At 69.4% G+C, this 56240-nt stretch carries 53 protein-coding genes (2 of these 53 cut by a window edge); 27 read left to right on the plus strand and 26 right to left on the minus strand.

Translation table 11 applies throughout. The features are described from left to right. On the minus strand, positions 1–2087 hold the 5' portion of the coding sequence (locus ACL03I_RS19475) for a phosphoketolase family protein (RefSeq protein WP_412806624.1). It extends 382 nt beyond the left edge of the window; 2087 of the gene's 2469 nt are visible here — the first part of the coding sequence; the start codon lies at positions 2085–2087; its stop codon lies beyond the left edge, outside the window. Between the two features lie 208 nt (positions 2088–2295). On the opposite strand from ACL03I_RS19475, the gene ACL03I_RS19480 reads away from it, so the two are divergent. From ACL03I_RS19480 to ACL03I_RS19510, 7 genes are all read left to right on the plus strand, one after another. After that, the gene (locus ACL03I_RS19480; protein WP_412806625.1) at positions 2296–2871 is read left to right on the plus strand and encodes an FKBP-type peptidyl-prolyl cis-trans isomerase; all 576 of its coding nucleotides are present in this window, start codon (positions 2296–2298) and stop codon (positions 2869–2871) included. 263 nt (positions 2872–3134) lie between these two features. Then, positions 3135–4511, plus strand: a complete 1377-nt coding sequence (tig, locus tag ACL03I_RS19485) for a trigger factor (RefSeq protein WP_355072239.1) — start codon at positions 3135–3137, stop codon at positions 4509–4511. A gap of 235 nt (positions 4512–4746) precedes the next feature. After that, positions 4747–5334: an ATP-dependent Clp protease proteolytic subunit gene (locus ACL03I_RS19490; protein ID WP_355072241.1), complete on the plus strand. Its 588-nt coding sequence runs from the start codon at positions 4747–4749 to the stop codon at positions 5332–5334. A gap of 70 nt (positions 5335–5404) precedes the next feature. Next, positions 5405–6073 (plus strand): ATP-dependent Clp protease proteolytic subunit, encoded by a 669-nt coding sequence (locus tag ACL03I_RS19495; protein WP_355072243.1) that lies wholly within the window; start codon positions 5405–5407, stop codon positions 6071–6073. 430 nt (positions 6074–6503) lie between these two features. Next, positions 6504–7784: an ATP-dependent Clp protease ATP-binding subunit ClpX gene (gene clpX / locus ACL03I_RS19500; RefSeq protein ID WP_195131826.1), complete on the plus strand. Its 1281-nt coding sequence runs from the start codon at positions 6504–6506 to the stop codon at positions 7782–7784. 149 nt (positions 7785–7933) lie between these two features. Continuing rightward, positions 7934–8344, plus strand: a complete 411-nt coding sequence (locus ACL03I_RS19505) for an STAS domain-containing protein (protein ID WP_364431915.1) — start codon at positions 7934–7936, stop codon at positions 8342–8344. 27 nt (positions 8345–8371) lie between these two features. Continuing rightward, the gene (locus ACL03I_RS19510; RefSeq protein WP_355072247.1) at positions 8372–8638 is read left to right on the plus strand and encodes a ribosomal protein L7/L12; all 267 of its coding nucleotides are present in this window, start codon (positions 8372–8374) and stop codon (positions 8636–8638) included. Between the two features lie 98 nt (positions 8639–8736). Here ACL03I_RS19510 and ACL03I_RS19515 read toward each other — a convergent pair whose 3' ends face one another. From ACL03I_RS19515 to ACL03I_RS19530, 4 genes are all read right to left on the minus strand, one after another. Next, positions 8737–9618: a hypothetical protein gene (locus ACL03I_RS19515; RefSeq protein WP_355072249.1), complete on the minus strand. Its 882-nt coding sequence runs from the start codon at positions 9616–9618 to the stop codon at positions 8737–8739. Between the two features lie 218 nt (positions 9619–9836). After that, positions 9837–10406, minus strand: coding sequence for a carboxymuconolactone decarboxylase family protein (locus ACL03I_RS19520; RefSeq protein ID WP_355072251.1), 570 nt, complete (start codon positions 10404–10406; stop codon positions 9837–9839). Positions 10407–10514: 108 nt separating this feature from the next. Continuing rightward, complete coding sequence (locus tag ACL03I_RS19525) at positions 10515–10892, minus strand: nuclear transport factor 2 family protein (RefSeq protein ID WP_355072253.1); 378 nt, start codon at positions 10890–10892, stop codon at positions 10515–10517. 39 nt (positions 10893–10931) lie between these two features. Next, the gene (locus tag ACL03I_RS19530; RefSeq protein WP_355072255.1) at positions 10932–11726 is read right to left on the minus strand and encodes an AraC family transcriptional regulator; all 795 of its coding nucleotides are present in this window, start codon (positions 11724–11726) and stop codon (positions 10932–10934) included. A 485-nt stretch (positions 11727–12211) separates the two neighbouring features. Here ACL03I_RS19530 and mihF point away from each other — a divergent pair, with 485 nt between their 5' ends. Then, the gene (gene mihF / locus ACL03I_RS19535; protein ID WP_039796616.1) at positions 12212–12526 is read left to right on the plus strand and encodes an integration host factor, actinobacterial type; all 315 of its coding nucleotides are present in this window, start codon (positions 12212–12214) and stop codon (positions 12524–12526) included. 104 nt (positions 12527–12630) lie between these two features. Here the strand turns inward: mihF and ACL03I_RS19540 are convergent, their stop codons facing one another. The 4 genes from ACL03I_RS19540 to ACL03I_RS19555 all read right to left on the minus strand — a co-directional run bounded on the left by ACL03I_RS19540 (position 12631) and on the right by ACL03I_RS19555 (position 18091). After that, positions 12631–13170: a hypothetical protein gene (locus ACL03I_RS19540; protein ID WP_412806626.1), complete on the minus strand. Its 540-nt coding sequence runs from the start codon at positions 13168–13170 to the stop codon at positions 12631–12633. An 80-nt stretch (positions 13171–13250) separates the two neighbouring features. Beyond that, the gene (gene fdhD, locus ACL03I_RS19545) at positions 13251–14090 is read right to left on the minus strand and encodes a formate dehydrogenase accessory sulfurtransferase FdhD (protein ID WP_412806627.1); all 840 of its coding nucleotides are present in this window, start codon (positions 14088–14090) and stop codon (positions 13251–13253) included. A 49-nt stretch (positions 14091–14139) separates the two neighbouring features. Further along, positions 14140–16437, minus strand: coding sequence for an FdhF/YdeP family oxidoreductase (locus ACL03I_RS19550; protein WP_412806628.1), 2298 nt, complete (start codon positions 16435–16437; stop codon positions 14140–14142). Positions 16438–16834: 397 nt separating this feature from the next. Further along, positions 16835–18091: an FHA domain-containing protein gene (locus tag ACL03I_RS19555; RefSeq protein WP_412806629.1), complete on the minus strand. Its 1257-nt coding sequence runs from the start codon at positions 18089–18091 to the stop codon at positions 16835–16837. A 337-nt stretch (positions 18092–18428) separates the two neighbouring features. On the opposite strand from ACL03I_RS19555, the gene ACL03I_RS19560 reads away from it, so the two are divergent. Both ACL03I_RS19560 and ACL03I_RS19565 read left to right on the plus strand, forming a co-directional pair. Beyond that, on the plus strand, positions 18429–19100 hold the full coding sequence (locus ACL03I_RS19560) for a TetR/AcrR family transcriptional regulator (protein WP_355072266.1): 672 nt from the start codon (positions 18429–18431) through the stop codon (positions 19098–19100). 43 nt (positions 19101–19143) lie between these two features. Then, complete coding sequence (locus ACL03I_RS19565) at positions 19144–19662, plus strand: GNAT family N-acetyltransferase (protein ID WP_412806630.1); 519 nt, start codon at positions 19144–19146, stop codon at positions 19660–19662. Positions 19663–19684: 22 nt separating this feature from the next. Here ACL03I_RS19565 and ACL03I_RS19570 read toward each other — a convergent pair whose 3' ends face one another. Both ACL03I_RS19570 and ACL03I_RS19575 read right to left on the minus strand, forming a co-directional pair. Further along, positions 19685–21226 (minus strand): glycerol-3-phosphate dehydrogenase/oxidase, encoded by a 1542-nt coding sequence (locus tag ACL03I_RS19570; RefSeq protein ID WP_412806631.1) that lies wholly within the window; start codon positions 21224–21226, stop codon positions 19685–19687. A gap of 42 nt (positions 21227–21268) precedes the next feature. Then, on the minus strand, positions 21269–21904 hold the full coding sequence (locus ACL03I_RS19575; RefSeq protein ID WP_355072272.1) for a TetR/AcrR family transcriptional regulator: 636 nt from the start codon (positions 21902–21904) through the stop codon (positions 21269–21271). Positions 21905–22082: 178 nt separating this feature from the next. Between ACL03I_RS19575 and ACL03I_RS19580 the strand changes: the two genes are divergently transcribed. Both ACL03I_RS19580 and ACL03I_RS19585 read left to right on the plus strand, forming a co-directional pair. Further along, on the plus strand, positions 22083–23660 hold the full coding sequence (locus tag ACL03I_RS19580; protein ID WP_412806675.1) for an FAD-binding oxidoreductase: 1578 nt from the start codon (positions 22083–22085) through the stop codon (positions 23658–23660). Continuing rightward, entirely contained in the window at positions 23657–24601 is a 945-nt protein-coding gene (locus ACL03I_RS19585; RefSeq protein WP_412806632.1) for a diacylglycerol kinase, read from the plus strand. Before ACL03I_RS19580 ends, ACL03I_RS19585 begins: the two co-directional genes overlap by 4 nt. Before the next feature lie 27 nt (positions 24602–24628). On the opposite strand, the gene ACL03I_RS19590 is transcribed toward ACL03I_RS19585, so the two are convergent. Both ACL03I_RS19590 and ACL03I_RS19595 read right to left on the minus strand, forming a co-directional pair. Then, entirely contained in the window at positions 24629–25327 is a 699-nt protein-coding gene (locus ACL03I_RS19590) for a hypothetical protein (RefSeq protein ID WP_355072276.1), read from the minus strand. 122 nt (positions 25328–25449) lie between these two features. Further along, a complete protein-coding gene (locus tag ACL03I_RS19595) occupies positions 25450–26043 on the minus strand; it encodes a helix-turn-helix domain-containing protein (protein ID WP_355072278.1) in 594 nt (197 codons plus the stop codon). 91 nt (positions 26044–26134) lie between these two features. On the opposite strand from ACL03I_RS19595, the gene ACL03I_RS19600 reads away from it, so the two are divergent. From ACL03I_RS19600 to proB, 10 genes are all read left to right on the plus strand, one after another. Then, a complete protein-coding gene (locus ACL03I_RS19600; RefSeq protein ID WP_412806633.1) occupies positions 26135–27061 on the plus strand; it encodes an NAD(P)/FAD-dependent oxidoreductase in 927 nt (308 codons plus the stop codon). 301 nt (positions 27062–27362) lie between these two features. Beyond that, positions 27363–30041: a valine--tRNA ligase gene (locus ACL03I_RS19605; protein ID WP_412806634.1), complete on the plus strand. Its 2679-nt coding sequence runs from the start codon at positions 27363–27365 to the stop codon at positions 30039–30041. Between the two features lie 77 nt (positions 30042–30118). Beyond that, a complete protein-coding gene (gene folC, locus ACL03I_RS19610) occupies positions 30119–31504 on the plus strand; it encodes a bifunctional tetrahydrofolate synthase/dihydrofolate synthase (protein WP_412806676.1) in 1386 nt (461 codons plus the stop codon). 106 nt (positions 31505–31610) lie between these two features. Continuing rightward, entirely contained in the window at positions 31611–32027 is a 417-nt protein-coding gene (locus tag ACL03I_RS19615; protein WP_355072284.1) for a DUF4233 domain-containing protein, read from the plus strand. Positions 32028–32155: 128 nt separating this feature from the next. Next, positions 32156–32572, plus strand: coding sequence for a nucleoside-diphosphate kinase (ndk, locus tag ACL03I_RS19620; protein WP_355072286.1), 417 nt, complete (start codon positions 32156–32158; stop codon positions 32570–32572). Between the two features lie 470 nt (positions 32573–33042). Continuing rightward, entirely contained in the window at positions 33043–36279 is a 3237-nt protein-coding gene (locus tag ACL03I_RS19625) for a translation initiation factor IF-2 N-terminal domain-containing protein (RefSeq protein ID WP_412806635.1), read from the plus strand. 332 nt (positions 36280–36611) lie between these two features. Further along, positions 36612–36923: a 50S ribosomal protein L21 gene (gene rplU / locus ACL03I_RS19630; protein ID WP_039796660.1), complete on the plus strand. Its 312-nt coding sequence runs from the start codon at positions 36612–36614 to the stop codon at positions 36921–36923. A gap of 22 nt (positions 36924–36945) precedes the next feature. Beyond that, complete coding sequence (gene rpmA / locus ACL03I_RS19635; RefSeq protein WP_355072289.1) at positions 36946–37212, plus strand: 50S ribosomal protein L27; 267 nt, start codon at positions 36946–36948, stop codon at positions 37210–37212. A 121-nt stretch (positions 37213–37333) separates the two neighbouring features. Beyond that, positions 37334–38788, plus strand: a complete 1455-nt coding sequence (obgE, locus tag ACL03I_RS19640) for a GTPase ObgE (RefSeq protein ID WP_355072291.1) — start codon at positions 37334–37336, stop codon at positions 38786–38788. A 163-nt stretch (positions 38789–38951) separates the two neighbouring features. Further along, positions 38952–40052 carry a glutamate 5-kinase gene (gene proB, locus ACL03I_RS19645; RefSeq protein ID WP_355072952.1) on the plus strand — a complete coding sequence of 367 codons (1101 nt, stop codon included), beginning with the start codon at positions 38952–38954 and terminating at the stop codon, positions 40050–40052. 69 nt (positions 40053–40121) lie between these two features. Here the strand turns inward: proB and ACL03I_RS19650 are convergent, their stop codons facing one another. The 4 genes from ACL03I_RS19650 to ACL03I_RS19665 all read right to left on the minus strand — a co-directional run bounded on the left by ACL03I_RS19650 (position 40122) and on the right by ACL03I_RS19665 (position 43068). Beyond that, on the minus strand, positions 40122–40523 hold the full coding sequence (locus ACL03I_RS19650) for a hypothetical protein (RefSeq protein ID WP_412806636.1): 402 nt from the start codon (positions 40521–40523) through the stop codon (positions 40122–40124). A 71-nt stretch (positions 40524–40594) separates the two neighbouring features. Beyond that, positions 40595–41899, minus strand: coding sequence for a hypothetical protein (locus ACL03I_RS19655; protein WP_412806637.1), 1305 nt, complete (start codon positions 41897–41899; stop codon positions 40595–40597). Then, complete coding sequence (locus ACL03I_RS19660) at positions 41896–42270, minus strand: hypothetical protein (RefSeq protein ID WP_355072299.1); 375 nt, start codon at positions 42268–42270, stop codon at positions 41896–41898. The genes ACL03I_RS19655 and ACL03I_RS19660 overlap by 4 nt, the downstream gene beginning before the upstream one ends. 93 nt (positions 42271–42363) lie before the next feature. Then, on the minus strand, positions 42364–43068 hold the full coding sequence (locus tag ACL03I_RS19665; protein WP_355072300.1) for an ESX secretion-associated protein EspG: 705 nt from the start codon (positions 43066–43068) through the stop codon (positions 42364–42366). A gap of 241 nt (positions 43069–43309) precedes the next feature. Here ACL03I_RS19665 and ACL03I_RS19670 point away from each other — a divergent pair, with 241 nt between their 5' ends. Continuing rightward, the gene (locus ACL03I_RS19670; RefSeq protein ID WP_355072302.1) at positions 43310–43660 is read left to right on the plus strand and encodes a hypothetical protein; all 351 of its coding nucleotides are present in this window, start codon (positions 43310–43312) and stop codon (positions 43658–43660) included. 34 nt (positions 43661–43694) lie between these two features. Here the strand turns inward: ACL03I_RS19670 and ACL03I_RS19675 are convergent, their stop codons facing one another. From ACL03I_RS19675 to ACL03I_RS19700, 6 genes are all read right to left on the minus strand, one after another. Continuing rightward, positions 43695–44789 carry a methyltransferase gene (locus tag ACL03I_RS19675; RefSeq protein ID WP_356966481.1) on the minus strand — a complete coding sequence of 365 codons (1095 nt, stop codon included), beginning with the start codon at positions 44787–44789 and terminating at the stop codon, positions 43695–43697. A gap of 39 nt (positions 44790–44828) precedes the next feature. Further along, positions 44829–45611, minus strand: coding sequence for a MerR family transcriptional regulator (locus ACL03I_RS19680; protein ID WP_355072306.1), 783 nt, complete (start codon positions 45609–45611; stop codon positions 44829–44831). A 95-nt stretch (positions 45612–45706) separates the two neighbouring features. Next, positions 45707–47212, minus strand: coding sequence for a flavin-containing monooxygenase (locus tag ACL03I_RS19685; protein ID WP_412806638.1), 1506 nt, complete (start codon positions 47210–47212; stop codon positions 45707–45709). Between the two features lie 11 nt (positions 47213–47223). Beyond that, positions 47224–48144 carry a ferritin-like domain-containing protein gene (locus ACL03I_RS19690; RefSeq protein WP_412806677.1) on the minus strand — a complete coding sequence of 307 codons (921 nt, stop codon included), beginning with the start codon at positions 48142–48144 and terminating at the stop codon, positions 47224–47226. Between the two features lie 10 nt (positions 48145–48154). Beyond that, positions 48155–49057 (minus strand): SDR family NAD(P)-dependent oxidoreductase, encoded by a 903-nt coding sequence (locus tag ACL03I_RS19695; protein ID WP_412806639.1) that lies wholly within the window; start codon positions 49055–49057, stop codon positions 48155–48157. 1 nt (position 49058) lies between these two features. After that, on the minus strand, positions 49059–50045 hold the full coding sequence (locus ACL03I_RS19700) for an alpha/beta hydrolase (protein ID WP_412806640.1): 987 nt from the start codon (positions 50043–50045) through the stop codon (positions 49059–49061). A gap of 82 nt (positions 50046–50127) precedes the next feature. Between ACL03I_RS19700 and ACL03I_RS19705 the strand changes: the two genes are divergently transcribed. Beyond that, positions 50128–50709, plus strand: coding sequence for a GrpB family protein (locus ACL03I_RS19705; protein WP_412806641.1), 582 nt, complete (start codon positions 50128–50130; stop codon positions 50707–50709). 35 nt (positions 50710–50744) lie between these two features. Here ACL03I_RS19705 and ACL03I_RS19710 read toward each other — a convergent pair whose 3' ends face one another. Next, a complete protein-coding gene (locus tag ACL03I_RS19710; RefSeq protein ID WP_412806642.1) occupies positions 50745–51695 on the minus strand; it encodes a D-isomer specific 2-hydroxyacid dehydrogenase family protein in 951 nt (316 codons plus the stop codon). A 78-nt stretch (positions 51696–51773) separates the two neighbouring features. Beyond that, positions 51774–52742 (minus strand): non-homologous end-joining DNA ligase, encoded by a 969-nt coding sequence (ligD, locus tag ACL03I_RS19715; protein WP_355072318.1) that lies wholly within the window; start codon positions 52740–52742, stop codon positions 51774–51776. A 111-nt stretch (positions 52743–52853) separates the two neighbouring features. Between ligD and ACL03I_RS19720 the strand changes: the two genes are divergently transcribed. Genes ACL03I_RS19720 through ACL03I_RS19730 form a run of 3 tightly spaced genes read left to right on the plus strand, consistent with a single transcriptional unit; the run spans position 52854 to position 54186 of the window. Then, entirely contained in the window at positions 52854–53096 is a 243-nt protein-coding gene (locus ACL03I_RS19720; protein ID WP_355072320.1) for a hypothetical protein, read from the plus strand. Next, positions 53093–53401: a hypothetical protein gene (locus ACL03I_RS19725; protein ID WP_355072321.1), complete on the plus strand. Its 309-nt coding sequence runs from the start codon at positions 53093–53095 to the stop codon at positions 53399–53401. Before ACL03I_RS19720 ends, ACL03I_RS19725 begins: the two co-directional genes overlap by 4 nt. Beyond that, positions 53398–54186 (plus strand): contact-dependent growth inhibition system immunity protein, encoded by a 789-nt coding sequence (locus tag ACL03I_RS19730; RefSeq protein ID WP_412806643.1) that lies wholly within the window; start codon positions 53398–53400, stop codon positions 54184–54186. The genes ACL03I_RS19725 and ACL03I_RS19730 overlap by 4 nt, the downstream gene beginning before the upstream one ends. Before the next feature lie 145 nt (positions 54187–54331). On the opposite strand, the gene ACL03I_RS19735 is transcribed toward ACL03I_RS19730, so the two are convergent. Next, positions 54332–56240 carry the 3' portion of a RecQ family ATP-dependent DNA helicase gene (locus ACL03I_RS19735; protein ID WP_412806644.1) on the minus strand. 206 nt of this gene lie beyond the right edge of the window, so only the last 1909 of its 2115 coding nucleotides appear in the window; its start codon lies off the right edge, out of view; the stop codon is at positions 54332–54334.

The raw sequence follows: 56240 nt of genomic DNA on the forward strand, positions 1-56240 counted from the left end.
TCCTGCGTTTGCAGCCGCATCAGGTCGACTACGTTCACCACCCGGACGCGCAGGTCGGGCAGACGTTCGCGCAGGATCGCGGCCGCGGCGAGGGTCTCCAGCGTCGGTATGTCTCCCGCGCAGGCGAGCACCACGTCCGGCATGGTGCCCACCTCGTCGCCGTGGCCCGCCCACGGCCAGATCCCGATCCCGCGTGCGCAGTGCTCGGCGGCCTCGGTCACCGACAACCAGTCGGCCTGCGGCTGCTTGCCCGCGACCACCACGTTCACGTAGTGGCGGGAGCGCAGGCAGTGGTCGTAGGTGGACAGCAGCGTGTTCGCGTCCGGCGGCAGGTACACCCGCACGATCGAGGCCTTCTTGTTCAGCACCACGTCCAGGAATCCGGGGTCCTGGTGGGTGAAGCCGTTGTGGTCCTGGCGCCACACGTGCGAGGACAACAGGTAGTTCAGGCTGGGGATCGGACGCCGCCACGGCACCGCCGAACTGGCGTCGAGCCATTTGGCGTGCTGGTTGAACATGGCGTCCACGATGTGGATGAACGCCTCGTAGCAGGTGAACACGCCGTGCCTGCCGGTCAGTAGATAGCCCTCCAGCAGTCCCTGGCACATGTGTTCGGACAGCACCTCGATCACCCGGCCGCCGCGGTCGAGTTTCTGGTCGCGGCGGTCGATCTCCGCCTGCCAGTTGCGGCCGGTGACCTCGAGGATGTCCTGCAAGCGGTTGCTGGCCAGTTCGTCCGGCGCGAAGGTGAGGAAGTTGTCCGGATTGTGCCTGGTGACCTCACGCAGCCAGCCACCGAGCACCCTGGTGGCCTCGTGCCGGGTCGCGCCCGGCGCGGTGACCTCGACGCCGAAGTCGCGCCAGTCCGGCAGGTACAGGTCGCGCAACAGCGTACCGCCGTTGGCGACCGGGTTGGCGCTCATCCGCCGTTCGCCGACGGGTACCTGAGCGGTCAGCTCCGGCACCGGCTTGCCGTCGTCGTCGAACAGTTCCTCCGGACGGTAGGAACGCAGCCACTGTTCCAGCACCGCGCGGTGGTCCGCGTCGGTGCGCGCGCCCGGCAACGGCACCTGGTGCGCGCGGAAGGTGCCCTCGACCTGGTCGCCGTCCACCACCGGCGGACAGGTCCAGCCCTTGGGTGTGCGCAGCACGATCATCGGCCAGCTGGGCCGTGCCCCATCGGCGCCGTCGCGTGCGGCGCCCTGGATCCGCCCGATGCGTTCCATGCTCGTGTCCACCGCCGTGGCCATCGCCTGGTGGACGGCCGCGGGATCGTCGCCGGCGACGACGATCGGCTCGTAACCGTAGCCACGCAGCAGCGACAGCAACTCCGGCTCCGGGATGCGCGCCAGGATGGTCGGATTGGCGATCTTGTACTCGTTCAGCGCCAGGATCGGCAGCACTGCGCCGTCGCGCGCCGGATTGAGGAACTTGTTCGCATGCCAGCTCGTGGCCAGCGGACCCGTTTCCGCCTCGCCGTCGCCGACCACGCAGAACACGGTGAGATCGGGGTTGTCCAGGGCGGCGCCGAACGCGTGCAGCAGCGAATAGCCGAGTTCGCCGCCCTCGTGGAAGGAGCCCGGCGTCTCCGGTGCGCAGTGACTCGGCACCCCGCCGGGAAAGGAGAACTGGCGGAACAGCGCGCCCATCCCCGCGGCGTCCTGCGGAATGTGGCTGTAGACCTCGGAGTACGTCCCCTCCAGCCAGCCGCACGCGTTCGGGCCCGGACCGCCGTGCCCGGGGCCCGCGACGAAGACGGCGTTCAGGCCGAGTTGCCGGATCGCGCGATTGGCATGCACCCACACGAGATTCAGGCCGGGCACCGTGCCGAAGTGCCCGAGCAGCCTGGGTTTGACGTGCTCGGCGCGCAGCGGTTCGCGCAGCAGCGGATTAGCCGTCAGGTAGATCTGGCCGACCGCGAGATAGTTCGCGGCGCGCCACCACGCGTCGATCGCCGCCAGCTCGTCGCGTGCCAGTGGCCCCGGCACGTCCGCCAGCCGGTAGGGACGCGGTGCGACGGTCCGGCCGCCGGTGCTGCCGACGTTGTCCGCCGAAGTATCGCCACCCGCACTCGCCATGTGGGTCATGTGCCGACTCTCCTCACGCTCATGGCATCGGGGACGGCGGCGCCACGACCGGCCGCCGTCGCGGTCCTGCGAAGGTTGCCGATCGGAATCGACAACGCCGGATGGAGAATTCACCGCCAGCCTAGCCGCAGCGGGCCGCGCGGCGGTCCGAGCGTGTCGCGGGAAGCTCGTCCCACCCGGGGCCCGTTCGTGGTCTAGGGTCCGCGGCATGCACATTCTCGGCAGGATCATCGGTATCGGCGCCGTCGCCGCGACCACCATCGTGCTGGCGGCCTGCGGCTCGGACGACGAGTCCGCTCCCGCCGTCTCCACGACGCGGACCACCGCGGCGGCTGGGCCTTCCGCGCAGCGCCCGGCTACCCAGAGCAAGGGCCGCGAGTGCACCGCCGACGACATCCGCGTCACCGGAGATTTCGGCGCCGCGCCGAAGATCACCATCCCCGACAACTGCGACCCGCCCAAGCAGCTGATCGTCAAGGATCTGAAGGAGGGCAGCGGGCCCGGCGCCGTGCCCGGCCAGCAGCTGACCATGAATTACGCGCTGGTCACCTGGTCGGACAAGAAGACGCTGGACAGCTCGTTCCAGCGCGGCAAGCCGTTCCAGCTCACCCTCGGCGGGGGACAGGTCATCCCCGGCTGGGATCAGGGACTCGTCGGCGTCAAGGAGGGCGCGCGCCGCTTGCTGATCGTGCCGCCGGAGCTGGGCTACGGCGCGGGCGGGCGTGGCATCGCCCCGTACGAGACGCTGGTCTTCGTCACCGACGCGGTCTCGGTGGGGAAGTAGCCCGGCCGCTCGCGTCGCCCGCCGGGCACCGCCGGATGCAGGTCCGCTCGGCCGGTCAACTAACCTGGTCGGGATGCGTGGCGTACGCCGCACCCCTCGTCGTCTCGGCCGAGGCCGGGACTCCGGTTCGGATCGGCGCCGGTGGGGGAATGCGGCAGCCGGCGTAGGGCCGCCTGGCCCGCCGTTCCGATCCCGGAATGCCGGGGGCGGGGCGCCGCAAGACGAACGTCAACCAGTACGAACAACGAACAAGGAGCATGTCCGTGAAGAGCACCGTCGAGCAGCTGAGCCCGACCCGGGTCCGGATCAACGTCGAGGTGCCCTTCGAGGAGCTGAAGCCGGATTTCGACCGCGCGTACAAGGCACTGGCCAAGCAGGTCCGCATCCCCGGCTTCCGTCCCGGTAAGGCGCCAGCGAAGCTGCTCGAGGCCCGTCTCGGCCGTGGCGCGATCCTGGAGCAGGTCGTCAACGACGCGCTGCCCGGTCGCTACAGCGAGGCCGTCACCACCTCCGAGGTGAAGGTCATCGGTCAGCCCGAGATCGAGATCACCAAGATCGAGGACGGCCAGGAGCTGGCCTTCACCGCCGAGGTCGACGTGCGGCCGGAGATCACGCTGCCGGACTACGCGAGCATCGCGGTCACCGTCGACGCGTTCACCGTCGGCGACGAGGACATCGAGGAGCAGTTGCAGTCGCTGCGCCAGCGCTTCGGCACCCTGACCGGGGTGGAGCGTCCGGTGCAGGACGGCGACTTCGTCTCGATCGACCTGTCGGCGACCGTGGACGGCCAGGAGGTGGCCGAGGCCGCCACGACCGGCCTGTCCCACGAGGTCGGTTCCGGTCAGCTCATCGAGGGCCTGGACGAGGCGCTGGTCGGATTGTCGGCGGGCGAGTCGAAGGAGTTCACCTCGAAGCTGGTCGCGGGCGAGCACGCGGGCAAGGACGCGGTCATCACCGTGACCGTGCAGACCGTCAAGGAACGTGAGCTGCCCGAGGCCGACGACGAGTTCGCGCAGCTGGCCAGCGAATTCGACACGCTGGAGGAGCTGAAGGACGATCTGCGCGGCCGCGTCGAGCGGGTCAAGAAGGTGCAGCAGGCGGGCGAGATCCGCGACAAGGTGCTGGACACCCTGCTCGAGCAGGTCGAGGTGCCGCTGCCCGAGGCCGTGGTGAAGGCCGAGATCGACGCGGTGACCCACGACGCGGTGCACGGCTTCGACCACGACGAGGCCAAGTTCGCCGAGGCGCTCGAGGCGCAGGGCAGCACCCGCGAGGAGTTCGACGCCGACACCAAGCAGGCCGCCGAGAAGTCGGTCAAGACCCAGCTGCTGCTGGACGCGATCGCCGAGGCGGAGGGCACCCAGGTCGGCCAGGAGGAGCTCACCGAGCGGATCCTGTTCCAGTCGCAGCGCTACGGCCTGTCGCCGGAGCAGTTCATCCAGCAGGTGCAGCAGGCGGGCCAGCTGGGCGCGATCTTCGCCGACGTGCGGCGCGGCAAGGCGCTGGCGGGCGTGGTCGGCCAGGTGACCGTCACCGACTCCGCGGGCAACTCGGTGGACACCACCGAAATGTTCGGCGCCCCCGCCGATTCCGCCGACGAGGACGCGGCCGTCGAGACGGCCCCGGCGGACGCCGAATAATTCCATGGAATGTCGGCGTGATCGACGCCCGCGAGGTGCGCTGATTGCGCTGTGAGCGAAGAAAGGGCGGTACCGGGAGTTCGGTGCCGCCCTGCTTCGTTAATGTTTGTGACGACAAGTTGGATGGCCATGTCCGACCGGGTGCGGCATATCCAACCAGTGATGGCTATGTGGCAATCCGCAACGAGCCGGCGAGAGAAGGCAGGTATCCGTGACAATCAACCAGGCAGGGGTCATGACAACCGCGACTGCTGGTCTCAACCTCAGTGATTCGGTGTACGAGCGCCTGCTGCGTGAGCGCATCATCTTCCTCGGCACACAGGTCGACGACGACATCGCGAACAAGCTGTGCGCGCAGATCCTGCTGCTCTCGGCGGAGGATCCCACCAAGGACATCTCGCTCTACATCAACTCGCCGGGCGGCTCGGTGACCGCGGGCATGGCCATCTACGACACGATGCAGTTCGCCGAGTGCGACATCGCCACCTACGGCATGGGCCTGGCCGCGTCCATGGGGCAGTTCCTGCTCACCGCGGGCACCAAGGGCAAGCGCTACGCGCTGCCGCACGCGCGGATCATGATGCACCAGCCCTCGGCGGGGATCGGCGGCTCGGCGGCCGACATCGCGATCATGGCCGAGCAGTTCGCGCACACGAAGCGTGAGCTGAACGAACTGCAGGCGCAGCACACCGGCAAGTCGGTCGAGCAGGTCACCGCCGATGCCGACCGCGACCGCTGGTTCACCGCGGCCGAAGCCCTGGAATACGGCTTCATCGACCACGTGATCAGCCACGCGAATCAGGCCAACGGCGCCAAGAAGTAACGCACCGGATCACCCACAGGCCCCCGGACACCTCGAACGTCCGGCCGCCGCACCGACTTTGGAGACGAAGATGGCCAATTCGATCGACCCGCGCGCCGGCCTGTCCGGCATGGCACCGCAGAGCCCGCAGGCGCGCTACATCCTGCCGTCGTTCATCGAGCACTCGAGCTTCGGCGTCAAGGAGTCCAACCCGTACAACAAGCTGTTCGAAGAGCGCATCATCTTCCTCGGCGTGCAGGTGGACGACGCCTCGGCGAACGACATCATGGCGCAGCTGCTGGTGCTGGAGTCGCTGGACCCCGACCGCGACATCACCATGTACATCAACTCGCCGGGTGGCTCGTTCACCTCGCTGATGGCCATCTACGACACCATGCAGTACGTGCGCGCCGACGTCGCCACCGTCTGCCTGGGCCAGGCCGCCTCGGCCGCCGCCGTGCTGCTGGCCGCGGGCACGCCGGGCAAGCGCGCCTGCCTGCCCAACGCGCGCGTGCTGATCCACCAGCCCTCGCTGGAGGGCGGCATCCAGGGCCAGGTGTCGGATCTGGAGATCCAGGCCGCCGAGATCGAGCGCATGCGTCGCCTGATGGAGAGCACGCTCGCGCGGCACACCGGCAAGGACGCCGACACCATCCGCAAGGACACCGACCGCGACAAGATCCTGACGGCCGAGGAGGCCAAGGAGTACGGGATCATCGACACGGTGTTCGACTACCGGAAGCTGAGCGCGCAGAAATAAGGCGCGAATCGTCGTTTCCGGCCGGGGCCGGGACGGCGGGGGCGAATTGCCGATCCCGGGGCTGTTCGCTCTAAATTGCTTTGTGACAGGGAATTCCGGCCGGGAAGTACGCAATGGGGCATACCGCCCGGCCGGGCCGCCCTCGCGCCGCCGCGGTTCGAGAATTTGTTCGAACCGACGGCGCCGCGCGGCGGGCGGTGCGGAGGTATGGCTCGTGACGACTCGCACAACCCGCGCGAGAAACATGCGCGAGTTGTCGACCTCCATCCCGAACACCGGGTACGGTCAACCTAGGGACCTTTGCTCCCGGTTGACGGCACTGCCCCACCGGCCACGAAATCAGCCGATGCGTTTGCGGCTGCGAAAGTGGTGGACAGCTGGCAACCTGGACGGACGGTTGCACGCGGACAAGGAAGTAGGGACCCACGAGATGGCGCGCATCGGAGATGGCGGCGATCTGCTGAAGTGCTCGTTCTGCGGAAAGAGCCAGAAGCAGGTCAAGAAGCTCATTGCGGGACCAGGGGTGTACATCTGCGACGAGTGCATCGATCTCTGCAACGAGATCATCGAGGAGGAACTCGCCGAGTCCAGCGAGGTCAAGCTCGATGAGCTGCCCAAGCCCGCCGAGATCCGGGATTTCCTGGAGAACTACGTGATCGGCCAGGACACCGCCAAGCGCACTCTCGCGGTGGCCGTCTACAACCACTACAAGCGCATCCAGGCCGGTGACAAGGGGCGGGACAGCCGCGGCGAGACCGTCGAGCTGGCCAAGTCCAACATCCTGATGCTCGGTCCCACCGGTTGCGGCAAGACCTACCTCGCCCAGACCCTGGCGAAGATGCTGAACGTCCCGTTCGCCATCGCCGACGCCACCGCGCTGACCGAGGCCGGGTACGTCGGCGAGGACGTCGAGAACATCCTGCTGAAGCTGATCCAGGCGGCCGACTACGACGTCAAGCGCGCCGAGACCGGCATCATCTACATCGACGAGGTCGACAAGATCGCCCGCAAGAGCGAGAACCCGTCGATCACCCGTGACGTGTCCGGCGAGGGCGTGCAGCAGGCCCTGCTGAAGATCCTGGAGGGCACTCAGGCGAGCGTGCCGCCGCAGGGCGGGCGCAAGCACCCGCACCAGGAGTTCATCCAGATCGACACCACCAACGTGCTGTTCATCGTGGCGGGCGCCTTCGCCGGTCTGGAGAAGATCATCTCCGACCGCACCGGCCACCGCGGCATCGGTTTCGGCGCCGAGGTGCGGTCGAAGGCCGAGATCGACACCACCGATCACTTCGCGGAGGTCATGCCAGAGGACTTGATCAAGTTCGGCCTGATCCCGGAGTTCATCGGCCGCCTGCCCGTGGTTGCGTCGGTGACGAACCTGGACAAGGAATCGCTGGTCAAGATCCTCTCCGAACCGAAGAACGCGCTGGTCAAGCAGTACGTCCGGCTGTTCGAGATGGACGGGGTCGACCTCGAGTTCACCGACGACGCGCTGGAGGCGGTCGCCGACCAGGCGATTCTGCGCGGCACCGGCGCGCGTGGCCTGCGGGCGATCATGGAGGAAGTCCTGCAGCCCGCGATGTACGACATCCCCAGCCGCGACGACGTCGCCAAGGTCGTCGTCAACGCGGATACGGTCAACGACAACGTCCTGCCCACCATCGTGCCGCGCAAGGCGCAGCGGCCGGAGCGCCGGGAGAAGTCGGCGTAATTCGGGTGTGGCGACCCGTCGCAGGGGGTACTCCCCTGTGAGGGTTGAGCAGACAGCCTAGTTCCGGCGTTTTTCTCCGGGGCGCATCATTGAACCCGCGAGCAAGCCCGTTTCCGAGATTGCTCGCGGGCGACTGGACCGAGGTCCTCATGTCGACAGGCTTGGCCAACCCCACGTACGTTCTCACCGCCGCTCGCAATGCCGATCACCCCGCCGAGCGGCTCAAGATTTCGGTCACAGTGCCGAGCGACTCGGTCACGCTGTGCGCGCTCGCGGGCGAAGTCGATCATTACACCGTCGAAGTGTTTCGACGCAGGCTGATCGGCTCGCTGGGCACGGCGGCGCCTTTGGTGGTCGTAGATCTGTCGAAGATCACGTTTTTCGGCGTCGCCGGGTTGCACGTCCTGGTCGACGCGCGGTCCATGCTGGCCCAGACCGGCCGTAGGATGCGCCTGGTGACCGGACCCCGGTGTGTGGACCGGCTGCTGGAGCTGGCGGGAGATCTGGCGCGCTTCGAGACGATGTCGAGTCTCGCCGACGCCGTGCTCGACGCGGCCTGACGCGGCCGGGGTCGATACCATCGGGGCATGTTCGCCAACCGGCGCTTGGAGCGCAAGGTCGACGCCCTGCACGCCAAGCTCGACCTGATCATGACCCATCTGGGCATCGAGGCGCAGGCAGCGGCCGTGCCGCCGCGTGCCGTGCCGGCGGTCCCGCGCGGCGACGGCATGGCCGAGATCGATGCGCTTCTGGCGCAGGGCAAGAAGATTCACGCGATCAAGCGGTATCGCGAACTCACCGGGTGCGGCCTGAAAGAGGCCAAGGAAGCGGTCGAACGCCGGTATCCGTACTGATCACCGGAGCGCGAGCACAGGGCTCGACGGCTCGCGCGCCGGCGCGGAAGTAGAGCGGGCATTCTTCGACGACTTGCCCGCACCGCAGGCTGATAGGTCTAGCTGTGTGCGCCCTGCACCACGGGGGTGTGCAGATCCACTGGGAAGTCAGCGTCCGCGCTGGACAGGCTGTCCGCCGCGGAGCGTTCCGGCAAGGGGTCGTGCCCCGTCGGGTCGGGCAAGCTCCGCACCTGCTCGGTGGCATAGCCGATCGCGCGTCCGTATCGCGCGCTCGCGGCATCGTGGATGAGCAGGGCGACGCCGATCATCACCGGGGCGACACCGTGCACGGCGGCGTCGAACCATCGCCCGGCGCTCACGTACGGGTAGGTGTTCAGTCCGACGGTGAGCGCGAGCAGGGCCATTTCCGCCGCCGCCACTTGGCTCCGGTTGTCCAGCACGCCCCATTCGGTGACCTTGTTCGTGCCGATCATGATGATGATCAGCGACACGCTGATCATCGCCTCGAGCAGGTAGCTGAACCAGTACAGTGGGTCGTCCGGGCCACCCGGGGCGATGTTGTGCTGAACGTTGACCGCCGACCACAGCATTCCGGCGGCGACCACGCCGGCCAGCGCGCCGAGCGACCAGGAGCGGTGCCGGTACAGCGACGCCAACCTGGCGTGCGGGCTGGACGCGCGCCGCTGCGCGGCAATCGCCTTGCGCGCCAACAGCAGGTCCCTGATCTCGGCCTTCTCGATGGCCTCCGCAGTGTGCCGCGCCCGGTCGGAGGCCGCGGCGCCCGCCTCGGCGTGCTTCCAGCGCTGTTCGCGGTCCTGGGTCCGGATCCGTTCGGCCAGTTCGCGTTCAGCGAGCAGTTCCTCCTCCGACAGCGCGCCGGTCAGAGCCGGGTCGAACTGGTAGGCGAGACGGCCGCGGGCCTTCTCGACTCGTCTCGCCAGCCGTGCGACGTCGTCGTCCGGGGTCTGTTCGTCGAGCATGCGGCTCCAAACGGTCGGGCGGAGGGGAACTCGAGAAACCGAAGACGCCGTTACCCCGCACCGAAACTCGCGAAGGTAGCCCGCCGGCCGCGGCACGGCCAGGCGACGTCAACACCTCTTATTCTTAGTGCATTCCGGGCCGTAACGACAGCCCCGGGTGAACGCGGCGCCGAAGTACCAGGTCGGATCGCACCATTCCCGCAGCGCCGCGGCCCTTTTCACGACCAGGGCACCCGGCACGAATCGGTGCTGAAACCCTGCGCCGTGATCCCGAGCGCCGAATTGAACCGGGCGCGTGAGTTTTCCAGCGCGATCTGATAGCTGAGCTCCACCACACCCGCTCGGCCGAAGCGCCGCTCCAGGTCGGCGACCTGTTCGTCGGTGACCGTGGTCGGCGTTGCGGTCATCGCGTCGGCGTAGGCGATGGCGGCGCGCTCGTCGTCGGAGTACAGCGGCGAGGTCGCGTAGTCGGCGATGTGTTCCAGCCGCGCGACGTCCAGCTCGCCCAGGCGCATGAGCATGGCTCCGAAGTCGACGCACCACGAACAGCCGATCGTCCACGCCGTGCGATACACCGCGATCTCGCGGATGACGGCGGGCAGGGCGGTGCTGGCCTTGCCGACCATGGTCTCGTGGACCGCGCTGGCCCTCAGCAATTTCGGATGGTTGGCGGTGACGGCGAAGGGCTCCGGCACTTCGCGGAAGCGGCGCTTGGCCAGCCGGTAGAGCAACTTGGTCGTCGGTCCCGCGTGTTGCGGGGTGACGGCGGCGATACGGGTGGCGCTCATGTCGATCTCCTTCGATCAGCGGATGTGGTTCCTACTTCTCGGACGAGAGACCGTGCCGGAATGTGATGGGGCCGCGATGTGACCTGGCGCACCCGGCCGCCGCGCGCGCTACTCGGGCTCGACCCGCATGTCCTCCTGGCTCCAGTAGGCGCGCATCCCGGTGATCCGGCCTTCTTCGTCGAACTCCATCACATCGATCGGTGACAGGACGAAGCGCTGTCCGCCGACCTTGGTGACGATGGTGAATGGGAACGCGGCCTGATTGCCCGCGATTCTCACGTCCTCCGGCCGCAGCTCGGTCTCCCGATCCAGTGCGGCGATCACCTCGTAGAACTCGCGGATGGCCTCGTGGCCGCGCTTGGGTGGAGTGCCGACGGGGTCCTCCACGATCGCGTCGGGCGCGTACAGGGCGACGATGTCCTCGGTCGGCCCCGAGCCGACCAGCTTGACGTATTGCTCCACCACGTCGCGAATCTGTGTGGCCATCGAGTCTCCTCCGAAATGAAACGTGTTCTAATTTGTAGCCTAGCGCGTTCGGACGCCCGATTCGATCCCTTCCGCTTCGTCCAGCACGACGATCCGTACTCCGGTGGCGAGCAGTGTGGTGGCCGACAAGCCGAACAGGGTGCGGAAAGCGTCGCTGAAGTGTGAGGGGCTGGCGAAGCCCGCGTCGGCCGACGCGGCGGTGAGGTTCGCGCCCTCGGCGAGCGCGCGGCCGACGCCGAGCATCCTGGCCCACAGCCGGTACCGCCGGAACGAGGTGCCCGCCTGGGCGGCGAACAGATGCAGGAAGCGCGACTCCGACAGGTGCGCGGCCGCGGCGAACCGGGCGGCGGTGAACTCCCGCGCGGGATGGGCGAGGAGGGTCGCCATCGCCTCGGCTACCCGGTCGTCCGGCGTGGGGACCGGCCCGGCGCCGATGAGTTCGGCCAGCGAGCGCGGATCGGGGCACGTGCCGCTCGCAGCCGTGGCGAGCGCGGCCTCCGCCCGATGGCCGAGTCCGAATTCAGCGTGCCACCGGATCATCCGATCCCGGCAGGCTCGGGCGCCCCGCGACCCCGGATCCAGATAGCAGAACATCATCTGGTCGCCGCCCGCGACGACGCGGTGCACCCGGCGCGGCGGGATCAGCGCGCTGCGCACGGTGTGCGTGACGGCATCGGTCGCGAGTGTGAACGGCGCGTCCAACCCAACGGCCAGACAGTTCACGGCGGTGGAATGCGCGTCCGGACGCAGGGACGGTCCGCGATAGATCGCCTGCCCAGGCCATAGCCACAGAATCGCGGACGCAGTCGTCCCCGGCGGAGTGCTCGGCTCCATGCCGTCATGCTGTCACGGGCCGTGCGAACCGCGATATTTTCTGTTGTCCGGGGGTGAAGGCTCCGCTCGGTGTGACCCGAGCGGGCCCGGGGGATCGCCGTTGATCCCCCTTGGTTCGCCGTTGAACCAGACCCGCGTTCGGTATTTGCTGACTCTGTCGGTAACGGCTCATCCCGCGTTACCGCGCGGCGACGGCCGCTTCGGAGTAGTCGCCGTCCCGGCGCACCGCTTCTGCTCGGGGTTCTCGGTACGTGTCGTCCCACGCGACGATCCGGGCGAGGGACAGCTCCGTGACGTGGTGTTCCTTTCGTCCTATTCGTCTGTAGCCCGTCGGCCGTCCACTGATTCCGACGGCGCGAACCGGGGAAATTCATCGTCATTTCCGCAGTTCGTGCCCGGTGTGTCGAGCTTGCGCTCCCGGTGCCGTGCTGTTTACTCGGTCCGGTCAACCAGATGTTCGAGTGACGAGTGGAAGCGGAGGAGACATGGCACTGCCTACCATGACCGCAGAGCAGCGCACCGAGGCCTTGGCCAAGGCGGCTGCGGTCCGCAAGGCACGCTCCGAACTGATCGGCAAGGTGAAGGCGGGCAAGGTTTCGGTCGCGGATCTGCTGAAGAAGGCAGACTCCGACGAGCTGGTGAAGAAGACCAAGGTGGCCGCGGTGATCAAGGCCCTGCCCGGTGTCGGGCCGGTGAAGGCCGCGAAGTTGATGGACCAGGCGGAGATCCCGGAGGATCGCCGGATCGGCGGGCTCGGTGCGCGTCAGCGCGCGGCACTGCTCGAAGCGCTGAAGGACTGACGGTCGGGGAATTCGCCAAGTCGCGGCGTCATCCGCGGATCCACCGGATCACGCCCGTGGTGATCTCCCACGGGCGTCCCGGACTCTGCTGCCGGGTTCGCCGATCAGCGGACGGCGCGCGGACGGCGGCGCGGGAAACGCAGCGTCACCGGTTGCGGGTCCGAGAGGGGCAACTCGCCTCGCGGCGGCAGGAAGAGGCAGGCCGCTCCGCCGATCACGAGCAGCAACGCCGCGATCAGGCTGGCCGTGAAGCTCGCCGCGCCCATGTCCGCGGGCTTGTGGAAGAGGTGGTAAAGGGAATGGGGGACACCGAAGGTGAGCCAGCCGACGCCCGCGATCCGGGCCGCCGTGGTTCGGTTGACCACGAGCGCGGCGATCGTCACCGCTGTCAGCGCCAGGAAGAAGGCACCCACGTCGGCCGCCAGATGGTGGTTGTAAGGGCCGTCCGCCGCCACCCACTTGGCGCCGAACCCCGGAAAACTGGTGTACCAGGAATGCGGCGCGAACGTGGCCCAAAGGCCGACGATCGCTCCTTGTACCGCCAAGACGGCCAGCACGATCCGCGTCAGCAGCAGGCGGCGGTACTGCTCGAACCGCATCCGTACCCGCAGGCCCTCGGAGTTCCCCTCCACCGATATCCGCATCGGCCGCTCCGTTCTCGCCGAATCCGTTCCGGCTCCGTGCAGTCACGGTAGAACGGGCGTCCGGCGCGGGCAATAGTGAGTCAGGCCAACAACGAGTCGGCGCCCGGATCGGTGCGCAGCCGCTCGGGGACGGTGTAGACGTTCATCGTGTCGCCGCGGAGGAAGCCGATCAGACTCAGTCCGGCGTCGGCGGCGAGATCGACGGCCAGCGAACTCGGCGCCGAGACCGCGCCGAGCATCGGGATTCCGGCCATGACGGCCTTCTGCACCAGTTCGAACGACGCGCGCCCGCTCACGATCAGCACCAGATCATGGGCGGGCACCCTGGATTCGCGCAGTGCCCAGCCGATCACCTTGTCCACCGCGTTGTGCCTGCCGATGTCCTCGCGCACCGCCAGCGCTTGCCCGTCGGTGGTGAACAGGCCCGCCGCATGCAAGCCGCCGGTGGCTTCGAACACCGATTGGCGGTCACGCAGCATGCCGGGCATCGCGGCCAGTACCCGGGTGTCCACCACCGGGCCTGCGGCGGGCAGTGGGAATCGGGTGCGCTTGCGGACCTCGTCCAGGGCGGTCTTTCCGCACAGTCCGCAGGCTCCGGTGGTGAGGAACGAGCGGGTCGACACCGGCACGGGGGTGCGCAGGGTGACGTCGAGGACGTTATAGGTGTTGCGGCCCTGGTCGTCGGTGCCCGCGCAGTAGCGGGCCGCCACGATGTCCTCGGCGGAACCGATGACGTCTTCGCTCAGCAGGAATCCGTGCACCAGGTCGATGTCGTTGCCGGGGGTGCGCATGGTGACCGTCAGCGACTGCCCGTCGATGCGGATCTCGAGCGGTTCTTCGACGGCCAAGGTGTCCGGGCGCTGGATCTGCCCGCTGGGCGAGATCCGGCGCATCCGGCGGCGAGCGGTGACGCGGCTCATGCCGTGTTCCCTTCGGCGCGAGCACTGTCCTGCGGCCGGACCCGGCTGGTCATGCCTTGCTCGCCTCGAACCGAATGGTGACCGCTTTGGAGACTGGCGTGTTCGATCGTTTCGCGACGTGGTCCAGTGGCACCAGGGGATTGGTCTCGGGGTAGTAGGCGGCGGCGTTGCCGCGCGGTGTGGGGTAGGAGACCAGGCGGAAGCCTTCGACGCGGCGTTCGGTGCCGTCGGTCCACTCGGAGACGATGTCGACCAGATCGCCGTCGCGGAAACCGAACGCGGTGATGTCCTCGGGGTGGACCAGCACCACTTTGCGGCCGTTGTGGATGCCGCGGTAGCGGTCGTCCAGGCCGTAGATGGTGGTGTTGTACTGGTCGTGACTGCGCAGGGTTTGCAGGATCAGTCTGCCCGCGGGGACCGGCAGCCAGGTCAGCTCGTTGACCGCGAAGTTGGCCTTGCCGGTGGCGGTGCGGAATTCGCGGGCGTCGCGCGGCGGATGCGGTAGCTGGAAGCCGCCCCGGCCGCGAACTTTCGCGTTGTAGTCGGCGCAGCCGGGCACGACGCGGGCGATGGCGTCGCGGATGCTGTCGTAGTCACGGGCGAAGCGGGCCCACGGCACCGGGTGGTCGGGGCCAAGGACTGCCCGGGCGAGTTCGCAGACGATGGCGACTTCACTGCGCAGCTGGTCGCTGACCGGCCGCAACCGTCCGGTGGACAGGTGCACCATCGACATCGAGTCCTCCACGGAGACTTGATTCTTGGCGCCGTCCGGGGCCAGGTCGAGGTCGGTGCGCCCGAGCGTCGGCAGGATGAGCGCGGTACGGCCGTGCACGACGTGGCTGCGGTTGAGTTTGGTGGAGACCTGCACGGTGAGCGCGCAGTCGCGCAGCGCGGCTTCGGTCACGGCGGTGTCGGGGGTGGCGGAGACGAAGTTGCCGCCCATGCCGATGAAGACTTTCGCCTGTCCGTCGCGCATGGCGCGGATGGCGGCGACGGTGTCGAGGCCGTGCTCGCGCGGGCTGCTGATGCCGAATTCGCGGTCGAGGGCGTCGAGGAAGGTGTCGGGCATCTTCTCCCAGATGCCCATGGTGCGGTCGCCCTGCACATTCGAGTGACCGCGCACGGGGCACACACCCGCGCCCGGTTTGCCGATCATGCCGCGCAACAGCAGCAGATTGGTGGCCTCCTCGATGGTGGCCACCGCATGGGCCTGCTGGGTCAGGCCCATGGCCCAGCACAGGATGATGTTGCGCGAGCGGGCGAACAGCTCGGCGGTGTGCTCGAGTTCGGCCGCGGTGAGACCCGTCGCTTCCAGTACGGTGTCGAGATCGACCGTGCGCGCGTGCTTTTCGTATTCGGCGTAGCCCGCGCAGTGGGCGTCGACGAACGCCCGGTCGACCACCGTGCCCGGTGCGCGGTCCTCCGCTTCCAGCAGCAGGCGGCCGAGCGCCTGGAACAGGGCCAGGTCACCGCCGAGGCGGATCTGCAGGAAGTCGTCGGCGATCGGCACGCCGGTGGTGACGCCCTTGATCGTCTGCGGGTCGCGGAAGCCGAGCAGCCCGGTCTCGGGCAGGGGGTTCACCGCGACGATCCGGGTGCCGTTCGCCTTGGCCGCGGCCAGCGCGCTGAGCATCCGGGGATGATTGGTGCCCGGATTCTGTCCCGCGACGATGATCAGATCGGCCTTGGCGAAGTCGTCGATGGAGACCGAGCCCTTGCCGATCCCGATCGAGCTCGACAGCGCCGCGCCGGAGGACTCGTGGCACATGTTGGAGCAGTCCGGCAGATTGTTGGTGCCGTAGCTGCGCACCAGCAGCTGATAGAGGAACGCGGTCTCGTTGCTGGTGCGGCCGGAGGTGTAGAACACCGCCTCGTCCGGAGAGTCCAGCCCGCGTAGCGTGTCGGCGATCAAACGGTAGGCGTCGTCCCAGGCGATCGGCCGGTAGTGGGTGTCTCCGGGACGCAGCACCATCGGGTGGGTCAGCCTGCCCTGCTGGCCGAGCCAATAGCCGGATTTGTCGCTCAGGTCCGCCACCGAGTGGGTGGCGAAGAACTCGGGAGTCACCGTGCGCAGCGTGGCTTCCTCGGCGACGGCCTTCGCGCCGTTCTCGCAGAACTCGGCGGGCCTGCGATGGCCGCTCGGCTCCGGCCAGGCGCAGCCCGGGCAGTCGAAGCCGTGCACCTGATTGACCCGGGCCAGGGTGCGCGCCGTGCGGATGACGCCCATCTCCTCGATCGAGCGTTTCAACGCCACCGCCACGGCGGTGACGCCCGCGGCCTGCTCTTCGGGCGGGGTCACCGTCAGCTCGGACTCGTCGATGTCGCGGCTCGGTCCGTTTCGGTGCATACCGCCATTGTGCTCCCCGCGCGGTCCGGGCCCGACTCGACCGGTGGAGGCCGTCTCCGGCGCGAGGCCGGTGAGCCGGGCGCGAAGCCGTCCGGTACACGGCCGTGGTGCGGCCTGGCCTCGGCCGTGCGAGGGGCTGACCCGGAGCCCGGTTCCGCGAGCGCGGCGGCTCGGCGAGCCGTTCACGCTGTGCGGCGCCCTGGTGCGAGGCAGCCGCGAGCGCCGGGGTCATGACATGCTCGAACGCAGTCCACCGCACTGCGGCTCGGTGGTCGGCGCCGGTCCGGGTACCCGATGCCGTGCGTGTGCGGGCGCGGCGACGCTGTTCGAGTACCCGGGCGCCGGTGCTGGCAGGCGAACTCGTCACCGCGGCCACTTTGCCCGGCGCCCTCGGCGGCTACGAACGGCGGCGCGCTCCCGCGATATCCGCCGTGCCCGTGCGCTGCTCGTCGCCTCGGTAGGTGAGGACCCGCTCGCTGATGCGGACCCGCCAGCCGGGCGGGAGCTCGGTCGGGGACGTGCTGATCCTGGTCCACTGGTCGGTGCCGGGACCGGCGATGAAGGTGCCGGAGGTAGCGGCGGCGTCCCGGATGTACACCTTGCCGCCGTCCACCGACACATAGGCGTGGACCCGCGAGACATGGCGATCGCGCTGGATGACGATCGGAGTGGCGGCGGCGGTGCGGACCGCCTCGTCCACCTGCGGTCCGCGCCCGATGACGTAGGCGCGGTCCAACGGGTAGGCCGCCCCTTCTTCGGTGACCAGCGCACCGACGGCGTCTCCGGACAGCGCCGCCGGGCTCATGGCTCGCGTTCCGCCGTTCTCGGGCGCTTTGCGCAGGGCGACCGGTTCGCGCGCGGGCTGCACCTGGGACCACGCCGGCGGTCGGTCCGGGACCGGCCGGGGCGGACGCGGTTTGGCGAAGGGGCGGACCGACTCGGTCGGCCTGGGTGTCGCTGGTGCGAGGGCGTCGGCGGCGCTGGTCTGCCGAGGGATCGGCGTTGCCTGTGCGACGGCGTCGGACGCACCGGTCGGTCGCGGAGCGGGCGATGCTTGCGCGACGGCGTCGGACGCGCCGGTCGGCTCCGGCATCGCCGCGAAACCGGCCGCCGCCGTCGCCTCGGGCTCGGCCTGCGCGGAAGGCTCGGACGTGCGTGGTTCGGCGGCTTTTCCGGTGCGTCGTACCGCGGCGTGCAGCACGAAGCCGCCGCCGGGGACCACGCCGGCGCGCAGGTCGGTGCGGGGCAAGGCGGTCGGCGGCTCGCCGGTGTCCGCGCCGATCGTGATGCGGCGCACCGGTTCGCGCACGATCTCGTCCACCCAAGTGAACGCACGCCCGCCGTCGAGGCGGCGGGTGCCCTCCGCGCCTTGGATCTCCGCGGTGACCGGTCCGCGCAACAGGATCAGCACGCCGTCCGCGGTGGGGGCGACCACACCGAACGGCGGCGGTTGGACGGTGCTGCCGAAGATCACCGCGGCCAAGCGTTGCGCCAGCGCGGCGCCGGGATGCTCGCCTTCGGCCACGGCTTCGATGGTGCCGAGTATTCGGTCCGTGGAGGTCGTTTCGGCCCCGAGGTAGGCGACGACCGCACCGAAACGGGCGACGAGTCCGTCGCCTGGTGCGACACCCACGGTGGACGGTTTTCTGCGCACCCGCGCCCTCCTTCCCGGCGCACTACCGGCATACCGAAGCCAGCATAGAGCGTCGGCGACAACCGAACCGGGGTCTGCGCGTATCGCGAAGCGGACAGTGCGAACGTCTCGCCGTGTCATCGGATTCTCGAATCACGCTCTGTCGGGCGGGTTCTCGTGAGCGGTCGCCGCCAACCTTTGCAAAGGCTGTGAGCTGCATGTTGTGGTGTTTTCCGCAGCAAGCGGCGTTCGGCGGCCTGCTCCGTCCCGCCGGATCGGCCTCTTCGCGGCAGCTCCGGACGCGCATGGACTTGCGCCGCTCACCCGAACGGCGTTCGTCCCTCGTTATGCTCGGCTCATGAGCGCAGCAGCCGTCAGCCGCAGGGCCCGCCCGGCCAAAGCTCCGCTGAGCCGCGAGGTGATCGTCGAGACCGGCCTGCGCATCCTGGACCGGGATGGAGCGGCGGCGCTGACCATGCGCCGGGTCGCACAGGACTTGGACACCGGCGCCGCCTCGCTGTACGTATACGTCGCCAATCGCGACGATCTGATGGCCGCCATGCTCGACCATGTCCTCGGTTCCGTCCCCGAGCCCGCCTGGGCGAGCTGGCGCGAGCGGCTCACCGAGCTGGTCGATGCCACGGTGGCGGCGATGAGCAGGCACGAAGGGCTGGCGCTCGTCGCGCTCGGTGTGATTCCGAGCAGTCCGAACGCCCTGCGGCTGGTGGAGCTGATGCTCGGTGCGCTCACCGAGGCGGGACTGGACGAGCTGACCGCGTCGTGGGCGGTGGACCTGCTGTTCCTGCACATCACCGCGTCGGCGTCCGAACAGAGTGCGCACCGCATCGGGGGCGGCAGCGAGCAGGAGTACCTCGCCGCGATCGAGCGTCGCTTCGCCGAACTGCCCGCCGACCGCTATCCGACCGTCGTGGCCATGCGGGAGGCTCTGCTGGCGGGCGGCGGTGCGGCGCGCGCGGCCTGGGCCGTGCAAGTGCTGCTCAACGGCATCCTCGCCACGCGGGCGCAGTGAAATTCGCTGGTTCATGTCGTGGGGGCGGACCGACAATGGGCCGGTGATCCGACCCGCGACATCCCGAGACCTCCCCGTGCTCCAGGACATCGAGCGCGCGGCGGGCGAGCCGTTCGCGCGAATCGGGATGACGACCGTGGCCGACGACGAACCGCCCTCGCTGGCGACTCTGCGACAGTTCCAGCAGGCCGGGCGGGCCTGGGTGTGGACCGACGACGACCTGCCGATCGGCTACCTCGTCGCGGCAGTGGTCGACGGGAACGCCCACATCGAGCAGGTCTCGGTGCGCCCGGATCACGCCCGGCGCCGGATCGGCAAGCGCTTGCTCGACCGGGCCGCCCGATGGGCCGCCGTCGCGGGCCTACCCGCGATGACGCTGACGACGTTCACCGAGGTGCCATGGAACGGGCCGTATTACGAGCGGCTCGGCTTCCGGTACCTGTCGGCGTGGGAGGAGACGCCGGGGCTGGTCGCGCTGCGCGCCGCCGAGCAGGCCCACGGCCTCGACCGCTGGCCGCGCGCGTGCATGCGCGCGGAACTGTCCGCATGGTCGATGGACTGAGCCGCCCGGACGCGTCGTGCCGTCAGGCGAGGGCGCGTACGGCCGCGGGCGCCGCGGCGGCCCGATCTTCGGCGATCAGGCCGATGCGCGTGCGCCGATCCAGCAGGTCGTCGGCCTCCAGCGCGCCCTCGTGGGACACCGCGAACGCGAATTCGGCTCCGAGTACGTCGATTCCGGGCGCGACCGGCTCGGCGAGGGCAGGATCGCGGCGCGCCGCGGCCAGCACGGCGTCCGCCTCACCGCCGTAGCGTTCGATCAGCACCGGCGGCGCGTCGATGCGGTCGCGCGCCGCTCCGGAGACCGCGCCTACCAGTGGTAGCCGCCGGGTGCGGCACGGTGCCGCGGCGAGACCGTTGTGCGTGACGGCGGCGTCGATCACGTCCTCGGCCATCTTGCGGTAGGTGGTGAGTTTGCCTCCCACGATGGTGACGATCCCGCTCGGGGAACGCAGCACCGCGTGTTTGCGCGAGATGTCGGCGGTGCTGTCGTCGGCGGTCTCCAGCAGTGGGCGCAACCCGGCGTAGGAGCCGCGAATATCGGCGCGGGTCAGCGGCTCGCGCAGGGCGGGATTGATGGTCTCGAGCAGGAAATCGATCTCGCCGTCGGTGGCCTTCGGCTCGTCGGGAACCGGGCCCGGCGCGTCCTCGTCGGTCAACCCCAGGTACACCCGGCCGTGCGCGGCGGGGAAGGCGAAGACGAAGCGGCCGATGCTGCCGGGCACCGGTACGGTGAGCGCCGCGGACAGGCCGCCGAAGGACGCGGCGGAGAACACCAGGTGGGTGCCGCGGCTCGGGCGCAGCCGGATGCTGGAATCCACCTGATCGGCCCAGACTCCGGTGGCGTTCACCACGGCGCGGGGCCGCACCGCCAGGGTCTCGCCGGTGCGCGTGTCACGCAGGGTCGCCGAATTCCCGGTCACGTCGAGCGCTTCGACGCGGGTCAGAATGCGCGCGCCGTTGGCCGCCGCGGTGCGCGCCAGTGCGACGACCAAGCGCGCGTCGTCGACCAGCTGTCCGTCCCATGCCTGCAGCCCGCCGCGCAGGTCCGCGCGGCGCACGGTCGGTGCGAGCCGTACCGCCTCCGCGGCGGCGACGTGCCGGGACCGGGGCAGCAGCGCCGCGGGGGTGCCCGCACCACGCCGCAACAGATCACCCGCCAGGAAACCGGCGCGCACCAGTGCGGCTTGCGTCGTGCCGATATTCGGCAGCAGCGGGACCAGTTGGGGCAGCGGGCGCACCAGATGTGGCGCCGTGGTGCGCATGAGAATGCCGCGCTCCGAGGCGCTTTCGTGGGCGATGCCGACGCGGCCGCTCGCGAGATAGCGCAGGCCGCCGTGCACCAGCTTGGAACTCCAGCGGCTGGTGCCGAAGGCCAGGTCGTGGCGTTCCACCAGCACGGTGCGCAGCCCGCGGGCCGCGGCGTCCAGCGCCGCGCCCGCGCCGGTGACGCCACCGCCGATCACCAGCACGTCGACCTCGGCGCCGTCGCCGAGCCGGGACAGATCCGCCGCACGGCGGGCGGCGTTCAACGCGGAGTCCCCGGTGTGCCCCGGATCAGTGCTCATCACAATGCCTTTCGGTTACGGCGAGAAGGGTGCGAAGACGGCTCATCGCGCTTGTCTCCGGTCGGTGTCCTCGGTCGTCTCCCGGGTGTGGTCGTCCAGGTACCCGTCGATCGCGCGACGGAGTTCGGCGTCGAGATGCTCGCCCGCCAGCAGCGGCGCGACGGTGCCCGCCGATTGCACCGCGGATTGGGCGATCAGCAGCAGCATCGTGGCCATCCGTTCCGGGTCGCCCCCGCGAATGGAGCCGTCCCGGTGGCCGTCGCGGATACCCGCCGCGAACAGCTCGATCAGAGCGCGCTGGTTGCGCCCCAGCCTGCCGAAGACGTAGGTGAGCATCAGATCGGTGTCGGTACGGAAGATCTTGCCGAACAAGGGATTCGACCGGACCGTCGCCGCTCCCGCGACCACGCCCTCGACCAGCCTGACGCGCGCGCTGCCCGCCGACGGCATGGTCGCCGCCACGATCCCGCGCAGCTCGCGGACCAGCAGCTCGGCCACCAGCGCGCCGGTGTCCGGCCAGCGGCGGTAGACGGTCGGCCTGCTGACGCCCGCTCGCCGCGCCACTTCGGTGAGGGTGGTGCGGCGCACGCCGAATTCCTCCACGCACGCGCGAGCGGCGTCGAGGATCGCCAGGTCGGTCGCCGAGAGGCGCTCGGCGGAGTCGTCAGGAGCGGTCAAGGTGTCACCACCGGGGGTTGATCGGCCGACGGCTGGCGTCGACCAGGGGAATGGTCCGAACCTTCGTTACTGCTTGACAGTCTATGTCAAACTGTAACGCATGGTGGAAACACGGCAGCACGCCGCGGGCGATTCGGCTTCCGCGGCAAAGACCGGCGTGAGCGGGTCGGCGGCGAGTATGGTCTGGGATGCCTGGGGAATCCCGGCTGGGCACCAGCCACTTTCGGAGCGGATCCGTGGTCTGCTGACGCAGGTGTTCGGGGTGTCCGGCGATCCGGTGGCGCGCCGCGATGAGGGCGACGTGCCACTGCGCGAATCGGCGTTGACGCCCGCGCGGCGAGCCGGGTTGGTCGAGGTGGTCGGTTCCGGGAACGTGTCGGCCGACCACCGCGATCGGTTGCGGCACGCAGGGGGGAAGAGCACACCCGATCTGCTGCGCCGCCGGGCCGAGGGCCCGCAGGACGCGCCGGACGCCGTCGTCTTCCCCGCCGACCACGACGAGGTGCTCGCCGTGCTCGCCTACTGCGCGGCGAACGCCGTCGCGGTGGTGCCGTTCGGCGGCGGCACCAGCGTGGTCGGCGGCGTCGAACCCGTGCGCGGTCGCTTCGACGCCGTGATCGCCCTCGATCTGCGCAGGCTGGATACGATCACCGCGATCGATCCGATCAGCGGCACTGCCACACTGGGCGCGGGACTCACCGGCCCGCGCGCGGAGGAACTGCTCGGCGTGCACGGCTTCTCCCTCGGGCACTTCCCGCAGAGCTTCGAGTTCGCCACCATCGGCGGCTTCGCGGCGACGCGATCCTCTGGCCAGGCTTCGGCGGGCTACGGCCGTTTCGACGACATGGTGCAGCGGCTCGAGATCGCCACGCCCAGTGGCACGCTCGTCCTCGGACGCGCCCCCGCCTCGGCGGCGGGCCCGGATCTGCGTGAGCTGTTCGTCGGATCGGAGGGCACGCTCGGCGTGATCACCGCGGTCACCTTGCGCGTGCACCCGGTCCCGGAAACCGTCGCCTATCAGGCGTGGTCGTTTCCCGATTTCGCGACCGGCGCCGCAGCGTTGCGCGCGGTGGTGCAGGAGGGTGCGGCGCCGACCGTGCTCCGGCTGTCCGACGAGGCGGAGACCGGGATCAACCTCGCCCGCTCCGGCGATATCGGCGGCAACCCGGTGGCCGGATGTCTGGCCGTCACCACCTACGAGGGCAGTGCCGCGCACGTCGCCGCGCGCAGCGCCGAAGCGGGTGCGCTGCTGGCCGCGGCGGGCGGCTCGGCCCTGGGCGAGACAGCGGCCAGGGAATGGGAGCACGGTCGTTTCGCCGCGCCGTACCTGCGCGACGCGCTCCTGGATGTCGGGGTGCTCTGTGAAACGCTGGAAACCGCCACCACTTGGTCGAATCTGAGCGCGCTGAAGGAGAAGGTGACCGGGGCGCTGACCGATTCGCTCAGTGCGCAGGGGACGCCCCCGCTGATCATGTGCCACATCTCGCACACCTACCCGACCGGTGCGTCGCTGTACTTCACCGTCGTCGCCAAGCAGTTGGACGACCCGCTGGCGCAGTGGCAGGCCGCCAAACGCGCCGCGGGCGACGCCATCGTCGCGGCGGGCGGCACCATCACCCACCACCACGCGGTGGGCACCGACCACCGCCCCTGGTTGCCGGACGAAGTGGGTGACCTCGGCGTGCGCGTCCTGCGCGCGGTGAAGGCCGAACTCGATCCGGCCGGCATCCTCAATCCGGGAAAGCTGGTGCCGTGACCGAATATTCGCCGGTACGCAAGGTCACCGTGGTGACCAACCCGCGGTCCGGGCACGGTAAGAGCGGCGCGGCGGCGAGCGCCGCGATCGCCCGTCTCCGCGCGGGCGGCGCCGAGGTCGCCGAGGTGTGCGCGCCCTCGGCCGCCGAAACGGTTCGGCAGGTGCGAGATGTCATCGCGGGCGACGCGCCGCCCGATGCCGTGGTCTGCGTCGGCGGCGACGGCTTGATCAACCTGACCCTTCAGGCCGTCGCGGAGACCGGCGTCCCGCTCGGCATGGTTCCCGCGGGCACCGGCAACGACCTGGCCAGGGAACTCGGTGTGCCGACCGACAACCCGCTCGCCGCCGCCGCGCTCGTGCTGCGCGGGCGGACCAGGACGATCGATCTCGGCCGGATCGAGTCGCCCGGCGCGCCGATGTGGTTCGCCACGGTGACCGGCACCGGATTCGACGCGCGAGTCACGCTGCGCGCCAATGAGATGCGCTGGCCGAAAGGCAGGCTGCGCTATACCGTCGCCGCGCTGGCCGAGATCTCCGGGCGCTTCACCGTTCCCTACCGCGTCGAGTTGGTGGACGCGGTGACCGACGGGCTCACCAACCCCGGCATGGGCTCGCTGCTGGAGACCGAGGCGGTCATGGTCGCGGTCGGCAACACCCGCACCTACGGCGGCGGCATGTTGATCTGCCCGGACGCGATCATGGACGACGGACTGCTCGACTTGACCGTGGTCGGCGCGCTGTCGCGGCGGGAGATGCTGCGCTTGCTGCCCGCGCTGTCGGCGGGGAAACGCCAGAATCACCCGGAGGTCAAGCAGTTCCGCGCCGCGGCCGTCACGTTGACCGCCACGGGCGCGCCCGCCACGGCCGACGGCGAACCGGCGGGCACCCTGCCGCTCACCATCAGGGCCGTCCCGGCGGCACTGACCGTCCTGGTGCCCTGAGGCGCACCGAGGCGGCGGTTTCGCCGGTCAGGCGAAGGTCACGCACCCAAGGCGGTCGACGGCCGCGCGGTCGACGATGACGACCGACCGGGAACCGCGGGCCGCGGGTTCCGTCGCCACCACGCTCATCAATCGCCGCCAGCCGCGCACGTGCAGCCGGAAGGCCACGTGATTGATCCGTCGTCCGCGGCTGTGCTGGCCCGCCCTGGCCACCGGCGCGGGCACATCGAGCAGGAGCAGGTGCAATTCACGTCCCGCCGCCCAGCGCGCGATCAGAACGCGCGCCCACCGGAAGGTGGCGCAGTCGTGGATGACGACCGGGCCGTCGACCTCACGCAGCGCGGCGCGAACAGCGACGAAGTGCGCCACGTGCACCACCGGACGCCACAGCAGGTAGGGCAGCCACCAGAGTCTGGGCCGCCAGCGATTGCGCGCCTGCATCGAGTCGAGCACCAGCACCCCGGCGGGACTGTGCGACGGTGCGGTGGCCGCCGCGTCGGCGCCGAAGAATTTGCGCAAGGCGGTGCTCTTACCCGCGCCGGGGACGCCCGCGACGATCAGCGCCGCCGCGGCGGGGTATCGAATCTCCGCGACCGCGCGACCGCGTAGATCGTGCAGCGCATCCGGGACCAGGATCGGCGGTCGCGGTTCGGGGGCGTGCCCGGGCACGGCTTCCAGCGGGGGGTTCACCTCTCCCAGCGTCCGCAGCCGAGACGGGTTCGGCATCCGGGAAAACCCCCGTTTTTCTTGATGATTCGCCGAGTGAGATGCGCCTGGGGTGTTCACCCTTCCCAGAGTCCCGAGGTTTCGTCCTTTCGGCAATACTGGACATTTCGGACACTATCGGTTCATGTGGGTTTCCGGCCCGCCGACCGCGCGCGAAGATGCATTCGTTCACCCTGGGACCCGAAAAGGCTGAGAATTTCCACCGGTCCCCGGCCCGCGCTACCGAACCAATGCGGTTGGCGGGTGTCGAATTCCGCGGCCTCGCCGGGGCCGAGCACCAGATCGTGTTCGCCCAGCACCAGCCGGAGTCGTCCGGACAGGACGTAGAGCCACTCGAAACCCTCGTGCACCTTCGGGTCGGGCTCGCCACGCTCGGGCGGGATGATGATCTTGAACGCTTGCAACGGCCCCGGCTGCCGGGTCAGCGGAAGAATGCTGAGCCCGTTCATCTTCCGTGCCGTCGTGTGGACCCGAGGGTCGGCGATCCGCGGTGCGGCCACCAGTTCGTCCAACGGCACCTGGTGGGCCATCGCGATCGGCAGCAGCAGTTCCAGGCTGGCTTTTCGCTGGCCGGACTCGAGCCGCGACAGCGTGCTCTTGGAGATCCCGGTGCTTTCCGCCAGCGCGGTGAGCGTGACGTTGCGTCGAGTCCGCAGCGCTTTGAGTCGCGGACCGATGTCGGCGAGGGCTTGGGCGACGCCTGGTGGTGTGGACATGTCACCAGTGCACCGCGTCGTCCCGGATTTGGCAACAATAGTTGCTGATATGCGCCGAGCGACGGCACTGTGTCGGTGGAGGTGATCGCGGATGAGCGAGACATATGACGTGGTGATCGTGGGTGGCGGTGCGGCGGGGTTGTCCGCGGCGTTGGTCCTGGCCCGGGCGCGGCGGCGGGTCGCGGTGGTCGGAGGCGGCGCGCCGCGCAACGCGCCCGCCGAGCACATGCACGGGTTCCTGTCCCGGGACGGGATGCCGCCCGCGCAGTTGCTGGCGGCCGGAGCCGAGGAGGCGGCGGGCTACGGCGCAAAGGTGATCTCCGATGTCGTCGTCGGCGCGGAACGGGTGGGTGAGTCGGAGTTCGTGCTGCGGCTGCGGGGCGGTGCGACGCTGCGGGCGCGCCGCCTGCTGGTCGCGACCGGGCTGCGCGACGAACTGCCGCGGCTACCCGGAGTGCGCGAACGATGGGGGCGCGACGTGCTGCACTGCCCTTATTGCCACGGCTACGAGGTGCGTGACCAGCCGCTCGGCGTGCTCGGCGGGCGGGAACCCGGCGCATCGGCGCGGGCGGTGCACTTGGCCCTGCTGCTGCCGCAGTGGTCGGACGACGTCATTTTCTTCCCGAACACGATGCCACTGTCAGACGACGACCGTGCTCGCTTGGACGCGCGCGGCGTGCGGGTGCTCGACGGCGAGGTCGCCCGGTTCGTGGTGCAGGACCGGCTGCGCGGTGTGGAGCTGACCGACGGGCGAGCGGTGCCGAGGACGGCGATGTTCGTCGCGCCGACCTTCCGCGCCAACGACGACGTGCTGGTGGCGCTCGGGTGTGCGTTCGACGACAGCGGCTGGGTGGTGACGGACGCCACCGGGCGCACCAGCGTGGCGGGCGTATGGGCCGCCGGTAATGTGAGCGATCCGGCTGCGCAGGTGATCTCCGCGGCGGGCGCGGGCTCGACCGCCGCGATCGCGATCAACGGCGACTTGGTGTCGGCCGACGTCACCGTGCCGGCCCGATAAGGGGAATATCCGGGGTAGAAAATGCCGGAAGCTGAGAATTGCTTATGGATTCCGAGTCCGGCCTCGGATCGCCGGTAAGCTACTGGCATAGGCGGAGTGTTCGGTGTCCCTCATCCACCGAAGACTCCGCCTTTCTTTGTCTCCGTCGCGAAATACCGCTCCGCGCGATTCGTCCGGAGCGCCCCGCGGGCCGATATCCCGCCCGATTTCCGCAGCGCTGCCGCCCGGCGGATCCGCGGGTAGCGGCGAGCGGGGTCGACCGACCCGAAGTCGGCGCGGCGACGCGCTCTAGAATCGCGGGGTGACCAGCGCAGCCCCTGACAACACGCGTAATCGTGCCGATGCCCTCCCCAAGAGCTGGACTCCCAGCGAGGTGGAGGCCGAGATGTACGAGCGCTGGGTAGCCGCTGGCTATTTCACCGCCGACACCGGCAGCGGCAAGCCGCCCTACTCGATCGTGCTGCCGCCGCCGAACGTCACCGGCACGCTGCACATGGGCCACGCGCTCGACCACACCCTGATGGACACGCTGTCGCGCCGCAAGCGGATGCAGGGGTACGAGGTGCTCTGGCTGCCCGGCATGGACCACGCGGGCATCGCCACCCAGACCGTGGTGGAGAAGCAGCTCGCGGTGGACGGCAAGACGAAGGAAGACTTCGGCCGCGAACTGTTCGTGCAGAAGGTCTGGGATTGGAAGCGGGAATCCGGCGGCGCCATCCAGTGGCAGATGCGCGCGCTCGGTGACGGCGTCGACTGGAGCCGGGACCGCTTCACGATGGACGAAGGCCTGTCGCGCGCCGTGCAGACGATGTTCAAGCGGCTCTACGACGCGGGCCTGATCTACCGCGCCGAGCGGCTGGTGAACTGGTCGCCCGAACTGCGCACCGCGATCTCCGACATCGAGGTCAAGTACGAGGACGTGGAAGGCGAGCTGGTCTCGCTGCGCTACGGCTCGCTCCGCGACGACGAACCGCACGTCGTCGTCGCCACCACCCGGGTGGAGACCATGCTCGGCGACACGGCGGTGGCCGTGCATCCGGAGGACCCGCGCTACCGGGCGCTGATCGGCACGACCCTGGAGCATCCGATCACCGGACGGCAGATCCCGATCATCGCCGACGACTACGTCGATCCCGAATTCGGCTCCGGCGCGGTGAAGATCACACCGGCGCACGACCCCAACGACTTCGAGATGGGTCTGCGGCACGGGCTGCCGATGCCGACGATCATGGACGAGCGCGGCCGGATCACCGGCACCGGAACCGAATTCGATGGCATGGACCGCTTCGAGGCCCGCGTCAAGGTGCGCGAGCGGCTCACGCGAGAAGGCCGCGTGGTCGCCGAGAAGCGGCCGTACCTGCACTCCGTGGGGCACTCCGAGCGCACCGGCGAGCCGATCGAGCCGCGCCTGTCCATGCAGTGGTGGGTGAAGGTCGAGTCGCTGGCCAAGTCCGCAGGCGACGCCGTGCGCAGCGGCGACACCGTGATCCACCCCAAGAGCCAGGAGCCGCGCTGGTTCGGCTGGGTCGACGACATGCACGACTGGTGCATCTCGCGTCAGCTGTGGTGGGGCCACCGCATCCCGATCTGGTACGGCCCCGAGGGCGAAGTGGTGTGCGTCGGGCCCGACGAGCAGGCGCCCGAGGGCTGGGTGCAGGACCCGGACGTCCTCGACACCTGGTTCTCCTCCGGCCTGTGGCCGTTCTCCACGATGGGCTGGCCGCACGCCACCGCCGAACTCGAGAAGTTCTATCCCACAAGCGTGCTCGTCACCGGCTACGACATCCTGTTCTTCTGGGTGGCGCGGATGATGATGTTCGGCACCTACGTCGCCGAGGACGCCGTGCTGACCACGGGCAAGGGCGGCGCGCGGCAGGTGCCGTTCAAGGACGTGTTCCTGCACGGCCTGATCCGCGACCAGTTCGGCAAGAAGATGTCCAAGTCGCGCGGCAACGGCATCGACCCGCTGGACTGGATCAACGCCTTCGGCGCCGACGCCACGCGCTTCACCCTCGCACGCGGCGCGCAGCCCGGCGGCGACCTCTCGGTCGGCGAGCCGCATGTGCTCGCCTCGCGCAGTTTCGTGACCAAGGTGTTCAACGCGACGAAGTTCGCGCTGATGAACGGCGCGCGGGTGGGCGACCTGCCCGATCGCGCACAGCTCACCGACGCCGATCGCTGGATCCTGGACCGGCTGGACGCGGTGCGCGCCGAAGCGGACGCCGCGTTCGACGCCTACGAGTTCGGCAAGGCGTGCGAGGCGCTCTACCACTTCGCCTGGGACGAGCTGTGCGACTGGTACCTCGAGCTGGCCAAGGTGCAGTTCGCCGCCGACGGCGCGCGGGCGGAAGCGACCCGGTTGGTGCTCGGTACCGTGCTCGACGCGGTGCTGCGCCTGCTGCACCCCGTCGTGCCGTTCGTCACCGAGGCGTTGTGGCAGGCGCTGACCGGCGGCGAGTCGATCGTGATCGCGCCGTGGCCGCAGGCCTCCGGGGTGCCCGTGGACCAGGAGGCGGCGCAACGTATCTCCGACACTCAGCGGTTGATCACGGAGATCCGGCGGTTCCGCAGCGACCAGGGCTTGGCGGACAAGCAGAAGGTCGCGGCCAAGCTGATCGGGGTCGGCGAGGCGGGGCTCGGCGAGCAGGCGGCGTCGGTCGCCAACCTGGCGCGGCTCACCGAGCCGGACGCGGGCTTCGCCGCGACCGCGTCGGTGGAGGTCCGCCTGAGCGCCGGGACGGTCACCGTGGAGCTGGACACCTCGGGCGCGGTCGACCTGGACGCCGAGCGCCGCAGGCTGGAGAAGGATCTGGCCGCCGCGCAGAAGGAACTCCATGGCACCGCCGCCAAGCTCGGCAACGAGGCGTTCTTGGCCAAGGCGCCCGACCACGTGGTCGAGAAGATCCGCGGCAGGCAGCAGGTCGCCGCGGACGAGGTGGCGCGCATCGGGGCCCGACTGGCGGAGTTGAGCGGCAAGTGAACCACGAGCCGGAACCGCAATACGGCGACGACGAGGGCCGTGGCGGCGGAGCGCGGCTCGGCTCCGGTCCGTCGCCGGTGGAACTGGCCGAGATGGCGCTGGTCGAGGCGGAACTCGACCAGCGCTGGCCGGAGACCAAGATCGAACCGTCGCTCACCAGGATCGCCACGCTGATGGATCTGCTCGGCTCGCCGCAGCAGAACTATCCGGCGATCCACATCGCGGGCACCAACGGCAAGACCTCGGTGACCAGGATGATCGACGCGCTGCTCACCGCACTGCATCGGCGCACCGGCCGGATCACCAGTCCGCATCTGCAGCTGGCCACCGAGCGGATCAGCATCGACAACGCGCCGATCACCCCGGCGAGGTATGTGGAGATCTATCGCGAACTGCTGCCGTTCGTCGAGATGATCGACAAGCAGTCGGCGGCCGCGGGCGGGCCCGCGATGAGCAAGTTCGAGGTGCTCACCGGCATGGCCTACGCCGCCTTCGCCGAGGCGCCGGTCGATGTCGCGGTCGTCGAGACGGGAATGGGCGGCACCTGGGACGCCACCAACGTCATCGACGGGCAGGTGGCGGTGATCACGCCGATCGGCCTGGACCACACCGATTACCTGGGTCCGGACCTGGCCTCGATCGCGGGGGAGAAGGCCGGGATCATCAAGCGCGCCCCGGAGAGCCTGGTGCCGCGCGACAACGTCGCGGTGATCGCGCAGCAGGAACCCGAGGCGATGGAGGTGCTGCTGCGCCGTGCCGTCGAGGTGGACGCCGCGGTCGCGCGCGAGGGCTCGGAGTTCCGCGTGCTCGCCCGGCAGATCGCGGTGGGCGGGCAGCAACTCGAGTTGCAGGGCCTGGGCGGGGTGTACGACGAGATCTTCCTGCCGTTGCACGGCGAGCATCAAGCGCGCAACGCGGTGCTCGCGCTCGCGGCGGTGGAGGCTTTCTTCGGTGCGGGCGCGCAGCGCAGGCTCGACATCGACGCCGTGCGCGCGGGCTTCGCGAGCGTCACCAGTCCCGGGCGGATGGAGCGGATCCGCAGCGCGCCCACCATCTTCATCGACGCCGCGCACAATCCGGCGGGCGCGCGGGCGCTGGCCGCGGCGCTGACCGACGAATTCGACTTCCGCAAGTTGGTCGGCGTGGTCGCGGTGCTCGGTGACAAGGACGCCGACGGCATCCTCACCGCGCTGGAGCCGGTGTTCGACGAGATCGTCGTCACCAGCAACGGGTCGCCCCGCGCGCTGGACGTGGAGACCCTCGCCGACCTCGCGGTCCAGCGGTTCGGCGACGAGCGCGTGGTATCCGCCGCCACCCTGCCCGACGCGCTGGAGACCGCGATCGCGATCGCCGAGGAAGTGGGCGACGCGGGCGAGATGGTGTCCGGCGCGGGAGTGATCATCACGGGATCGGTCGTCACGGCGGGCGCGGCTCGCGCGCTGTTCGGAAAGGACCCGGCGTGAGCGCCAGGTGCGTGCACCGCGGCCCACTCGACCATCGTGGGACCGGGAACCACCGCATGAGCGCCGGTCACCGCACGAGCCCGGCGGATGCCGAGGAGGGCACAGCATGAGCGAACCGGCCGAACGAGACGAGCAGTCGGTGCCCGCGCCCGCGACCGACCCGTGGAAGGGCTTCCGTGGGGTGATGGCGGGCACGCTGGTGCTCGAGGCGATCGTGGTGTTGCTCGCGTTGCCGGTGGTCGCCGACGTCGGCGGCGGCGTGACCTGGTTGTCCGGCACCTATCTCGTGGTGCTCGCGGTGGTGATGTTCCTCGGGGCCGGGTTGCAGCGGCGGTCCTGGGCGCTGCCGTTCAACCTCGGGTTGCAGGTCCTGGTGCTGCTCGGCGCGTTCATCCATGTGTCCATCGGCGTCATCGGTGTGGTGTTCGCCGTGGTCTGGGGCTTCATCCTGGTGCTGCGCGCCGACGTGCGCGGCCGGATGGAGAAAGGGCTGCTGCCGAGCCAGCGCATCCAGCGGTCGTAGCCGCAGGGCCGCCAAGGACGCTGCCGGTCGCACTTTTTCCAGCGGAGGTCTCCCTGCCGAGCGCCCGGGAAGCCGATCAGCCGACCGCTGGTGCGGTGCCCGGAAGTATGCCGGATAGGCTGTGCGCCGTGACTGAGCAGACGTTGGTACTCATCAAGCCGGACGGTGTGGCCCGTGGCCTTGTCGGCGAGGTGCTGGCACGGATCGAGCGCAAGGGCCTGAAGATCGTCGCCCTGGAGCTGAAGCACGTGTCGGAGGAACTGGCCAAGGGCCACTACGCCGAGCACGCCGAGAAGCCGTTCTTCGGGTCCCTGATCGAGTTCATCACCTCGGGCCCGGTCGTCGCGGCCATCTTGGAGGGCCCGCGCGCCATCGCCGCGTTCCGCCAGATCGCGGGCGGCACCGACCCGGTCGAAAAGGCCGTGCCCGGCAGCATTCGCGGAGACTTCGCTCTGGAGACCCAGGAGAACCTGGTCCACGGCTCCGATTCACCCGAATCGGCCAAGCGGGAGATCGCCCTCTGGTTCCCCGAACTGCCCGCCTGACCGAGTCTCGATCGTCGTGCCCGCGCCGCCGCGAGACCCGCGTTCGCGCCGCGGGCGGGACCGAGTCGAGCGCCGATGGCGAACGCCCGGCGCGCGGTATGGGATACTGGCATCGGCTGCTTTCGACGCCGACTGTTCGTGCAGGTGCGCGAACGAAACGTGACGAGGGCAGCCGGATGACACCACGGTTCGATGCCGATCATCGCTGCCATGGACAAACGGCCTGGTCACCGGGTCCACTGTTCGTGTAGGCACGCTGGATGAGCGCTCGCGCCGCGGAGTTCAGCCATACAGCCAGGCGCCGCGTGACCAGTTAGCCCGACCGACGCACAACCGAGGAGATAACCGGGCACGCGGGGCGAGACCACTTGATCTCGCGCCCACCGGGTGCGAGTCGAACGGACAGCGCCCCCGCGTCGGCCGCGTCACTCCCGCCGGGAGGGACGCGCCCGGGGGCCCGAGGAGACTTCGTGGCCGATCAAGAGCCGCTGGAAACAACATCACAGGATGCCGAACAATTGCCGGAGCGAATCCGAGTTCACGCACTCGCCAAGCTGCTGGGGGTGACGAGCAAGCGCATCCTGGCCAAGCTCACCGAGATGGGGGCGGACGCGCGCAGCGCCCAGTCGAACGTCGACCGAGCCGTCGCGGAGTCCGTGCGCGACGCCTTGGTGACGGTCGAGGCGGACGCCGCGGCCGAGCAGCCCGCCGCCGGGCCGGGAGACGCCTCCGTACCGGCGCAGCCGGAGGAAGGCGCGCCCCCTCGGGCGCCCGTGGCCGAGCAACCGGCGCCGGAACAGCCGACGCCCGCGGCCGAACGACCGGCGCCTGCCACGGAACCACCGGCACCCGCCGGTGACGTTCCGTTCTCCGGTGCGGGCGTCATCTTCTCCGCGCCGGACACGGTGTCCACCGCGCAGCCGCCGCTCAGCGCACCGGCCAACCACACGCACCTGTTCACGCACTCGGTGCGGCCGGAACCGGAGCCGGTGGCTCCCGCGGTGTTCGAGTCCGCCGCCGTCGTGCAGGCGCCGCTGTTCCTGTCGCCGGACGCCGCGGCCGCCGAGGAGGCGCGCAAACAGCGCCGCGCCGAGCGTGCGGGCCGCCGCGCCGACGAGCAGGCACCCGAGCCCGTCGAGGACGAGACCGAGGTCACCGAGGATGAGCGCGAGTCGTCCGATCAGCACGGCGACGCCGACCAGCCGCGGCGCCGTCGCCGTGGCCGCCGGGGGCGCGGTCGCGGCCGGGGCGAGCAGCAGTCCGATGGCGACGGCGAGGGCGAGGACACCGAGACCGACGACGAGTCGGCTCCCGCAGCCGCCGAGTCCGCCGAAGCCACCGACGCGGCGGAATCCGCCGAGACCGCCGAGGGCGAAGGTGAGGACGAGGACGGCGTGCCGGAAGGCTCGAGCCGCCGTCGCCGTCGCCGCCGTCGGCGCAAGGTGGCCGGTGACTCGGGCGAGAACGAACCCGCTGACGACGATCCGCCGAACACGGTCGTGCACGAGCGCGAGCCGCGCAACAAGAGCCGCGGCCGCGTCGCGGTCGACGAGGTCCAGGGCATCACCGGCTCCACCCGGCTGGAAGCCAAGCGGCAGCGCCGTCGCGACGGGCGCGAGGCGGGCCGTCGCCGCCCGCCGATCCTGACCGAGTCGGAGTTCCTGGCCCGGCGCGAAGCGGTGGATCGCGTGATGGTCGTGCGCGAGAAGTCGTTCCCGGATCACCCCACCGCGACGCAGGTGGCCGTGCTCGAGGACAACGTCCTGGTCGAGCACTTCGTGACGAGCACAGGTTCCGCGTCCATGGTGGGCAACGTCTACCTGGGCAAGGTGCAGAACGTGCTGCCCAGCATGGAGGCCGCTTTCGTCGACATCGGCCGCGGCCGCAACGGCGTGCTGTACGCCGGTGAGGTCAACTGGGAGGCCGCCGGGCTCGGCGGCAAGGAGCGCAAGATCGAGCAGGCGCTCAAGCCGGGCGACCAGGTGCTGGTCCAAGTGAGCAAGGACCCGGTCGGCCACAAGGGCGCCCGGCTGACCACGCAGATCAGCCTGGCCGGGCGCTTCCTGGTGTACGTGCCCGGCGGCACCTCCACCGGGATCAGCCGCAAGCTGCCGGACACCGAGCGCAAGCGCCTCAAGGAGATCCTGCGCGACATCGTGCCCGCCGACGCCGGTGTCATCATCCGCACCGCCTCCGAAGGCGTCAGCGAGACCGAACTGGCCCGCGACGTGGAGCGGCTGCAGGCGACCTGGCGCACCATCCAGGAGCAGACCGGCAAGGACGGCAACGCGCCCAAGACGCTCTACGAAGAGCCCGACTTGTTGGTCAAGGTCATCCGCGACCTGTTCAACGAGGACTTCTCCAAGCTGGTCATCGAGGGTGACCGGGCCTGGAGCACAGTGGAGAAGTACATCGGCACCGTCGCGCCGGACCTGCTCACCAGGGTCTCCCGGCACGAGAACAACGGCGTCGACGTGTTCGAGACCTACCGGATCGACGAACAGCTGTCCAAGGCGCTCGATCGCAAGGTGTGGCTGCCGTCGGGCGGCACCCTGGTGATCGACCGCACCGAGGCCATGACGGTGATCGACGTGAACACCGGCAAGTTCACCGGCGCGGGCGGCAGCAACCTGGAGGAGACGGTCACCAGGAACAACCTGGAGGCGGCCGAGGAGATCGTGCGCCAGATGCGGCTGCGCGACATCGGCGGCATGATCGTCGTCGACTTCATCGACATGGTGCTGGAGTCCAACCGCGATCTGGTGCTGCGCCGCCTGACCGAGGCGCTGGGCCGGGACCGCACCCGCCACCAGGTCTCCGAGGTCACCTCGCTGGGCCTGGTCCAGATGACCCGCAAGAAGCTGGGCACCGGCCTGGTCGAGGCGTTCTCCACCACCTGCGAGCACTGCCACGGACGCGGCATCCTCGTGCACAGCTACCCGGTGGAGCCCGGCTCCGGTGAAGAGCCGGCCGCGCGCACCCGCGAGAGCGGTTCGCGCAGGCGTCGAGGCCGGGACAAGGCGGCCGCGGCGGCTCCCCAGCCTGCCAACGGGTCCGGTCCCGCGGCCGAACCCACCGAGGACGACGCGGCCGTCAAACGGGCGCATCCGGTGGCGCTGGCGATGGCCGCGCACCAGTCCGAGGAGGCGCCGGAAGCGACCGCGGACACGTTCGCCGAGCCGCAGGTCGCGGACACGGCCGAGGCCGCCGTCGCGGCCGAGGCCGCCGAAGAGCGCGTCGTCACGGAGACCGTCGAGGCCGCGGTCGCGGTGCCCGCCGAGGAGCCGGAGACCGAGCCCGCCGAAGTGGTCGAGGTCGTCGAGCAAGTCGAAAAGGTCGAGTCGGCACCGGCGGAAGAGCCCGTCCCCGAGCCCGTCGGTGCGTCCGTCTCGGATGCCGCGCCGCAGCCGGTCGCCGACACCGTCGCGGCGGCCGAGCCCGTCGCGACGACCGAGAACGGTGCCGCCGCCAACGGGGTCGCCGAGCCGGGCCCGAGCCGTCCGGCTCGTCGCCGGCGGGTTGCCCGTTCGGCCGCCGCGCCCGCCGCGGACAGCTCCGGAGCGGTGTTCGTGCTGCCCACCGGAGACCAGGCGCCCGCGCCCGCGGTCGACTACTCCCAGCCCGAGCCGGTCGAGGTGCCGCAGCGCAACCGGCCGCGCAGGCGGTCGGTCGGCCGCCCGGCAGGCGCGCCGGACGCCGCGAACTGAGTCCTCGCCGACACCACTGTGGCCCCCGCCGGTCCTTCCGGTCGGGGGCCACAGGCGTTCCCGCAGCGAACGCGTGGCAGGGCCGCGGTGCGCGGGTGAACGCCGGTTTGGTCGTCGCGGTAGCCGTCCTGTAATCTTGGACAGTCGCTGCCCGGTGACAACATGTTTTGTCTTCGTGGCCCGGTTCTCGACAGTTCGATACCGAGAGCCACCAGGTGCCGAGGCGGTGGCGATTACCAGACCAGTCGTGTGGCGGTTTCCGGTGGATTCAGACCGGAGGTGTCGCCGCGTGAACGAGTGCCGAGCACTATAGGAAGAAGGGCAGCCGACCGATGGCAACGTACGCGATCGTCAAGACCGGCGGAAAGCAGTACAAGGTCGCGGTCGGTGACCTGGTGAAGGTCGAGAAGATCGAGGGTGCGCCGGGTACCGCCGTGGCGCTGGATCCGGTTCTCGTCGTCGATGGCGCCGAGCTGACCACCGACGCCGACAAGCTGGCCAAGGTTTCCGTGGCCGCCGAGGTGGTCGAGCAGACCAAGGGCCCGAAGATCCGCATCCACAAGTTCAAGAACAAGACCGGCTACCACAAGCGCCAGGGACACCGTCAGCCGCTGACGGTCCTGAAGGTCACCGGCATCAAGTAAGACATCCCGAGGAGAACCAGCTATGGCACACAAGAAGGGTGCGTCCAGCTCCCGGAACGGACGCGATTCCAACGCCCAGCGACTCGGCGTCAAGCGCTTCGGCGGCCAGTCGGTCAAGGCGGGCGAGATCCTGGTGCGTCAGCGCGGCACCCACTTCCACCCCGGCGTGAACGTCGGCCGTGGCGGTGACGACACCCTGTTCGCCCTGGCGGCGGGCGCGGTGGAGTTCGGCACCAAGCGTGGACGCAAGACCGTCAACATCGTGACCCCGGAGCCGGTTCAGGCCTGACCGCCGAACCACTTCCGGATAACAGCGAGCGGGTCAGGGTCTCGGAACCCTGGCCCGTTTTTCGTGTTCGCGAACGAGCAGCCCTCAGTACGACCAGTCCCGAAGGAGGATGATTCGGCGTATGTCCAAGTTCATCGACCGTGTCGTACTGCATGTGCGTGCGGGTAAAGGCGGCCACGGATGCGCCTCGGTGCATCGCGAGAAGTTCAAGCCGCTCGGCGGGCCGGACGGCGGTAACGGCGGCAACGGCGGAGACGTCATCCTCGAGGTCGACTCCAACGTGCACACCCTGCTGGACTTCCACTTCCACCCGCACGCGAAGGCGGGCAACGGCAAGCCGGGCGAAGGCGGCAACCGCGACGGCAAGCAGGGCGTCGACCTGGTGCTGAAGGTGCCCGACGGCACCGTGGTGCTCGACGACGACGGCAAAGTGCTCGTCGACCTGGTCGGTACCGGCAACCGCTTCATCGTCGCCCGCGGCGGCCGCGGCGGACTCGGCAACGCCTCGCTGGCGTCGAAGGCCCGCAAAGCGCCGGGTTTCGCGCTGCTCGGCGAGGACGGCGAAGAACTCGACTTGGTGCTCGAACTGAAGTCGGTCGCCGACGTCGGGCTCGTCGGCTTCCCTTCGGCGGGCAAGTCCTCGCTGGTCTCGGTGCTCTCGGCGGCCAAGCCGAAGATCGCCGACTATCCGTTCACCACGCTGGTACCCAATCTCGGCGTCGTCGCCAGCGGTGAGACCACCTTCACGATCGCCGATGTGCCCGGACTGATCCCGGGCGCGAGCGAGGGCCGCGGACTCGGGCTGGACTTCCTGCGGCACCTGGAGCGCTGCGCGGTGCTCGCCCATGTGGTGGACTGCGCCACGCTGGAGCCGGGCCGCGACCCCGTGTCCGATGTCGACGCGCTCGAAGCCGAACTCGCCGCCTACCAGCCGGCGCTGAGCGCGGACGCCGGGCTCGGCGATCTGGCCGACCGCCCACGCGTGGTGATCTTGAACAAGATCGATGTACCCGACGCGGCCGAACTGGCCGAGATGGTGACCGCGGAGTTCACCGAACGCGGCTGGCCGGTGTTCGAGATCTCCGCCGTGAGCCACGTGGGCCTGCGTCCGTTGACCTTCGCCCTCGCGGATCTGGTGCGCCGGTACCGCGAGGAGCATCCGCAGGCAGCGCCGAAGCGCCCGGTCATCCGCCCGATCGCGGTCGACGAGACCGGATTCAGCGTGCTCGCCGACCCGGAGGAGCCGGGCGGCTTCATCGTGCGCGGTACCCGGCCGGAGCGCTGGGTGCGGCAGACCCAATTCGACAACGACGAGGCCGTCGGCTACCTGGCCGACCGTCTGGCGCGCCTGGGCGTGGAAGACGAACTGGTGCGGCTGGGCGCGGAGCCGGGAGCGCCGGTGACCATCGGCGACGTGACGTTCGACTGGGAGCCGCAGATCTCGGCGGGCATCGACATGGTGCCCACCGGGCGCGGCACCGACATCCGGCTGGAACAGACCGACCGGGTCAGCGCGGCCGAGCGCAAGCACGCGTCCCGGGTGCGACGCGGTCTGGTACAGGAAGACGAGGAGTAGACGTGGACCACGGTCGAGTCGCCGTGCGCCCTCGGTGGGCGCCGTGTCCGGCGGACTCGATCGTTCGCGGCTGGGTCCCGACTACCGTGGATTCGATTGTGGTGCAAAGAGTTCGGTGGGGATGCAGGTGAGGTCTATCAGCGCCGAGGCGGATTCCTCGGGCCTGAGCGAGGCGCGGTTGGCGATCGCGGCGGCGCGCCGGGTCGTGGTGAAGATCGGTTCGTCCGCGCTGACCAGCTTGAAAGGCGGCCTGGATACCGCGCGGCTGGATCGGCTGGCCGACGCGGTGGAGGCTCGGATGCGCGCCGGATCCGATGTGGTGGTCGTATCCTCGGGCGCCATCGGCGCCGGCATCGCGCCGCTGGGCTTGACCAGCCGTCCGCGTGACCTGGCCACCAAGCAGGCCGCGGCGAGCGTCGGGCAGCTGGCCCTGGCGCATGCCTGGGGCACGTCGTTCGCCCGCTACGACCGCACGGTCGGGCAGGTGCTCCTGAGCGCCGACGACTTTTCCCGGCGTGAGCACCACCGCAACGCGCAGCGCACCCTCGATCGCCTGCGCTCGCTGGGCGCGGTGGCGGTGGTGAACGAGAACGACACGGTCGCGACGGAGGAGATCCGCTTCGGCGACAACGACCGGCTCGCCGCGCTGGTCGCCCACCTCGTCGGCGCCGACGCACTTGTGCTGCTGTCGGACGTGGCGGGCCTCTACGACGGTGACCCGCGCAAGGGTGCGGCCACGCTGATTCCCGAGGTGCGCAGCAGTGCCGACCTGGACGGCGTCATCGCGGGCAGCGGCGGCGCGCTCGGCACCGGCGGCATGGCGTCCAAGTTGTCGGCGGCGCGCCTGGCCGCGGACGCGGGCGTGCCGGTTCTGCTCGCCGCCGCTTCGTCGGCGGCTACCGCGTTGTCCACCGGCACCGTCGGCACCGCATTCGCCGCGCGGCCGGTGCGGTTGTCCGCCCGCAAGTTCTGGGTCCGGCACGCCGCGGACAGCCGCGGCACGCTGCTCATCGATGACGGCGCGGTCCAAGCGGTGGCGCACCGCCGCAGGTCGCTGCTCGCGGCCGGGATCGTGGGCGTCCGTGGCCGCTTCTACGGCGGCGACGTGGTCGATCTGGTGGCTCCGGACAATCGCGTTGTCGCGCGGGGCGTCGTCGAATACGACAGCACCGAACTGGCGGGCATGCTCGGCCGCTCCACCGCCGAACTCCCCGACACGATGCAGCGTCCCGTCATCCACGCCGACGACCTCGTGAAGGTCTGATCAGGCACCGTTCGACAGGTCACCGGTACGACCGAGCGACTGACCCGGGAGCCAGGACGGCGGGTCGCTTCAGTCCCAATAGTTGAAGAGCGCGTCGCCGACGGTCTGTGGTCTCCAATACCGGACATCGTCTCGGTCCAGTTCGGGCCAGGCTGCCGCATCGAACGGCTGGGCGAGTTCGGCCGTTGTGAGTAGTTCGAACCCTGATTGTTCGGCCAGAGCAGCGACCAGGTCAGGAGCCTCGATGAATGTGAGGGGCCCGGACTCGATCGCCGCGTCATCGAAATCGATCACCCGGGGGTCGGCGACCGCCAGCACCGCGGAATCGCGCAGCGCGACCACCGCGACGTGATGGTCGTGGTAGGCGATGACTCCTTGGTGGAAGTTCGGGGTCGCATTCCCTGCCAGACGGAACTCGATCACGGTGCCGCCGGTGCGGCGAGCAGCCTCGTCGAGGTGCCCGACCGCCACAAGGAGCGCTGCCGACGGTTTCCGAGGTACCGGGGTGTGGCTCGTGTTGCGGAGACTCCGGTGACGGGCCGTCAGGACGGGACGACGCCAGGTTGGTTGGTCGTCGGAATCTGCTGCTGGCTGCCGTCCACCGGCCCGGTGACGCCCGGCTGGCCGTTCGGGTCGGGCATCGGTACGGCTGGAACGGGAGCCGGTGCCGGTGCCTGCGGCGGGCTCGGCGGCAGCGCAGGGGCTGGGGCCGGGGTTGCGGGTGGCGGCGCGGACGAACTCGGCGGCTGCGTCGGTTCCGGGGTCGGAGGTGGTGGGCTCGGCGGCGGAGGTGGCGCGGATGAACTCGGCGGTTGCGTCGGTTCGGTAGTCGGCGGGGGAGGGGCCGACGAACTCGGCGGTTGCGTTGGCGCCGGGGTCTGTGGCGACGGAGCGGGACTCGGCGGCGCGGTCGTGGACGGCGCCTGCTGTGTCGGCTCGGGTGTCGGCGTGGGCTGTGGCGTCTGCGTGGACGGCGCTTGCTGTGTCGGCTCGGGTGTCGGCGTGGGCTGTGGCGTCTGCGTGGACGGCGCTTGCTGTGTCGGCTCGGGTGTCGGCGTGGGCTGTGGCGTCTGCGCGGACGGCGCTTGCTGCGGCGGCGGAGCCTGCTGGGTGGGCGGCGCCGAAGGCGTCTGTTGCGGATCCGGCTTCGGCCCGGGCGGTGTCGAATTATGCGACGGTGCGGGCGATTCCGGTGCGGCAGGCGCGGGTTGCGTTGTTCCAGGCGACCATTGGTTGTTCGGTGATGTCTGCTCGGGCGCCGAGTGTCGCGGCGTGCCGGGTGAGACCGCCTGCGGCGCGGACGGCGCCGTGGCGGCGGGTGGTGCCGGCAGCGCGGGCACCGCGGATCCCGCCGTGGAATAGGCGGGTTTGTAGACCATGTTCATCGCGAGCACGGCCTCTTGGCGCAGCGCCTCCTGCGCCATTTGCGCGTCGATGACGTGCGCCGCCTCCAGCAACTGCGCGATCGCGCCGACCGGTCCGGAAGCGCCGGGCGGCACCACCGCGAGTTTCACCGCCTCGGCGGCCGCGGCGACCCCGCCGAGGCGGGCGCCCACTTGACCGAGCACCGCCGCCAGCTCGTCGGCCGACGCCGCGAAGCTGCGTGCGCAAGCCTGAGCGGCGTCGGCGGCGGCGCCTTTCCAGTCCGCCGCGTCCATCACGCGATCGACGCCGCCGTGGGTGAGTGGGAACGACGTGGTGAGCGTGCCGGCCGCGTCGAGCCAGATGGTCGACGCGTGCAGCACCTGCGCGGGATCGATCTGCTGTGCCTTCGCGTAGATCTCGTCGTGCCGCATCGACTCGAAATGCTCCATCGAGTTGATGTAGGTGGGATCGGAACCGGTCATCGGGGCAACCTCGTCCGGACCGCGCGCAGGGCGGCGGCGCTCGCGGCGTCGGCCTCTTCGAACAGTCCTCCGCTGATCAAGAACGCTTCCTTCATGCGGTAGGCCGCTTCGATGTAGTGGTCGAGCAGCGCCGCCGCGTCACGCGCTTTGTGGCTGAATCCCGCCTGCAACTGCTGGGCGGAGACGAATCCACCGAAACCGCCTAGATCCGCGGCGGATTCGAGACTCTGCTGTAGGTGGATCAGCCGATCGGCCTGCCGTTCGTACATTTCGGCGCACTGCCGAGCCGCCGCCGGATCGAACTGGACGGTCCCGGCCTGCGCGGCCTCCTTGAATCGGGCGATATCGGCTCGGCTGGTATCGATCGTCATCGCTCACCCCTGAGATCGGTCGGTCTGCCCCAGACTAACCGGAAGCCCAGCGCCGGGTCAGCAATAGTCGGCGGCAGTGGTCACCAAAGTGGGCTATATCGGTATGCGCTTTTGCAATTGGGTCGCGATCTGATCAGCGGAGGCGGGCGCGATGCGCACCTCGTCGCCCGCTTTGATCAGATATCTTCCGTCGTCGCGCACATCGATCCAGGTGTAATGGATCGGCGGGGGCTGGGTCGGTCGATCGAGCCGCGACTCGATCCTGATGTGGCCCTCGGCGGTATGCGGCTCCAGCAGCAACTTGCGAATCCGCGGCGCTGCTTGCTGCCGCGCGGTCACGGTCTCTCGGTCGCGCACGGCGGCCCCGGACGCGACGCGAGCGGGTTCGCGGCCCGCGGGGGTCTTCGGCAGCAGCGCCGCGATCCGCCGGCCCAGTTTGGCGCTGTGCCCGATCGAAATGCGCACGCGACCACCAAAATCCGGAATCGCGCCGGGTTCCTGCACCGCGAGCACGGCACGATCGTAGATGGCGGCGGCCAGCAACCGCAGTTCGCCGCCCGGCTGGTGTGTACCACCGATGGCAACGATCCTGGTATGCGGCCTGGCCAGAATGCGCAGACATGCCGAAAGGTCGGGGTCGGAGCCCAGCGGCAGCCGTTCGGCGAGGGCGATGCGCAACTTCTCGGCGTCGTCCTCGGTTCTGGGCGTCTCCAGGATGCGCAGCGGGTAGGGGTGGCGATCCAGGTCGGTCTCGCGCCAGATATGGGCGAACTCGTCCGGAGTGAAGGTCCATTCCACGGCCGAATCACATCCTCACCGAACCAGCCAATGCTGTTCGTAGCCTAGCGGTCTCGACGCCGGACGGGGGAACTCCCGCGGGGAGACGCCACGGCCTCGCCGGATGGGTTCGGTATCCGCCCTGGAGAAACAGTATTTGCGCGGCGGTGTCGTGCTCGACCGTCCCCTTCGATTCTGCTGAAATAGTGGAAGAGCACGGCAGCGACCGGGTAGGGCTGAGATCTGCCGAGGAGGTATTGCGGTGCACACCATGATGCGGCGAGTGGGCGCGGGAACCGTTCTGTTGTTCCTCGCGGGTGGCCTCGCCTGGGTCGGAGCCGGGTCCGCCGCAGCGGAGCCCGCGGGCTGCTATGTCGACCGTGGCGTCACGGACGCGGCCGCCTTGTGCCACAGCGGTGAGGGAGCGTCGGTGCTGGAAGCCGAATGCCTCGGTTTCTTCCTGCCGTCGGAGCGGTCCGGGCCGGTGTTCGGCTACTACAGCGGCTTCGAGTCGCGGCAGACGCCGGTCGGCAAGCCGATGCGGGCCACCTGTGTGGCCGACGGCGCCGTGGGGATCGCCACGCTGGCGTTCGTCGTCCCGGCCACGTCGTAGCGCCGCCGAGCGGCAACGCGTCCGGCGAGCGGGTTCAGCTCGGCCTGGCCTCGAGCACGTTGTCCGGGGAAGCCGTCGGTACGCGCTGGGTCAGCGTGAATCCGTTCCTGGCGAGGAAGTCGCGGTACTCGGCCTCGGTGCGTTCCCGTCCGCCCGCGTTGACCAGCATCTCCAAGTCGATGTACTTGCTCGGGTGCGGTGCGGTGTGTTCGGGGACGACCAGTTCGACGATCAGCAACCGGGCGTCGGGTTCCATGGCCGCGCGCACGGTGCGGAGGATGCGACCGGCGTCCGGTTCGGCCCAGTCGTGCAGGATGTGCTTGAGAATGTAGGCGTCGCCGCCCCTGGGGACGCTGTCGAAGAAGGATCCGCTCTCCACCGCGCAGCGATCGGCGAGACCGAGCGCGGCGAGCCGAGCGGGGGCCGCGGCCACCACTTCGGGCACGTCGAACAGAATGCCACGCGATCGTGGTGCGCGGCGCAGGATCTCGGTGAGCATCGTCCCTTCGCCGCCGCCGACGTCGACCAGGGTCGCGTAGCGGCCGAAATCGTAGGCGGCGAACAGCGGCTCCATCGACAGGGTGCCGATGCTGGTCATCGCGCGGTCGAACAGTACGCCGAGTTCCCGGTCGTGCTGGACGTATTCGAAGAACGGCATACCGTCGAGCTTCACGCCGACCGGTTCGCCGGTGCGCACGGCGTCGACCAAGTGCGACCAGTGGTTGCGGTGCCCGGGCGAACCGAAGAACAGCACCGCGTCGCGCAACGACACGTCCGAGTCGCGGCACAGGGCTCGCGCCATCGGCGTCAGCGCGTACCGTCCGTCGCGCCGCTGGGTGAAGATGCCGTGGCTGATCAGCAGGCGCAGCAACCGCCGCAGCGCGTCCTCGTCGGCGCCGACCGCCGCCGCGAGGTCCGCGCCCGACCGCGGCCCCGCCGCGAGTGCGTCGGCCACGCCGAGCGCCGCGGCGGCGTGGATGGCCTGCGTGATCCATCCGGCGGCGATCAGCTCCATCAGCGCGAGGTGCCCGGGCACCAGCTTGCGGAACGCGAAGGCCAGGGCGGCGCGCACCGATTCGACGGCCCGTACCAGCGGCAGCGGCGGAATTCTCGGTCGGTCGGACGCCACGGCGACTCCATCCGTCGAAGGTCGGCACTCTGCGCTTGTCTAGGAGGGTACGTCGCGCCCGGATTCGCTGCGCTGTTTCTCTCGCTCGGCGGCGGTGGCGAGATAGTCGCCGAGTTCGCGGCGCAGCGTGACGTCCAGCGAGCGGGCGAGCGTGGCGTGGACCGAGGCGACCGCCAGCTCGCGCATCTTGTTGAGCATCGTTGTGGTCTCGGCAATTTCGCCGCTGGTGTCGGGCATCCAGCCGGGACCGTGCTCGTCGATGATGTGCTGTTTGGCGGCGGTGATCATGATGTGCGTGATGTCATCGATCCGGTCGGCCACCTTGGCATAGATCTCGATGAGCGTGCGCAGTTCCAGACCGTACTCGTGCAGTTCGGCGAACGAGGTGAGCAACTGGGTCTCGGTGAACACCACCGTGTCGCCCTCCAGCCGGACCAGCCGCATCTCGCGCAGCCGGTCGACCAGCTCGTCGGCGTCGGCGCCGAGGATGGTGCCGATCAGCTCGCGGGGCACCTCGAAGGTCTCGTCCTTGGCCCAGGACGCCGTCACGGCGTGTTGCAGGCCGAGTACCTCGGTCAGGTCCTTGCCGGTCTCCCAGCTGGTGATGAAGTCGGCGATGTGCGCGGTGGTGAAACCGCGCTGGAGCAGCGCGTCGATCAAGCGCAGCCGCTCGAGGTGCGCGTCGTCGTAGATGCTGGCCCGGCCGTCCTTGCCGACCGGCGGCGGCAGCAGCCCGCGTTCCTGGTAGGCGCGCACGTTGCGGGTGGTGGTGCCCGCGGCGCGCGCGAGGTCATCGATCCGGTACTCCGGCGTCGACCTCACCTCCCTCGCTGCCCACGGCGCCGAAGGACCGGCGGCGCGCTGTAGAACTCCCTGCGGACCGAGTCTATCGTCCGCGCCGCCGGTACCTCCGGCACTCAGGAAACCCGTGCCACTCGTTGTCGCCGCTGGTCGGCGGTCGATTCGACCACGAAGTAGTCGTCCAGATCGACCTTGCGCAATTGATGGACGTACTGGGTGGCGAAGCCCGGATACATGGTCGCGTTGAAGCCGTCCTCGGTGAGATACCAGCTGTGGCATCCCGAGTTCCAGGTGGTGGCCGACAGTCTGCGCTGGATGGCGGCGTTGTAGCGGTCCTGCCGGTCGCGCCGCACGTCCAGCATGCGCAGGTCCCGGTCCAGGATGACGCCGATCGCGCCGACGAGGTAGTCGATCTGGGCTTCCATGTAGACCAGCGCCGAGTTGTGTCCCGGGCCGGAATTGGGGCCGAACGTGAGATACAGGTTGGGATATCCGGAAACCGCGACGCTCTTGTAGGCGTAGGCCCCGCGCGACCACTCGTCCGCGAGAACCCGGCCACCGCGTCCGACCACCGGAACGGGCGTCCCGGTTTTGGAGACGTCGAATCCCGTCGCGAAGACGATGCAATCCGCTTGGTGCTCGATGCCTTCCGCGGTGCGGATGCCGTGCTCGGAGATCCGGGCGATCGGCCAGGTGATCAACTTGCAGTTGTCCCGCTGCAGGGCGGGGTAGTAGTCGTCGGTCATCAGCAGGCGTTTGCAGCCGGCCCGGAAGTCCGGAGTGAGCTGGCGGCGCAGCCATGGATCCTTGACCTGCCTGCGCAGCTGCGCCTTGCCGACCAGCTCGACCACCCTGGTCAGCGGCGTGTTCCAGACCACGCCCAGCGCTACCGACTCGTGGCCGTAGAACCAGGCGCGTCGCGCCAGTTGCTCGGCGGCGGGCAGCCGACGGTAGAGCTCCTTGGTCAAGCCGTTGGTCTGCCGATTGATCCGCGGCAGCACCCAGCCGGGAGTGCGCTGGAACACCTTCACCGAGGCGGCCTTGTCGACCAGTTCCGGGATGATCTGGACCGCGCTGGCGCCGGTGCCGACGACCGCGACCCGTTTGCCGGTGAAGTCGTAGTCGTGATCCCAACGGGCGCTGTGGATCGTGTGCCCTCGGTAGGTCTCGATGCCGCGGATGTCCGGAAGACTGGCATTGGCCAGCGGGCCGGACGCCAGCACGACGGTGCGGGCGAGGATCGGGTCCGCGTGGCTGTCGATCGATATCTCCCACACCCCGGCCTGCTCGTCGAACACCATGCCGGAAACGTTGTGCCCGAACCGGATATGCGGACCGAGCCGGAACTTCGCGGCCATCGCCTCGATGTAGCCGAGGATCTCGTTGCTCCCGGAGTAGGTGCGCGACCAGTTCGGGTTCGGCGCGAAACTGTAGGAGTACAGCCGCGACGGAATATCGCACGCCGCACCGGGATAGGTGTTGTCGCGCCAGGTTCCGCCGATCGCGGTGCCGCGCTCGAGAATCGCGAAATCACGGATTCCGCGTTGCTTCAGCCGGATGGCCGTGCCGATTCCGGCGAATCCGCCGCCGATGACGGCGACGTCGAGGGTGTGCGTACTCATCGGATTCCCTGTCATGCCGCGGGCTCGTAGGTCAGTTCCTTCGACCAGGTCGGGTTGCTGCGCAGCAGCGTCTTCGGCACCAACCCGGTGATCTTCACCAGCGCGTCGGCCACGAGGTGGTAGGGGTGGCCACGGTCGATCACCCAGCTGCCGTGCGTCTTCACGATCTGGTACATCGGCAGCCTGCGGGCGAATTCACTACGCTCGCCCACGTTCGCGTACCGCTTGAGCGCGCCGTAGAGCTTCTCCTCGTCCACGCCCATCGCGACGATGTTGTCGCGCATCTTGTTCAGCAGCGGCACGTAGCTCAGCACGCCGATGATCAGCGAGGGCTTGGCCCAGCCGCCGACCAGGTCGATGAGCAGCTTGCGCATCTCCGCGTGCCCCAGCAGGTCCATCACGGCGAAATCCACCGCCAGATGGCGGGATTCGTCGGAGTTGATCTTCTTGAACGCCTCCTGGCAGACCGGGTCCTCGATCTCGTCCATGATGAACTTGATCAGCGCGCCGTCGAGCGCGACCTCGAGCATCGGGATGACGGTGCCGAGGAACGACAGCGACATGTCGTCGGAGTACTTGTCCAGGAAATCGATCACCAGCTTGACGTTGATGTTCGGCTGCGGGATCTCGTCGCCGTCGAGCATGCCCCACCGACGCATCAGCGCCAGCTCGGCGTTGGCGTGCTTCTGCTCCTCGGCGTGAAAATAGCGGTAGATCTCGCGCAGCGTCTCGTTCGGCGCCTTCTTGGCCATCGCCGCGAAGCCGCGCGCGCCGACGTTCTCGATCCACATCAGATCGGCCATGAACGGCTTGAGCTTGGCGTGCAGTTCCGGCGTGATCGTCTCGGCGCCCGGAGCGTCCCAATCGATGTCGGCCAGTGCCCACTGGCGGTCCTTGATCTTGCGGAGCATGTCGTCGAAGTCCATCGCGATGGCGGCCATGTCAGACTCCTGTCTTGTCGGTGACCGACGTGCGGTCGGTGGTGGTCGAGTCCTCTTGTGGCAGCAGCCGCTCCAGGAGCCCGAGGGCAAAGGTGTATTGCGCGGGGAAGTACCGCTTGAGCAGCCAGACGACGTGCGCGTCCAGCTGGGGGAGTACGTAGAGCTGCCCGCGGTCGTGCGCGTCGAGGGCGGTGCGCGCGACGCGCACGGGGGAGAATCCCGTCCAGCGCATGAGAAAGTCGGCCAGCTGCGCCGATTCCTTGGTGATCCGGCCGTCGCGCGCGACGTTCGTGCGGACGAACGTCGGGCACAGGACGGTGACCGCGACTCCGGAGCCGCTCAGCTCGGCGGCCATGGTCTCCGATAACGACAGCACGCCCGCCTTGGACACGTTGTAGGCGGCCATCGAGGGCGCGGCGGCGAATCCGGCGGCCGAGGCGACGTTGATGATGCCGCCGCGCCCGGCCGTGCGCAGACGCGGAGCGAACACTTCACAGCCGTGCACGACGCCCCAGAGGTTGATGCCCAGGGCCCACTGCCAGTCGTCGAAACCGATGTTTCCCACGGCTTTTCCGCCGATGCCGACGCCGGCGTTGTTGATCACCAGGCTGACCGGGCGGTCGAAAATCGTTTCGGCGAAGCGGGCCAGCAGCTCTACGTCTTCCCGTTGCGCCACGTCGCAGCGGAAGGCGTGCGCGGCGCCAGGGTGATCGCGTTCGATCAGGGCGACCGTCTCGTCGGCGCGCGTCTCATCGATGTCGGCGCAGATCACCCGTCCGCCGCGGGCCGCGATCTCCAGCGCGAACGCCCGGCCGATGCCGCTGCCCGCGCCGGTGACCACGGCTCGCGCGCCGTGCGTGCGCCGGGTGCGGCCCAGGGCCACCAACTTGTCCAATCCGAACATCTCAGCTCACCTTTTCCGTGCCGGAGGTAGCGACCAGCGCCGCGCGCAGGAAGTCGGCGGCGCGGGCGAGAGCCTGGTCGGCTTCGGGCACCACCATGGGAAGGGCCTGGAAGACATGCAGTTGTCCCGGCCAGATCTCGAGTTCGCAGCTGCCGCCCGCGCGCCGGACCATTTCGCACAGCGCCTCTGCGTCGGCGCCGAGCATCTCCGTGCCGCCGACCTGCACCAGGATCGGCGGCAGCGCGAGACCGTGCGGGATGGCCAGCCGCAGGCGCGCCGCGTCGGCGGCGTGGCCGCTGGTGTAGGCCGCGGGCAGCTTGCTCGCGGCGGCGGCCGAGATCAGCGGATCGGTCCGGACGCGTTCCCGCTCGGCCGCCAGGCTCAGGGTGAGGTCGAGCAGCGGGGAGAACATCGCCACGGCCGCGGGCTGCGGCCGTCGGTGCCGTCCGTTCTCGACCAGCAGGTCCAGTGCGAGATGCCCACCCGCGGAGTCGCATGCGATCACCAGGTCTTCCGGGGCGATGCCACGGCCGAGCAGCCAGCGGTAGCCCGCTTCGATGTCGTCGGCCGCGGCCGGGAACCGGTGTTCGGGCGCCAGACGATAGTCGGAGAGGAAGACCGGGAGTCCCGTCTCGGCCGACAGCCGGGCCGCGAGCCCGCGATGGGTGCGAGCCGAGCAGATCACGTAGCCGCTGCCGTGGATGTAGTAGACGGCCCGCGTTCCGAACGGCACCCCCTCCGCCCGAACCCATTCACCGCGCACCGCGCCCGACCGGACCTGAGTGACGGAAGTGCCTGCCGGAACCGGACCGCCGACGGCCATCAGGGTGGCGATGAGCTTACGCGCGAACCAGACACCCGGCGGATTCATCGGAACCGCGCAGTTCAGCGGACGCAGGGTGAGCCTGGTAGCTGCCGCGGCCACAGTGGCGCGTGCCGAGGGCGCGGTGGGAACACCGGGGACCGAGGTCCTCGTCGACCTTGTCATGCGCTAAGAATCAGTGATGAATGTGCCAGTTGTCAATGGCACATTTCTAGAAGGCTGATCTGCGTGCCGGTTACCGTGACGTATGGCGACGTTGGACGACGACGACATAGCGGCGGCGACGGTCGGCGACTTGCGGCCCTACGCGGCCGGGGTGGTGCTCGAGGAATACAATCCGGCGTGGCCGGACTGGTACGCGGAAGAAGAAGCCGCGATACGTGCGGCGCTCGGCGATGTGGCGCTGCGAATAGAGCACACGGGGTCCACGTCGGTTCCCGGTCTCGCGGCCAAGGCGGTCATCGACATCCTGCTGCTTGTTCCGGATGCCGCCGCCGAAGTCGCCTATCTATCGGCCCTCGAGGCTGCCGGGTATGAGCTGCGTATCCGGCAACCGGACTGGTACCAGCATCGCTGTTTCGTTCGTCGGGTGGACAGCGGTGCGCGGTGGAACGTGAATCTGCATGTGCTCTCGCCGGAATCGGGAGGGCCCGAGATCGAGCGGATCCTGGCCTTCCGCGACTGGTTGCGCACGCACGAGGACGATCGTGCGTATTACGAACGGACCAAACGGGAACTGACGCAGCGCGAATGGAAGTTCGTGCAGCACTACGCCAACGCCAAGAGCGGAGTCGTCGAGGAAATCCTCGGTCGAGCGTTGTTCGGCTGACACACTCGAATGTTGTTGCGCGCGAAGTGCCTTCGTCAGTACCCGAGCGCGGGATCGATCGGCGCGAGGAACGGGCGGCGTTCGATGAAGCGCTCGACGTTCGCCTGGACGTGGTCGGCGAAGGCCGCCAAGCGGAGTTGGGGCGGATTCGAATCATGCGGGGTGATAATGGCATTCGGCAGCGACCAGAGCGGATGGCCCGCCGGGAGCGGCTCGGGGTCGGTGACGTCGAGTCCGGCGCCGCCGATCGCGCCGGAGCGCAGCGCGTCGACCAGTGCGTCGGTGTCGACGAGGCTGCCGCGCGCGACGTTGACGATCCAGGAGGACGGCTTGAGCCGCGCGAGTTCGTCCGCGCCGATGAGATGCCTGGTGGCGGGCGTGGCGGGCGCGGCGACCACCACGTGATCGGTGTGCGGCCAGACCCGGCCGAGGTGCTCGGCGGAGATCGTCTCGACCGACGGCGGGATGCCTGCGCCGGTGACCGGCCGTCCGCTGCGGTTCACCGCGATGATGTGCGCGCCGAGCGGCACCAGCATCGGGATCAGCGCACGGCCGATGCCGCCCGCGCCGACGATCGTGACGGTCTTGCCGCGCAGCGTGCCGACGTGTGGAAAGAAGTCCTGCTGCCGCCAGTCCGCCGCGCGCAAGTGCTCGGGCAGATAGCGGACGCCCGCGAGCAGCAGCATGAGCGCGTGCTCGGCCACACTCGCCGCGAAAGCGCCTGCGGCTGAGGTGAATCGCACACCGGGATGCCTGGCGATGACGCCCGCGGTGAACCATTCCTCGATACCGGCGGCCGGGAGCTGCACCCATTCCACGCCTGCGGGCAGTCGCTCCGGGAACTCGCCCGGGCCGCCGACCCAGATCAGCCCTTGCGCCTCGTCGAGATCGGAGACGGCGGCGCCCGCCTCCACCACGGCCTTCTCCACCAGGGTGGGGGCAGGATCGGCGGGGGCGATCGCGATCGTTACTGCCGGCCGGTTCATGGTTGGACCTCCTTCGGAGCAGTAGGACGTGGTCGCGAGCGGGTGGACGTTGCGACCGTAGCACCGCCGGGCGCGGCGCTAGGCCCCGCTCTGCTCGTCGTCGAGCTCCACGTCCACCTTGTCCCGCTCGGCCCACTCCAGGAGAGGATCCAGGTGGAACACCGCGTCATCCATGCCCGCGTGCAGATCGCCGAGTTCGGCGAAGCGAGCGGGGACGGAGGACATGGTGAAGTCGCGCGGATCGATGTCGGGAATCTCGTCCCAGCGTACCGGGGTGGAGACCGTCGCGGCGGGGACGCCGCGCACCGAGTAGGCGGCGGCGATGGTGTGATCGCGCGCGTTCTGGTTGTAGTCGACGAACAGCAGCTTCGGGTCGCGGTCGCGCCGCCACCACGTGGTGGTCACGTCATCGGGTGCGCGGCGCTCGACCTCGCGGGCGAACGCCAGCGCCGCCCGGCGCACCTCCTGGAAACCCCAGTGCGGCGCGATCCGGACGTACACGTGCAGGCCTTTGCCGCCGGAGGTCTTCGGCCATCCGACGGCGCCGATCTCGTCGAGGATCTCTTGCACCACCGTCGCGACCCGCTGCACCCGCGACCACGGGCAGTCCGGCATCGGGTCGAGGTCGATGCGCCACTCGTCCGGACGCTCGGTATCGGCGGCGCGGGAATTCCACGGATGGAACTCGACGGTCGACATCTGCACCGCCCAGATGACGTCGGCGAGCTTCTCGACGCACAACTCGTCGGCGTGCCGTCCATAGCGCGGAAAGTACACCCGCACAGTCGGAATCCAGTCCGGCGCGCCCGCGGGAAGCCGCTTCTGATGCACCTTGTCGCCCGCGAGTCCTTTGGGGAACCGGTGCAGCATGCAGGGCCTGCCGCGCAACGCGTTGACGATGCCGTCCCCGACGCTCAGGTAGTACCGCACCAAGTCGAGCTTGGTCGCGCCGGACTCCGGGAAGTAGACGCGGTCGGGGTTGGAGACTTTGAGCGTGTGATCGCCGACCTCTAGCTCGATCGCCGACCCGGTGGATTTGCTGGCCACGGGTCGACTGTAGTGGCCGAGCCGAAGGAAATCCGCGCACGATCGCGCGCCGCCGCGACGGATGTCCCGTACCGGTCCGCGGCGCTGCACCGCTCTGGTATGCATACGGGTATGAGCAAGGCGACGCGCGTGACCGTCACGCTGGATCCACAGGTGGCCGAGTGGGCCAGAGCGGCCGCCGATCGCCAGAACCGCAGCCTGTCGGCGGTGATCAACGCCGCGCTGCGCACCACGCTCGTGCACGACAGCCTGACCGCGTTGACCATCGACGAGGAAGCCGAACTGGCCGCCGCCTACGACGACGTGGCGATCACCCAGGCCGCCGCCGCCGATGACGCCGACGGCGCCGCATGAGACGCGGTGAGGTCTGGCGCTACGCCCCGACCCTCAGCGACGGCACCCCCTTCCCGCGGCGCATGACAGTGGTGCTGGTGTCCGATTCGGCGGTGATCACTTCGCGCTATCGCTGGTTGCAAGTCGTTCCACTGCGCGACGCCGACCCGGGCCACGTGCTGGCCACCCACACCGAGCACGGCTGGGCCGACACCCTGAAACTGCACCGCGCCTACCGGCCCTGGCTCACCGAACACCTCGGCGTGCTCTCCTTGGAGGAAACGGAATCCCTGGACGCGCGCTTGCGGGCGACGTTGAGTCTGTGACTTCGGCGGACGGGGCACGGGGACGGCGGTGCGGGCAGAATGCCGGGATGAGGTCTCCGGGTGACGACGAGTCGCTGATCCTGGGGCTGATCAACGAGTTCTGGGTGGCGGTGGAGCGCGGGATCCCTCGTGAGATGGCCGCGTTGATGTGCGCCGAGGAAGCCGAGCAGTTCTTGGACAATGTGCCCGATCCCGACTATGACGAGTCGTCTGGTGAGCCGATCGGTGAGCCTACTTTCGAGGTTTCGGGCCTCCGCCTCTTCGGAGATGTCGCCTTCGCGCGAATCGTTCATGCACCGGACAACGTCGCTACTCTCTTTTTCCGGTACGAAACCGGGAGATGGACGGTATGCGCGGACGCTGATGAGGATCTGTCGTTGGAGCAGCTCGAAGACGACGTGTGGCCCACGATGCCTGCGGATGCGAGCGGTCTGATGCGTACTGTGCATGAGCTGCGGCGCAAGCCGATCGGGCGTCTGACCGACGAAGATGTTCGTCGTCTTCTGCAGCAGAACGAAGGCGTCGATGTCCTACTGCCGCGTGTGTTACACCAGTTGCAATGGAATCCGCTGGCCGGAGGCGACCTTTTTCCTGGTGACCTGCTGGTCGCGACGCTGCGAGTCGGCCAGGAACATTGGCGGCGGGACCCGGTCGCGGTCACTCGCATACGAATCGTCATCGACGAGGTCCGTGACCTGGGTGATTTGACCGAACACGGTGCACCGCACGAAGAGATCTGGAACCGCATCACAGATTTCCTGATCGATCTGCCCGGCAACAACTAGCCGCTACGACCCGTTGGACGTTCAGCGAGGCGACGCTTACGAACCGCGTTGCAGGCGTGCCCGATGGATGCCGGTGGAGCCTGTTCGACGGCGTGCGGCTTCTTCGTGGGTCAGGAGACCCGCACGCGTTCGCTGGGTGTCGTCGTTATGTCGGTGTGGCCAAGGCGAAGGGGAGGATGGCGGCGGCGCCAGCTGCTCGGAGGGCGTGGGCGGCGACGGTGAAGGTCCAGCCGGTGTCGGTGATGGCGTCCACCAGCAAGATCGGGCCCGGTACTCGGGTCAGGTCGGGGATCTCCCAGGAATCGAAGAGTCCGGCGACGCGATGCGCGGAGTTCGCCGCCGAGACGGGCGGTCGGTCCGGGCGGGTGCGCAGCGTGCCGAGGTCGTGCAGGCGGCCGACTTCGGCGAGGCGGGCGGCGAGGGTGGCGGTGAGCACGGGGTGGCGTGGCGATTCCAGGGCGAGCACCGAGGTCGGGCGGGTGGCCCAATCCCACTCGCGCAGAACGGCGACGCAGGCGTCGAAGACCGCGTCGGGAACCGGGTCGTCGGGGCCGTCGAGCAGCGCGCGCAGTCGCTGTCCCCAGCCGAGGTCGGTCAGCCTGCCGAGAACACGACCGGTCTCGGCTCCGCCGGATATCTTGCCGGACAAAGGGATTCCCAGCTTGGCCATACCGGTGGGCCACTGCTTGCGCGGCGCGAGATCGAGGCCGGGACGATCGAGCCGGGCCTTGGTCGCGGCCACCGCGTCGGCGGCGACAGTGCGGTCGGGGCGGTGGCCGGTGCAGTTGTCGCAGCGGCCGCAGCCGGGCGAATCCGTGGACAAACCCGGGTCGTCGAGCTGGCGGCGCAGGAATTCCATGCGGCAACCGGCGGTCGATTGATAGTCGATCATGGCCTGCTGCTCGGCCTCGCGGGCGATGGAGAGGCGCTCGTACCGTTCGGTGTCATAGGTCCACGGCCGGCCCGTGGCGATCCAGCCGCCGCGCACGCGGCGCACCGCGCCGTCCACGTCGAGCACCTTCAACACCATCTCCAGCCGGGAGCGGTTCAACTCCACCAGCGGTTCCAACGCCGCGGTGGACAACGCCCGGTCGGATTCCAGCGCGTCGAGCACGGCACGCACGATGTGCTCGCGGGGAAAGGCGACGGAGGCGAAGTAGCTCCAGATCCGCGCGTCCTCGGGGCCGGGAAGCAGGATCACCTCGGCCCGGTCGGTGCCCCGCCCCGCGCGTCCCACTTGCTGGTAGTAGGCGATGGGCGAGGACGGCGCACCGATGTGCACCACGAATCCCAGATCGGGTTTGTCGAAGCCCATGCCGAGCGCGGAGGTGGCGATGAGCGCCTTCACCTCGTTGTTCAACAGCGCCGCTTCGAGCGCCTCGCGTTCGGCCGGGTCGGTCTGGCCCGTATAGGCGGCGACGGTGTGGCCGTGTGAGTTCAGCACGTCGGCCAGATCGTGCGCGGCGGCGACGGTGAGCGTGTAGACGATGCCGGAGCCGGGCAGCCGGTCGAGGTGCCCGCCGAGCCAGGCGGTGCGCTCCACGGCATCGTCGAAGCGGACCACCGACAGGTGCAGCGACTCGCGATCCAGCGTGCCGCGCAGCACCAGGGTGTCGGTGCCGATCTGGGTGGCGACATCGGTGACCACCCGGTCGTTGGCCGTCGCGGTGGTGGCGAGCACCGGGACGTCCGAGCCCAGGTCGGCGATCAGCGTCCGGATGCGCCGGTAGTCCGGCCGGAAGTCGTGGCCCCAGTCCGACACACAGTGCGCTTCATCGATCACCACCAGCCCGGCGTCGGCCGCGAGCCGGGGCAACACCTGATCCCGGAAATCCGGATTGTTCAATCGCTCCGGGCTGACCAGCAGCACGTCGACCGCACCGGCGGCGACCTGTGCGTGGATCTCGTCCCACTCGGTGACATTGCCCGAGTTGATGGTCGCGGCGACCACTCCCGCGCGCTGTGCCGCCGCGACCTGGTTGCGCATCAGCGCGAGCAGCGGCGACACGATCACCGTGGGCCCGCGCCCGGCCCTGCGCAACAGCTTGGCGGCG

The sequence above is a fragment of the Nocardia sichangensis genome (genome assembly GCF_047200615.1).
GTDB lineage: Bacteria > Actinomycetota > Actinomycetes > Mycobacteriales > Mycobacteriaceae > Nocardia > Nocardia sichangensis.

What these genes read in the sequence shown, in the direction of transcription:
- ACL03I_RS19480 (WP_412806625.1), top strand. Translation starts at nt 2,296, where the DNA reads ATGCACATTCTCGGCAGGATCATCGGTATCGGCGCCGTCGCCGCGACC.
- ACL03I_RS19490 (WP_355072241.1), top strand. Translation starts at nt 4,747, where the DNA reads ATGACAACCGCGACTGCTGGTCTCAACCTCAGTGATTCGGTGTACGAG.
- ACL03I_RS19495 (WP_355072243.1), top strand. Translation starts at nt 5,405, where the DNA reads ATGGCCAATTCGATCGACCCGCGCGCCGGCCTGTCCGGCATGGCACCG.
- clpX (WP_195131826.1), top strand. Translation starts at nt 6,504, where the DNA reads ATGGCGCGCATCGGAGATGGCGGCGATCTGCTGAAGTGCTCGTTCTGC.
- ACL03I_RS19505 (WP_364431915.1), top strand. Translation starts at nt 7,934, where the DNA reads ATGTCGACAGGCTTGGCCAACCCCACGTACGTTCTCACCGCCGCTCGC.
- ACL03I_RS19510 (WP_355072247.1), top strand. Translation starts at nt 8,372, where the DNA reads ATGTTCGCCAACCGGCGCTTGGAGCGCAAGGTCGACGCCCTGCACGCC.
- ACL03I_RS19515 (WP_355072249.1), bottom strand. Translation starts at nt 9,618, where the DNA reads ATGCTCGACGAACAGACCCCGGACGACGACGTCGCACGGCTGGCGAGA.
- ACL03I_RS19520 (WP_355072251.1), bottom strand. Translation starts at nt 10,406, where the DNA reads ATGAGCGCCACCCGTATCGCCGCCGTCACCCCGCAACACGCGGGACCG.
- ACL03I_RS19525 (WP_355072253.1), bottom strand. Translation starts at nt 10,892, where the DNA reads ATGGCCACACAGATTCGCGACGTGGTGGAGCAATACGTCAAGCTGGTC.
- ACL03I_RS19530 (WP_355072255.1), bottom strand. Translation starts at nt 11,726, where the DNA reads ATGGAGCCGAGCACTCCGCCGGGGACGACTGCGTCCGCGATTCTGTGG.
- mihF (WP_039796616.1), top strand. Translation starts at nt 12,212, where the DNA reads ATGGCACTGCCTACCATGACCGCAGAGCAGCGCACCGAGGCCTTGGCC.
- ACL03I_RS19540 (WP_412806626.1), bottom strand. Translation starts at nt 13,170, where the DNA reads ATGCGGATATCGGTGGAGGGGAACTCCGAGGGCCTGCGGGTACGGATG.
- fdhD (WP_412806627.1), bottom strand. Translation starts at nt 14,090, where the DNA reads ATGAGCCGCGTCACCGCTCGCCGCCGGATGCGCCGGATCTCGCCCAGC.
- ACL03I_RS19550 (WP_412806628.1), bottom strand. Translation starts at nt 16,437, where the DNA reads ATGCACCGAAACGGACCGAGCCGCGACATCGACGAGTCCGAGCTGACG.
- ACL03I_RS19560 (WP_355072266.1), top strand. Translation starts at nt 18,429, where the DNA reads ATGAGCGCAGCAGCCGTCAGCCGCAGGGCCCGCCCGGCCAAAGCTCCG.
- ACL03I_RS19570 (WP_412806631.1), bottom strand. Translation starts at nt 21,226, where the DNA reads ATGAGCACTGATCCGGGGCACACCGGGGACTCCGCGTTGAACGCCGCC.
- ACL03I_RS19580 (WP_412806675.1), top strand. Translation starts at nt 22,083, where the DNA reads ATGGTCTGGGATGCCTGGGGAATCCCGGCTGGGCACCAGCCACTTTCG.
- ACL03I_RS19590 (WP_355072276.1), bottom strand. Translation starts at nt 25,327, where the DNA reads ATGCCGAACCCGTCTCGGCTGCGGACGCTGGGAGAGGTGAACCCCCCG.
- ACL03I_RS19595 (WP_355072278.1), bottom strand. Translation starts at nt 26,043, where the DNA reads ATGTCCACACCACCAGGCGTCGCCCAAGCCCTCGCCGACATCGGTCCG.
- ACL03I_RS19600 (WP_412806633.1), top strand. Translation starts at nt 26,135, where the DNA reads ATGAGCGAGACATATGACGTGGTGATCGTGGGTGGCGGTGCGGCGGGG.
- ACL03I_RS19615 (WP_355072284.1), top strand. Translation starts at nt 31,611, where the DNA reads ATGAGCGAACCGGCCGAACGAGACGAGCAGTCGGTGCCCGCGCCCGCG.
- rplU (WP_039796660.1), top strand. Translation starts at nt 36,612, where the DNA reads ATGGCAACGTACGCGATCGTCAAGACCGGCGGAAAGCAGTACAAGGTC.
- rpmA (WP_355072289.1), top strand. Translation starts at nt 36,946, where the DNA reads ATGGCACACAAGAAGGGTGCGTCCAGCTCCCGGAACGGACGCGATTCC.
- obgE (WP_355072291.1), top strand. Translation starts at nt 37,334, where the DNA reads ATGTCCAAGTTCATCGACCGTGTCGTACTGCATGTGCGTGCGGGTAAA.
- ACL03I_RS19655 (WP_412806637.1), bottom strand. Translation starts at nt 41,899, where the DNA reads ATGACCGGTTCCGATCCCACCTACATCAACTCGATGGAGCATTTCGAG.
- ACL03I_RS19660 (WP_355072299.1), bottom strand. Translation starts at nt 42,270, where the DNA reads ATGACGATCGATACCAGCCGAGCCGATATCGCCCGATTCAAGGAGGCC.
- ACL03I_RS19685 (WP_412806638.1), bottom strand. Translation starts at nt 47,212, where the DNA reads ATGAGTACGCACACCCTCGACGTCGCCGTCATCGGCGGCGGATTCGCC.
- ACL03I_RS19695 (WP_412806639.1), bottom strand. Translation starts at nt 49,057, where the DNA reads ATGTTCGGATTGGACAAGTTGGTGGCCCTGGGCCGCACCCGGCGCACG.
- ACL03I_RS19700 (WP_412806640.1), bottom strand. Translation starts at nt 50,045, where the DNA reads ATGACAAGGTCGACGAGGACCTCGGTCCCCGGTGTTCCCACCGCGCCC.
- ACL03I_RS19705 (WP_412806641.1), top strand. Translation starts at nt 50,128, where the DNA reads ATGGCGACGTTGGACGACGACGACATAGCGGCGGCGACGGTCGGCGAC.
- ACL03I_RS19710 (WP_412806642.1), bottom strand. Translation starts at nt 51,695, where the DNA reads ATGAACCGGCCGGCAGTAACGATCGCGATCGCCCCCGCCGATCCTGCC.
- ACL03I_RS19720 (WP_355072320.1), top strand. Translation starts at nt 52,854, where the DNA reads ATGAGCAAGGCGACGCGCGTGACCGTCACGCTGGATCCACAGGTGGCC.
- ACL03I_RS19725 (WP_355072321.1), top strand. Translation starts at nt 53,093, where the DNA reads ATGAGACGCGGTGAGGTCTGGCGCTACGCCCCGACCCTCAGCGACGGC.